62 protein-coding genes (2 of these 62 only partly in view) are annotated in these 53,789 nt (G+C 65.3%); 26 read left to right on the top strand and 36 right to left on the bottom strand.

Features of this window, described 5'->3' with window-relative positions; genetic code table 11:
* From FJ430_RS05420 to FJ430_RS05390, 7 genes are all read left to right on the top strand, one after another.
* Positions 1 to 398: the final stretch of a glucan 1,4-alpha-glucosidase gene (locus FJ430_RS05420; RefSeq protein WP_140707065.1), read on the top strand. The gene continues 2,011 nt to the left of window position 1, outside the view; the window shows 398 of its 2,409 coding nt (coding positions 2,012-2,409); its start codon lies beyond the left edge, outside the window; its stop codon occupies positions 396 to 398.
* A 56-nt stretch (positions 399 to 454) separates the two neighbouring features.
* The gene (gnd, locus tag FJ430_RS05415; protein WP_140707067.1) at positions 455 to 1,462 is read left to right on the top strand and encodes a phosphogluconate dehydrogenase (NAD(+)-dependent, decarboxylating); all 1,008 of its coding nucleotides are present in this window, start codon (positions 455 to 457) and stop codon (positions 1,460 to 1,462) included.
* A 13-nt stretch (positions 1,463 to 1,475) separates the two neighbouring features.
* Entirely contained in the window at positions 1,476 to 2,852 is a 1,377-nt protein-coding gene (gene zwf / locus FJ430_RS05410; RefSeq protein WP_140707069.1) for a glucose-6-phosphate dehydrogenase, read from the top strand.
* Between the two features lie 16 nt (positions 2,853 to 2,868).
* Positions 2,869 to 3,573 (top strand): ROK family protein, encoded by a 705-nt coding sequence (locus FJ430_RS05405; protein WP_140707071.1) that lies wholly within the window; start codon positions 2,869 to 2,871, stop codon positions 3,571 to 3,573.
* A 208-nt stretch (positions 3,574 to 3,781) separates the two neighbouring features.
* Positions 3,782 to 4,243, top strand: coding sequence for a MucR family transcriptional regulator (locus FJ430_RS05400; RefSeq protein WP_140646091.1), 462 nt, complete (start codon positions 3,782 to 3,784; stop codon positions 4,241 to 4,243).
* Positions 4,244 to 4,433: 190 nt separating this feature from the next.
* Positions 4,434 to 5,534: an aminotransferase class I/II-fold pyridoxal phosphate-dependent enzyme gene (locus FJ430_RS05395; protein ID WP_140707073.1), complete on the top strand. Its 1,101-nt coding sequence runs from the start codon at positions 4,434 to 4,436 to the stop codon at positions 5,532 to 5,534.
* Positions 5,535 to 5,691: 157 nt separating this feature from the next.
* Positions 5,692 to 6,930 (top strand): MFS transporter, encoded by a 1,239-nt coding sequence (locus FJ430_RS05390; RefSeq protein WP_140707075.1) that lies wholly within the window; start codon positions 5,692 to 5,694, stop codon positions 6,928 to 6,930.
* 78 nt (positions 6,931 to 7,008) lie between these two features.
* Here FJ430_RS05390 and FJ430_RS05385 read toward each other — a convergent pair whose 3' ends face one another.
* Complete coding sequence (locus FJ430_RS05385; protein WP_140707077.1) at positions 7,009 to 7,239, bottom strand: hypothetical protein; 231 nt, start codon at positions 7,237 to 7,239, stop codon at positions 7,009 to 7,011.
* A gap of 134 nt (positions 7,240 to 7,373) precedes the next feature.
* Here FJ430_RS05385 and FJ430_RS05380 point away from each other — a divergent pair, with 134 nt between their 5' ends.
* Positions 7,374 to 7,640: a hypothetical protein gene (locus tag FJ430_RS05380; RefSeq protein ID WP_140707079.1), complete on the top strand. Its 267-nt coding sequence runs from the start codon at positions 7,374 to 7,376 to the stop codon at positions 7,638 to 7,640.
* Between the two features lie 114 nt (positions 7,641 to 7,754).
* On the opposite strand, the gene FJ430_RS05375 is transcribed toward FJ430_RS05380, so the two are convergent.
* Genes FJ430_RS05375 through FJ430_RS05355 form a run of 5 tightly spaced genes read right to left on the bottom strand, consistent with a single transcriptional unit; the run spans position 7,755 to position 13,029 of the window.
* A complete protein-coding gene (locus FJ430_RS05375) occupies positions 7,755 to 8,861 on the bottom strand; it encodes an SAM-dependent methyltransferase (protein ID WP_140707081.1) in 1,107 nt (368 codons plus the stop codon).
* Positions 8,862 to 8,873: 12 nt separating this feature from the next.
* Complete coding sequence (locus tag FJ430_RS05370) at positions 8,874 to 9,452, bottom strand: DUF3726 domain-containing protein (protein WP_181175473.1); 579 nt, start codon at positions 9,450 to 9,452, stop codon at positions 8,874 to 8,876.
* The gene (locus FJ430_RS05365; RefSeq protein WP_140707085.1) at positions 9,449 to 11,104 is read right to left on the bottom strand and encodes a hypothetical protein; all 1,656 of its coding nucleotides are present in this window, start codon (positions 11,102 to 11,104) and stop codon (positions 9,449 to 9,451) included. Before FJ430_RS05365 ends, FJ430_RS05370 begins: the two co-directional genes overlap by 4 nt.
* A complete protein-coding gene (locus tag FJ430_RS05360) occupies positions 11,101 to 12,105 on the bottom strand; it encodes an Ldh family oxidoreductase (RefSeq protein ID WP_140707087.1) in 1,005 nt (334 codons plus the stop codon). Before FJ430_RS05360 ends, FJ430_RS05365 begins: the two co-directional genes overlap by 4 nt.
* 15 nt (positions 12,106 to 12,120) lie before the next feature.
* On the bottom strand, positions 12,121 to 13,029 hold the full coding sequence (locus FJ430_RS05355; RefSeq protein ID WP_140707089.1) for a LysR family transcriptional regulator: 909 nt from the start codon (positions 13,027 to 13,029) through the stop codon (positions 12,121 to 12,123).
* Positions 13,030 to 13,129: 100 nt separating this feature from the next.
* On the opposite strand from FJ430_RS05355, the gene FJ430_RS05350 reads away from it, so the two are divergent.
* Positions 13,130 to 14,578: an aldehyde dehydrogenase family protein gene (locus FJ430_RS05350; RefSeq protein ID WP_140707091.1), complete on the top strand. Its 1,449-nt coding sequence runs from the start codon at positions 13,130 to 13,132 to the stop codon at positions 14,576 to 14,578.
* Complete coding sequence (locus FJ430_RS05345) at positions 14,575 to 15,573, top strand: membrane dipeptidase (protein WP_140707093.1); 999 nt, start codon at positions 14,575 to 14,577, stop codon at positions 15,571 to 15,573. The genes FJ430_RS05350 and FJ430_RS05345 overlap by 4 nt, the downstream gene beginning before the upstream one ends.
* Positions 15,574 to 15,641: 68 nt before the next feature.
* Here FJ430_RS05345 and FJ430_RS05340 read toward each other — a convergent pair whose 3' ends face one another.
* The 6 genes from FJ430_RS05340 to hemC all read right to left on the bottom strand — a co-directional run bounded on the left by FJ430_RS05340 (position 15,642) and on the right by hemC (position 21,677).
* Complete coding sequence (locus FJ430_RS05340) at positions 15,642 to 16,358, bottom strand: glutamine amidotransferase (RefSeq protein ID WP_140707095.1); 717 nt, start codon at positions 16,356 to 16,358, stop codon at positions 15,642 to 15,644.
* 18 nt (positions 16,359 to 16,376) lie between these two features.
* Entirely contained in the window at positions 16,377 to 16,856 is a 480-nt protein-coding gene (locus FJ430_RS05335; RefSeq protein ID WP_140707097.1) for a TerB family tellurite resistance protein, read from the bottom strand.
* A 33-nt stretch (positions 16,857 to 16,889) separates the two neighbouring features.
* The gene (locus tag FJ430_RS05330) at positions 16,890 to 18,458 is read right to left on the bottom strand and encodes a heme biosynthesis protein HemY (protein WP_140707099.1); all 1,569 of its coding nucleotides are present in this window, start codon (positions 18,456 to 18,458) and stop codon (positions 16,890 to 16,892) included.
* 10 nt (positions 18,459 to 18,468) lie between these two features.
* Positions 18,469 to 19,932 (bottom strand): COG4223 family protein, encoded by a 1,464-nt coding sequence (locus tag FJ430_RS05325; protein WP_140707101.1) that lies wholly within the window; start codon positions 19,930 to 19,932, stop codon positions 18,469 to 18,471.
* A gap of 106 nt (positions 19,933 to 20,038) precedes the next feature.
* Positions 20,039 to 20,752, bottom strand: coding sequence for a uroporphyrinogen-III synthase (locus tag FJ430_RS05320; protein WP_140707103.1), 714 nt, complete (start codon positions 20,750 to 20,752; stop codon positions 20,039 to 20,041).
* Between the two features lies 1 nt (position 20,753).
* Positions 20,754 to 21,677 carry a hydroxymethylbilane synthase gene (hemC, locus tag FJ430_RS05315; RefSeq protein ID WP_140707105.1) on the bottom strand — a complete coding sequence of 308 codons (924 nt, stop codon included), beginning with the start codon at positions 21,675 to 21,677 and terminating at the stop codon, positions 20,754 to 20,756.
* 214 nt (positions 21,678 to 21,891) lie between these two features.
* Here hemC and tsaD point away from each other — a divergent pair, with 214 nt between their 5' ends.
* The 6 genes from tsaD to FJ430_RS05285 all read left to right on the top strand — a co-directional run bounded on the left by tsaD (position 21,892) and on the right by FJ430_RS05285 (position 25,937).
* Entirely contained in the window at positions 21,892 to 22,977 is a 1,086-nt protein-coding gene (tsaD, locus tag FJ430_RS05310; RefSeq protein WP_181175479.1) for a tRNA (adenosine(37)-N6)-threonylcarbamoyltransferase complex transferase subunit TsaD, read from the top strand.
* Entirely contained in the window at positions 22,974 to 23,975 is a 1,002-nt protein-coding gene (locus tag FJ430_RS05305) for an NAD(P)H-dependent glycerol-3-phosphate dehydrogenase (RefSeq protein ID WP_140707109.1), read from the top strand. The genes tsaD and FJ430_RS05305 overlap by 4 nt, the downstream gene beginning before the upstream one ends.
* An 18-nt stretch (positions 23,976 to 23,993) precedes the next feature.
* Positions 23,994 to 24,290 (top strand): YciI-like protein, encoded by a 297-nt coding sequence (locus FJ430_RS05300; RefSeq protein ID WP_140707111.1) that lies wholly within the window; start codon positions 23,994 to 23,996, stop codon positions 24,288 to 24,290.
* Positions 24,291 to 24,383: 93 nt separating this feature from the next.
* Positions 24,384 to 24,809, top strand: a complete 426-nt coding sequence (locus tag FJ430_RS05295; protein ID WP_140707113.1) for an EVE domain-containing protein — start codon at positions 24,384 to 24,386, stop codon at positions 24,807 to 24,809.
* Positions 24,764 to 25,462, top strand: coding sequence for a class I SAM-dependent methyltransferase (locus FJ430_RS05290; protein WP_181175474.1), 699 nt, complete (start codon positions 24,764 to 24,766; stop codon positions 25,460 to 25,462). Before FJ430_RS05295 ends, FJ430_RS05290 begins: the two co-directional genes overlap by 46 nt.
* 49 nt (positions 25,463 to 25,511) lie before the next feature.
* Entirely contained in the window at positions 25,512 to 25,937 is a 426-nt protein-coding gene (locus FJ430_RS05285; RefSeq protein ID WP_140646066.1) for a DUF1761 domain-containing protein, read from the top strand.
* 10 nt (positions 25,938 to 25,947) lie between these two features.
* Here FJ430_RS05285 and gcvA read toward each other — a convergent pair whose 3' ends face one another.
* Positions 25,948 to 26,868, bottom strand: a complete 921-nt coding sequence (gene gcvA, locus FJ430_RS05280) for a transcriptional regulator GcvA (protein WP_140658666.1) — start codon at positions 26,866 to 26,868, stop codon at positions 25,948 to 25,950.
* A 130-nt stretch (positions 26,869 to 26,998) separates the two neighbouring features.
* Between gcvA and FJ430_RS05275 the strand changes: the two genes are divergently transcribed.
* Positions 26,999 to 27,265 (top strand): hypothetical protein, encoded by a 267-nt coding sequence (locus FJ430_RS05275; RefSeq protein WP_140707118.1) that lies wholly within the window; start codon positions 26,999 to 27,001, stop codon positions 27,263 to 27,265.
* A 94-nt stretch (positions 27,266 to 27,359) separates the two neighbouring features.
* On the opposite strand, the gene FJ430_RS05270 is transcribed toward FJ430_RS05275, so the two are convergent.
* Complete coding sequence (locus FJ430_RS05270) at positions 27,360 to 27,956, bottom strand: L,D-transpeptidase family protein (protein WP_140707120.1); 597 nt, start codon at positions 27,954 to 27,956, stop codon at positions 27,360 to 27,362.
* Between the two features lie 84 nt (positions 27,957 to 28,040).
* On the opposite strand from FJ430_RS05270, the gene FJ430_RS05265 reads away from it, so the two are divergent.
* Together FJ430_RS05265 and FJ430_RS05260 are read left to right on the top strand one after the other, a co-directional pair.
* Positions 28,041 to 28,724, top strand: coding sequence for a response regulator transcription factor (locus FJ430_RS05265; protein ID WP_040991447.1), 684 nt, complete (start codon positions 28,041 to 28,043; stop codon positions 28,722 to 28,724).
* Positions 28,725 to 28,967: 243 nt separating this feature from the next.
* Positions 28,968 to 29,423, top strand: a complete 456-nt coding sequence (locus tag FJ430_RS05260) for a cyclic nucleotide-binding domain-containing protein (RefSeq protein WP_140707124.1) — start codon at positions 28,968 to 28,970, stop codon at positions 29,421 to 29,423.
* 118 nt (positions 29,424 to 29,541) lie between these two features.
* On the opposite strand, the gene xth is transcribed toward FJ430_RS05260, so the two are convergent.
* The 7 genes from xth to tesB all read right to left on the bottom strand — a co-directional run bounded on the left by xth (position 29,542) and on the right by tesB (position 37,789).
* A complete protein-coding gene (xth, locus tag FJ430_RS05255) occupies positions 29,542 to 30,348 on the bottom strand; it encodes an exodeoxyribonuclease III (RefSeq protein ID WP_140707126.1) in 807 nt (268 codons plus the stop codon).
* A gap of 141 nt (positions 30,349 to 30,489) precedes the next feature.
* Positions 30,490 to 31,158 (bottom strand): outer-membrane lipoprotein carrier protein LolA, encoded by a 669-nt coding sequence (locus FJ430_RS05250; protein ID WP_140646060.1) that lies wholly within the window; start codon positions 31,156 to 31,158, stop codon positions 30,490 to 30,492.
* A gap of 378 nt (positions 31,159 to 31,536) precedes the next feature.
* Positions 31,537 to 34,206: a DNA translocase FtsK gene (locus FJ430_RS05245; RefSeq protein WP_140707128.1), complete on the bottom strand. Its 2,670-nt coding sequence runs from the start codon at positions 34,204 to 34,206 to the stop codon at positions 31,537 to 31,539.
* Between the two features lie 209 nt (positions 34,207 to 34,415).
* Positions 34,416 to 34,691, bottom strand: coding sequence for a hypothetical protein (locus FJ430_RS05240; RefSeq protein ID WP_140658660.1), 276 nt, complete (start codon positions 34,689 to 34,691; stop codon positions 34,416 to 34,418).
* Between the two features lie 264 nt (positions 34,692 to 34,955).
* Positions 34,956 to 36,290, bottom strand: a complete 1,335-nt coding sequence (locus tag FJ430_RS05235; RefSeq protein ID WP_413467861.1) for an ammonium transporter — start codon at positions 36,288 to 36,290, stop codon at positions 34,956 to 34,958.
* 49 nt (positions 36,291 to 36,339) lie between these two features.
* Positions 36,340 to 36,678 carry a P-II family nitrogen regulator gene (locus FJ430_RS05230; protein ID WP_006327120.1) on the bottom strand — a complete coding sequence of 113 codons (339 nt, stop codon included), beginning with the start codon at positions 36,676 to 36,678 and terminating at the stop codon, positions 36,340 to 36,342.
* Between the two features lie 247 nt (positions 36,679 to 36,925).
* Positions 36,926 to 37,789: an acyl-CoA thioesterase II gene (gene tesB / locus FJ430_RS05225; protein ID WP_095769566.1), complete on the bottom strand. Its 864-nt coding sequence runs from the start codon at positions 37,787 to 37,789 to the stop codon at positions 36,926 to 36,928.
* Between the two features lie 103 nt (positions 37,790 to 37,892).
* Between tesB and FJ430_RS05220 the strand changes: the two genes are divergently transcribed.
* Positions 37,893 to 39,167: a ubiquinone biosynthesis hydroxylase gene (locus FJ430_RS05220; RefSeq protein WP_140707132.1), complete on the top strand. Its 1,275-nt coding sequence runs from the start codon at positions 37,893 to 37,895 to the stop codon at positions 39,165 to 39,167.
* 200 nt (positions 39,168 to 39,367) lie between these two features.
* Here FJ430_RS05220 and FJ430_RS05215 read toward each other — a convergent pair whose 3' ends face one another.
* From FJ430_RS05215 to FJ430_RS05205, 3 genes are all read right to left on the bottom strand, one after another.
* On the bottom strand, positions 39,368 to 39,898 hold the full coding sequence (locus FJ430_RS05215; protein ID WP_140658658.1) for a hypothetical protein: 531 nt from the start codon (positions 39,896 to 39,898) through the stop codon (positions 39,368 to 39,370).
* A gap of 139 nt (positions 39,899 to 40,037) precedes the next feature.
* Positions 40,038 to 40,394: a YciI family protein gene (locus tag FJ430_RS05210; protein ID WP_140707134.1), complete on the bottom strand. Its 357-nt coding sequence runs from the start codon at positions 40,392 to 40,394 to the stop codon at positions 40,038 to 40,040.
* Positions 40,391 to 40,609: a hypothetical protein gene (locus FJ430_RS05205; RefSeq protein WP_140646053.1), complete on the bottom strand. Its 219-nt coding sequence runs from the start codon at positions 40,607 to 40,609 to the stop codon at positions 40,391 to 40,393. Before FJ430_RS05205 ends, FJ430_RS05210 begins: the two co-directional genes overlap by 4 nt.
* 213 nt (positions 40,610 to 40,822) lie before the next feature.
* Here FJ430_RS05205 and FJ430_RS05200 point away from each other — a divergent pair, with 213 nt between their 5' ends.
* Positions 40,823 to 41,248, top strand: coding sequence for an OsmC family protein (locus tag FJ430_RS05200; protein ID WP_140646052.1), 426 nt, complete (start codon positions 40,823 to 40,825; stop codon positions 41,246 to 41,248).
* A 27-nt stretch (positions 41,249 to 41,275) separates the two neighbouring features.
* Here the strand turns inward: FJ430_RS05200 and FJ430_RS05195 are convergent, their stop codons facing one another.
* Positions 41,276 to 42,241, bottom strand: coding sequence for a helix-turn-helix transcriptional regulator (locus tag FJ430_RS05195; protein WP_140707136.1), 966 nt, complete (start codon positions 42,239 to 42,241; stop codon positions 41,276 to 41,278).
* A 247-nt stretch (positions 42,242 to 42,488) separates the two neighbouring features.
* Here FJ430_RS05195 and FJ430_RS05190 point away from each other — a divergent pair, with 247 nt between their 5' ends.
* From FJ430_RS05190 to FJ430_RS05180, 3 genes are read left to right on the top strand one after another with little or no spacing between them, the layout of a single operon-like run.
* Positions 42,489 to 42,641, top strand: a complete 153-nt coding sequence (locus tag FJ430_RS05190; RefSeq protein ID WP_140658655.1) for a hypothetical protein — start codon at positions 42,489 to 42,491, stop codon at positions 42,639 to 42,641.
* Complete coding sequence (locus FJ430_RS05185) at positions 42,638 to 43,051, top strand: hypothetical protein (RefSeq protein WP_140707138.1); 414 nt, start codon at positions 42,638 to 42,640, stop codon at positions 43,049 to 43,051. Before FJ430_RS05190 ends, FJ430_RS05185 begins: the two co-directional genes overlap by 4 nt.
* On the top strand, positions 43,045 to 43,590 hold the full coding sequence (locus tag FJ430_RS05180; protein WP_140707140.1) for a hypothetical protein: 546 nt from the start codon (positions 43,045 to 43,047) through the stop codon (positions 43,588 to 43,590). The genes FJ430_RS05185 and FJ430_RS05180 overlap by 7 nt, the downstream gene beginning before the upstream one ends.
* Positions 43,591 to 43,602: 12 nt before the next feature.
* Here FJ430_RS05180 and FJ430_RS05175 read toward each other — a convergent pair whose 3' ends face one another.
* The 7 genes from FJ430_RS05175 to FJ430_RS05145 all read right to left on the bottom strand — a co-directional run bounded on the left by FJ430_RS05175 (position 43,603) and on the right by FJ430_RS05145 (position 49,069).
* Positions 43,603 to 44,235, bottom strand: coding sequence for a YceH family protein (locus FJ430_RS05175; protein WP_140707142.1), 633 nt, complete (start codon positions 44,233 to 44,235; stop codon positions 43,603 to 43,605).
* Between the two features lie 233 nt (positions 44,236 to 44,468).
* Entirely contained in the window at positions 44,469 to 45,248 is a 780-nt protein-coding gene (locus FJ430_RS05170) for a succinate dehydrogenase iron-sulfur subunit (RefSeq protein ID WP_140646046.1), read from the bottom strand.
* On the bottom strand, positions 45,248 to 45,682 hold the full coding sequence (locus FJ430_RS05165) for a DUF3052 family protein (protein ID WP_140707144.1): 435 nt from the start codon (positions 45,680 to 45,682) through the stop codon (positions 45,248 to 45,250). The genes FJ430_RS05170 and FJ430_RS05165 overlap by 1 nt, the downstream gene beginning before the upstream one ends.
* Positions 45,683 to 45,684: 2 nt before the next feature.
* Entirely contained in the window at positions 45,685 to 47,520 is a 1,836-nt protein-coding gene (gene sdhA / locus FJ430_RS05160) for a succinate dehydrogenase flavoprotein subunit (protein WP_140707146.1), read from the bottom strand.
* 4 nt (positions 47,521 to 47,524) lie between these two features.
* Positions 47,525 to 47,920 carry a succinate dehydrogenase, hydrophobic membrane anchor protein gene (gene sdhD / locus FJ430_RS05155; RefSeq protein ID WP_140707148.1) on the bottom strand — a complete coding sequence of 132 codons (396 nt, stop codon included), beginning with the start codon at positions 47,918 to 47,920 and terminating at the stop codon, positions 47,525 to 47,527.
* Positions 47,920 to 48,342, bottom strand: a complete 423-nt coding sequence (gene sdhC / locus FJ430_RS05150; protein ID WP_140684948.1) for a succinate dehydrogenase, cytochrome b556 subunit — start codon at positions 48,340 to 48,342, stop codon at positions 47,920 to 47,922. Before sdhC ends, sdhD begins: the two co-directional genes overlap by 1 nt.
* Before the next feature lie 226 nt (positions 48,343 to 48,568).
* Positions 48,569 to 49,069, bottom strand: coding sequence for a hypothetical protein (locus FJ430_RS05145; RefSeq protein WP_140707150.1), 501 nt, complete (start codon positions 49,067 to 49,069; stop codon positions 48,569 to 48,571).
* A gap of 363 nt (positions 49,070 to 49,432) precedes the next feature.
* On the opposite strand from FJ430_RS05145, the gene FJ430_RS05140 reads away from it, so the two are divergent.
* Positions 49,433 to 49,789, top strand: coding sequence for a hypothetical protein (locus tag FJ430_RS05140; protein ID WP_140707153.1), 357 nt, complete (start codon positions 49,433 to 49,435; stop codon positions 49,787 to 49,789).
* Positions 49,790 to 49,888: 99 nt separating this feature from the next.
* On the opposite strand, the gene FJ430_RS05135 is transcribed toward FJ430_RS05140, so the two are convergent.
* On the bottom strand, positions 49,889 to 51,085 hold the full coding sequence (locus tag FJ430_RS05135; RefSeq protein WP_140707155.1) for a sensor domain-containing diguanylate cyclase: 1,197 nt from the start codon (positions 51,083 to 51,085) through the stop codon (positions 49,889 to 49,891).
* Positions 51,086 to 51,245: 160 nt separating this feature from the next.
* Between FJ430_RS05135 and FJ430_RS05130 the strand changes: the two genes are divergently transcribed.
* A complete protein-coding gene (locus FJ430_RS05130) occupies positions 51,246 to 51,551 on the top strand; it encodes a hypothetical protein (protein ID WP_140707157.1) in 306 nt (101 codons plus the stop codon).
* Between the two features lie 63 nt (positions 51,552 to 51,614).
* Here the strand turns inward: FJ430_RS05130 and leuC are convergent, their stop codons facing one another.
* From leuC to FJ430_RS05120, 3 genes are all read right to left on the bottom strand, one after another.
* Positions 51,615 to 53,024 (bottom strand): 3-isopropylmalate dehydratase large subunit, encoded by a 1,410-nt coding sequence (gene leuC / locus FJ430_RS05125; protein ID WP_140659909.1) that lies wholly within the window; start codon positions 53,022 to 53,024, stop codon positions 51,615 to 51,617.
* A gap of 66 nt (positions 53,025 to 53,090) precedes the next feature.
* On the bottom strand, positions 53,091 to 53,216 hold the full coding sequence (locus FJ430_RS31585; protein ID WP_140659910.1) for a hypothetical protein: 126 nt from the start codon (positions 53,214 to 53,216) through the stop codon (positions 53,091 to 53,093).
* Positions 53,217 to 53,581: 365 nt separating this feature from the next.
* A protein-coding gene (locus tag FJ430_RS05120) for a class I SAM-dependent DNA methyltransferase (RefSeq protein ID WP_140707159.1) crosses the window boundary here: on the bottom strand, positions 53,582 to 53,789 show its 3' portion. Its footprint extends 443 nt past the window's final position; the window shows 208 of its 651 coding nt (coding positions 444-651); the start codon falls outside the window, past its right edge — the gene reads right to left on this strand; the stop codon is at positions 53,582 to 53,584.

Genomic DNA, 53,789 nt, shown 5'->3' with positions numbered 1-53,789 from the left:
TGCCGCTGGTCTGGGCGCATGCCGAGCACATCAAGCTGTTGCGCTCGCTGCGCGACGGCGCCGTCTTCGACCTGCCGCCGCAGGGCGTCGAGCGCTACATCAAGGGCAAGACGGTCTCGCCGCGACGGATCTGGCGCTTCAACAACAAGATCCGCTCCATTCCCGCCGGCAAGGCCCTTCGCGTCGAATTGTCGGCGCCCGGCGTCGTCCATTGGAGCAGCGACAAATGGCTGACCGTGCAGGACAGCAGGACGGCCGAAAATGCGTTCGGCATTCATCTGGTGGATTTGCCCGTTAGCCGCCTGCGGCCGGGAACCACCATCGTCTTCACTTTTTTCTGGCCCGGGGCGATGCGTTGGGAGAATGTCGACTTCAGCGTCGGCATCGACGCGTCATAAATCGACGCAACAGGGCCAGTAGATTTCTTCTTTCCTCAAGCAATCGGGATGAAACCATGCAGATCGGAATGATGGGACTGGGCAGGATGGGCGCCAACATGGTGCGGCGCCTGATGCGCGACGGCCATGAATGCGTCGTCTACGACATCAATTCGGCAAGCGTCGCCGGCATGGTCAAGGACGGCGCCATTGGCGCGGCCTCGCTGGAGGAATTCGTCGGCAAGCTCGCCAAGCCGCGCTGCGCCTGGCTGATGCTGCCGGCCGCGATCACCGGCAAGATCGTCGACCAGGTCGCAGCACTGATGGAGCCGGGCGACATCATCATCGACGGCGGCAATTCCTACTACCACGATGCCGTCGACCAGGCGGCGAAGCTGGCGGTGAAAGGCATCAACTTCGTCGATGTCGGCACCAGCGGCGGCGTCTGGGGCCTGGAGCGGGGTTACTGCCTGATGATCGGCGGCCCCGACGATGCGGTTAAGCATCTCGATTCGGTCTTCGCCACGCTGGCGCCAGGCGCCGATGCGGGCGCCAACCCTCCCAAGGATGCCGGCACGGCGCCCTTCGGCTATCTCCATTGCGGGCCGAGCGGCGCCGGCCACTTCGTCAAGATGGTGCATAACGGCATCGAATACGGCGTCATGGCCGCCTATGCCGAGGGCATGAACATCCTGAAGTCGGCCAATGCCGGCAAAAGGCAGCGCACCGCGGACGCCGAGACCAGCCCGCTGGAAAACCCGCAATACTACCAGTTCGACGTCGACTTGCCCGCCGTCGCCGAGGTCTGGCGGCACGGCAGCGTCATCGGCTCCTGGCTGCTCGATCTCACCGCCGGCGCGTTGAAGAGCGATCCGGCGCTCGCCCAGTTCGGCGGCCGCGTCTCCGATTCCGGCGAAGGCCGCTGGACGCTGAAGGCGGCGATCGACACCGGCGTCCCGGCGCCGGTGCTGTCCTCGGCGCTGTTCGACCGCTTCTCCTCGCAGGGCGAATCGCAATTCGCCGACAAGCTTTTGTCCGCCATGCGCTACGCCTTCGGCGGCCATATCGAAAAGCCGAAGGCGTGAGGGGAGAAACGGCATGAGCCAGGAGAGGTCCGACACGCTGGTGCTTTTCGGAGCGACCGGCGACCTTGCGCACAAGAAGATTTTCCCGGCGCTCTACCAGATGGTCGCCAAGGGGACGCTGACCGAGCCGGTGATCGGCGTCGCCTTCGACCCCTGGGAACTCCCCAAACTGGTGGACCGCGCCCGCGACGGCATCGTCACGGCGCTGGGTTCGATCGACGACAGGGTCTTTGCCAAGCTCGCCTCGCTGCTGCGCTATGTCAGCGGCGACTACCGCGACGGCGCGACCTTCGAGAAGCTGAAGACGGCGCTGGGTTCCGCGCAGCGGCCGCTGCACTACATGGCCGTCCCCCCGACCATGTTCGAAACCGTCGTCCAAGGACTGGAGCAGTCCGGCACCGCGCGCGGCGCGCGGCTGATGGTGGAAAAGCCGTTCGGCCACGATCTGCAGTCGGCGCGCTGGCTGAACCGGGTGCTGCATCTGGTGTTCGACGAACAGTCGATCTTCCGCATCGACCACTATCTCGGCAAGGAAGCGATCCAGAACCTGCTCTATTTCCGCTTCGCCAACGCCTTCCTCGAGCCGATCTGGAACCGCAACTTCGTCGAAAGCGTGCAGATCACCATGGCTGAGGATTTTGGCATCGAGGGCCGAGGCAAATTCTATGACGATGTCGGCTGCATCCGCGACGTGATCGAGAACCACCTGCTCAACATCCTGCTGCTTTTGGCCATGGAACCGCCGGTCGGCCGCTCGGCCGACGACTTGATCGACGAGAAGGTGCAGGTGCTGCGCGCCATTCGCACGCTGACCAAGGGCGATGTCGTGCGTGGCCAGTTCGACGGCTATCTGGCCGAACCGGGCGTCAGGCCCAACTCGCCGGTCGAGACCTTCGCGGCGGTGCGCTTCTTCGTCGACACATGGCGCTGGCAGGACGTGCCTTTCTTCATCCGCGCCGGCAAGAACATGCCGGTGCACGCCACCGAGGTGATCGTGCGTATGAAGCGGCCGCCGCTCGACGTCTTCGACCCGATCAAGCCGGGCGACGCCAATTATGTGCGCTTCCGCATCGACCCGCAGGTGGCGATCTCGATCGGCGCCCAGCGCAAGGTCGCCGGCGACGACATGATCGGCGAGCAGGTTGAGCTGACCGCGCTCGACGACACCAAGGGCGACATGCCGCCCTATGAGCGGCTGATCGGCGACGCCATGAACGGCAACGGCCAGCTCTTCACGCGCCAGGACGCGGCCGAGCTTGCCTGGCGCATCGTCGGCCCGGTGCTTGGCGACACCACGGCGCCGGCAATCTATGCGCCCAAGACCTGGGGGCCGGCCGATGCCATGAACGGCTTCGGCCCGCCCGATGGCTGGATCAATCCGAGCAAGTAACTTCGGGGAGGACGGGATGGCGAAGACAGCAAAAACCGCCGCGGCGAGCAGCGATCCGATCGTGCTCGCCATCGATGTCGGTGGATCGCATGTAAAAATCCTCACCAGCGCCGGCGGCGAGATGCGCCGCGTCGCGTCCGGGCCGAACCTGACCCCTGACCAGGTCGTCGCTTCGGTGAAGAAACTGGCGGAGGACCTGGACTACGACGTCATCTCGATGGGCTATCCCGGTCCCGTGCGCGACAACAAGCCCTCGCTCGACCCCTTCAATCTCGGCAAGGGCTGGAACGGCTATGATTTCACCGCCGCCTTCGGCAAGCCGGTGAAGCTCGTCAACGACGCGCTGATGCAGGCGATCGGCAGCTATGACGGCGGCCGCATGCTCTTCCTCGGCCTTGGCACGGGCCTGGGCGCCGCCATGATCATCAAGAATGTCGGGCAGCCCATGGAACTTGCCCACCTGCCCTACAAAAAAGGCGCCAGTTTCGAGGATTATGTCGGCGAGCGCGGCTTGGTAAAGCGCGGGAAGAAGAGATGGCGCAAATACGTATTCGACGTGGTCGACAGGCTTCGCGCCGCCTTGCAGCCGGACTATGTCGTGATCGGCGGCGGCAATGTCGACAAGCTAGATGAATTGCCTGAAAAATCCCGGCGCGGCGACAACACTCGCGCTTTCGCGGGTGGATTTCGACTATGGCGCGACAAGGCGCTGATCGTCTGATATTGTTACATTTCAGTATAATTGTTCAAAACAGCGTGTAATGACACGACAGATCATTGCGTCGCGCAGATTTGCCGACTAGGAATTCGCGGGCCTGCGGCGCCAAGCACCTTTCCGGATTCGCAAAACAACGCTCGCGGCGCTTTGACATTACACACCGCGAAGACCGCAGCGTTTTCGCGGCCTTGCGGCAATATGGAGGGACTACGTGGACGAGGACACCAGCACAGCCAGGGAAGTCGACCTGCTCGAGCTCACCGCTCACATCGTATCGGCTTATGTCGCGAAAAACCGCCTGCCTGCTTCGGGCCTGGGCGAACTGATCGCCAGCGTCGCCTCCTCGATCGGCGGGATAAGCCGGCCGGCGGAGCCCGCGGCGCCCCCGCCGGTTCCCGCCGTCAATCCCAGGCGCTCGGTGACGCCGGATTACATCATCTGCCTCGAGGACGGGAAGAAGTTCAAATCGCTGAAGCGCCATATCGGCGTGCATTTCGGCCTGACGCCCGAAGCCTACCGCACCAAATGGGGCCTCCCCGTGGATTACCCGATGGTCGCGCCCAACTATGCGGCGTCGCGCTCGCAGCTCGCCAAGTCGATCGGCCTCGGCCGCAAGGCGGAACCGGTGCCGGCGAAGCCCGCAAAGGGCAGGAAGGCCAAGGCGACGGCCTGAAATAACGCGCCTGCACCAATGGTTTAAGCAAGCCTGCCGAGGAATCCGCCTTGGCAGGCTTCCTGCTTTTATGGCTTGGATACGGCCGGAGACCAGAGCAATTCCAGGAAAAGCGTGAAGCGTCCGGAATTGCAAACAGGACGATCGGTTTGTCGTTTCCATGAACGATCAACCGCTGGGGAACATAGCCATGAACTACGCCAGGATGGTGATCGAGAAGGAAGCGCCGGAGGAATACGGCTACGGCCGCATCCGTTACAACCTTTCCGAAAGCTCGATCGCCGACCAGAAACTGTCCGACATCGGCCTCGCGCTGCCCGACCTCACCTTGTTCTATGGCGAGCATCGCGGCGACAAGGACTTGCGCGCGCTGATCGCCGGGCAGGACAACGGCGTTTCTCCCGACGATGTGCTTGTGACCGCGGGCGCGGCCGGCGCGCTGTTCATCATCGCCACCGCGCTGCTTTCGGCCAGCGACCATCTCGTGGTCGTGCGGCCGAACTACGCCACCAACATCGAGACGCCGAAGGCGATCGGCTGCGCCATCTCCTATGTCGATCTCGATTTCGACCAGGGCTTTGCCGTCGACATCGACCTTGTGAAGGCAGAGCTGCGGCCGAACACGAAACTGATCAGCGTCACCTGCCCGCACAACCCGACCGGCACGATGATGACACGCGCCGATCTCGACGCGTTGATTACGCTCGCCGAACATCACAAGTGCCGGCTGCTGGTCGACGAGACCTATCGCGACCTCTCCTACGGCGAACGCCTGCCGGCGGCGGCCTCGCTCAGCCCAAGCGCGATCAGCGTCTGCTCGCTGTCCAAGGCGTTCGGCATTCCGGGCATCCGCATCGGCTGGCTGGTCACCCGCGATCCGGAGCTGCAGGAAACCTTCCTCGCCGCCAAGGAGCAGATCGGCATCTGCGGCAGCGTCATCGACGAGGCGATCGCCCGCATCACGCTCGAACGCCGTGACGCCTTTCTCGCCTCGCTTCTCCCCGAAATGACCAGGCGCCGCGACATCGTCCAGGCCTGGATCGAAGGCGAACCTCTCGTCGACTGGGTGCGGCCGCAAGGTGGTGTCGTCGGCTTCCCGCGGCTCAACGTCGATGCCGGCTTCGACCTCGACAAGTTCTACACAAGGCTGCTGGAGGAGCATGGCACCTATGTCGGTCCCGGCCACTGGTTCGAGATGCCGAAACGCTTCTTCCGCCTCGGCTTCGGCTGGCCGAAGGAAGCGGAGTTGCGCGGCGGGTTGGCGGCCATCTCGGCTGCTTTAAGGCGGTAACTTCCTCGTGCAATCGGCTGAAAAGTCCAAAAGCCCTTGATCCAAACTCGATTTTGAAGCATATGCGCCGCGAACTTTATTAAGTTTCATTGGCCGGAACAGCGCCCATTCGGGAAGTGCCCCGCTGGCCAGTGTTTTCGAAACGGGGCCTACCTTCATGACCGCAGAACAAATATCGCCGGAGCAGCGCTACGCTGCTTTCCGCCACCGCCCGTTCCTCAGCTATTGGACGGCGCGCTTCCTCACCACCTTCGCCACCATGATCGTGTCGGTCGCCGTCGGCTGGCAGGTCTATGACCTGACCCGCGACCCGTTCGACCTCGGCATTGTCGGCATCGTCCAGTTCCTGCCTTCGCTGCTTCTGGTTCTGGTCACCGGCGTGGTCGCCGACCGCTTCGGCCGCCGCCTCATCATGACCCTGGCGACTCTGGTCGAGGCCGGCTGCGCCTTGGCCTTGCTGCTTCTGACATTGCGCGGCCTGACCAGCCCGCTGCCGATCTTCATCGTGCTGGTGATGTTCGGCATCGCCCGCGCCTTCTACGGCCCGGCCTCCTCCTCGCTGTTCGCCAATCTCGTGCCGCAGGAGGATTTCGCCAACGCGATCGCCTGGAACTCGTCGGCCTGGCAGACAGCAACCATCGTCGGCCCGGTCGCCGGCGGCCTGCTCTACGGCGTTTCGGCGGAAGTCGCCTACGCTACAGCCGCGGTGCTGATGCTCGCCGCGGCCGCGCTCATCTTCACCATCCCCAAGCCCGCCCAGCAGACGGCCACCGACAAGCCGACGATGCAGACGCTGTTTGCCGGCTTCGGCTATATCTGGGGCGAGAAGATCGTGCTCGGCGCGATCTCGCTCGACCTTTTCGCCGTGCTTCTGTCGGGCGCCTCGGCGCTGCTGCCGGTCTATGCGCGCGACATATTGGAGCTCGGCCCCTGGGGGCTCGGCCTGCTGCGCTCGGCGCCGGGCATCGGCGCCATCTGCGTCGCCGTCTGGCTTGCCGGCCATCCGATCCGCGACCATGCCGGCAAGATCATGCTGGGCTTCGTCGCTCTGTTCGGCGCCTTCACCGTGCTGTTCGGCGTCTCGACCATCACCTGGCTGTCGATCGTGGCGCTCGCCCTGCTCGGCGCCACCGACATGTTCAGCGTCTATATCCGCGAGACGCTGATCCAGCTCTGGACACCGGACGAGGTGCGCGGCCGCGTCAACGCCGTCAACCAGGTCTTTGTCGGCGCCTCCAACGAGGTCGGCGAATTCCGCGCCGGCACGATGGCGGCGCTGATCGGCACGGTTCCCGCGGTGGTGATCGGCGGCATCGGCGCCATCGCCGTCGCCGGGCTGTGGGCCTATCTGTTCCCGGCGCTGCGCCAGGTACAGCACCTCAACAGCCGCAACTGATAAAGTTCTGATCTGGGCTGCTGGCCCGGGCTCGGGCCAATCAGGCGCCGCCGTCGCTCAATGAGATAGGAGCAGCTTCTACTCCGAAAAGCTGACGCTAACGCCGCGCTGCCGAAAATAGGCCTGCATCAACTTGCGGCCGGCGCGGTTGTTCTGCACCAGCCTGGTTGGATCGAACACCGCCTGTTTTTTCCCCTCTCGCGTCAGCGCTGCCTTGAGTGCCGCGATATGGGCGTCGATGTCGGCATTGTCCGCTCGGAGTGAGGCGTAGATGCTTTCGGTCGCCTCGGCCACGGTCAGTTCGTTCACAGGGTGTCGTCCTTTGATTGATCGGGCGGCGCATAACACAGATTCGTGGCCGCGCCGATACCATCCATTTTTGTTCCTCGCGTTTTGAGGGGATGGCTTCTATTTTGGGCAGGGCCTAACAGGAGGGTTACGTTGTGAAAATACGCACGACGACGCACAATCATCCCGGAGAACCAGGCGTCATTCTGCTGGATCAGCCATTGGCGAACATGGCCGTGGCGACCGACATTCGCGATGGTGCAACGACGCTGTTCGGAACCGTCGATCTGCAGGTGAACTATTCCGGCAAGTACGACATCACAGTTGAATTATCACCGGACGAACTCACGCGCGTCTACCAGCTGCTCGTCAAAAATCTCCTCGGGAAAATACAGGAACTTACCGCTGAACCAGTGCCTTGAAATTCTTTAACCCCGGGGATTTCGCACAAGCACCTGATACCGAGCGGCGCGAAGTTCGGCGTGGCCTCCTTGACGTCCCACGATCGAGACCAGGCGCAAGGCCGGGGCGCACACTTATCCTTTGACGATCTCCGTCACGCAGTGGACGTAGTCCATCCGATGGCCTTCGGGGGCGCGCGCGACATCGGCTTCGTACGCGCCGTAAAGAGCGTCGACGATTGCGGAACGATCGGCCGCGGGACGCGACGGGTCGAGCGCGTTGGCAAAGACGGTTTCCGACCAGGAGCGGAGCGTCGGCACATAGGCCCTGGCGAAGGTCTGCGCATTGCCATGGACCCGGAAGGCTTCGGCATAGGGGCACGGCGTCACCATGGTGAAGATGTTTTCCAGCCTCAGTCCGGCCTGCGACACCGGCGAAGCGGGATCGCGGAAGGGTGCCGCGAACTCGCCCGGCGTCTTGTAGAATTGCTGGAACGTCGCGTTGACATATTCCGTCTCGCTGATCCGCCCCGCCTGAGCCAGGTCGCGCCAATGGCGCGCGAAGCCGTCGAACATATCGACCCTGGTCGTGTGTCCGAGATAGCGCCCTTCCTCGTCGACGCAGAAATTGGCCAGCGCCAGCCTGCCGCCCGACCTGAGCTCGCGCGCCCTGGCCAGCAGGATCGTCTCCCAGTCGCGCAGTCCCTGGGCGCGAAACTGCGCGCGCTCGGCATCGGTCGCGCCGACAGCCTGGACATGGTCGGCGATCATGCAGGGCCGCTTGCTGATCCAGTGCATCGCCGTGGCGGAAAAGCCGAACGAGAGCGAATTGTCCGGCACGATCTGCCGATAGAAGCTGGTGCCGCTGCCGAAGATGTAGAGCCCGGGCGTCTCGGCCAGCGGAACCTCCGTCGAGGTGCCAAGCAGTCCCTGGCTGAGCCGGAACAGCGTCGAGAAATCATTGTGGGGCAGGTCGGTGTAGGTGATCGATATCGCCCGGTCCGGTTCCCTCTCCCGAACGGCGCCGACCAGCCGCCGCATCATGTCCATCGATGTGCCGCCATCGGCCGCGCCGAAATCGGCGATGGCGAATGGCTGGCCGTCGGCCAGCCGGGGCATGCCGGCGACGGCCTCGACGACGAGATCGCCGACCTTGTCGATGACGTATTTGGCGCCCACGGTGTTGGCCGAGTAATAACCCGCTCCGCGCATGGCGATCTTCTGGCCGTCGGCTGCGCTCATTTTTTTCTCCCCTTATTCGTCGTCCACCCGGCCGCCGCCGGCACCACGCACACGCGACCCTTCGCTTTCCGGCACATAGGTTCTCGCGGCGAAGGAATTGAGCGCCGCAAGCGTCCGCTCGTCGATCGCGCCGCGCCGGCCCGAGGCCGGCTGCTCGATTTCGGGGCGGCGTTCGATGACGACATCGGCGCGTGTCACCGGCCCCACGGGCCGCGCCATGCGCATGGCCGAGCGGCGCAGCATGGCGTCGAGCCAGACAGGCAGGCCGACATCGATGATCGCCAGCGGCAGCGCGCTCGCTGGAAGCGGATCGTCGAGCAGCAAAGCCGCGGTTCGGATCGGGCAAAGTGGCGTTTCGGCCGGCTTGTCCGTCTCGCCTTTTCGCCAGCGCGCCGCGCGGGCAGGGTCGGGCGCCGCGAAGGACTGCGCGTTTTTGGCAAGGCTCAGCATGGCCAAGCCCCAGTTGTCGTCCTCGACCGCGATCCGGCGTGCCGCGCGGCCGATATCCTCGGCCAGTCCCCATGAAAATCCGGCGCCCCGCGCCGCCTTGGTGCTCAGCGTTTCCACCTCGTTGAGCGACAGGTCGATCACGCCGCCTCTCCTGCCGGAGCCATGGCGGCGACATCCTCGATCAGGGGCTCGCCGCTGAACAGCGCGATCCGCAGCCAGCGGTCGGAGCGCGGATCGAAGCTGCGCGCGCCGAAGAAAGCGAGCTTCGCGCGCAAGATGTCGACGGGCCGCAAGTCGGCGCCGATCAGATTGTCGTGGATCTCGGCATAGGGAAACCTGGCGACGATCTGGGCGCGCCGCACCGCGTGGCGCCATTCGGGCAGGCGCAGCAGGAAGTCCGCGACACTGGCCGTGGGTGGCTCCTGCGCCAGCGCGGCCGCCAGGCTGAGCGCGTCGCGCGCGGTGGCCAAAGGCTGTTCGAGCTCGGCGCCGTCCTCCTCGAAGCGTTCGCCGAGCCGGGGCTCGAGCTTCTCCGCCGAGACATACCAGAAACGCGCGTTGGCGGACGGCTCAGCGAAGTCGACCTTGGCCGCCCAGGAATAGGAGGCGAGAAGTGCCTGACGAAGCGAGGCGCAGCTCATGGTGCCGTCAATGGCATGGCCGAGCGTCTCGTCGGCCTTCATCGTGTCGCCGAGATCGTCAATCAGGGCACCGTGCGGCTCGAGGATCAGCGATAAGCAGGCCTCCTGTCCCTCGAGCGAGAATTTTTCTTCCGCGAAGCGATAGATCGCATCCCAGGGGCAGGGCTGCGCCAGAAGCCGGTCGAGGTTTTCGGCCAGCGCGTCGAGATCGGCGGCCAGCGACAAGGTCGCGGCGGCCTGGCGGTCATCGTTGCTATGCCAGCGAGCCACGCGCTGCCGCAGGTCGGCGAGCGCTTTCAAGAAAACGTCTCGTTCCGGCGCGCCGGCTTGCGGTTCGGCGCGCACCCTCGCCAGCGCGGTTTCGCGGGCCAGGAACCAGCTATGCGTCAACAACGGATGGCGCACGAGAAACGGCGCCATGCCGAGCCCCGTTGCATTGCCCACGCCGAGCGCTCGGCGCAAATCCGGCGCCAGCCTTGCCGCGCCGGCCGGATTGCGGAGATAGGCGATGTGGTCGACAAGATCGAGCGTGAAGGATCGGATCAGCCAGACCGTGAGCATTTCCGCCTGGAAGGATCCCGCAAGCTCCGGCGGTGTTGCGATCTCGTCGCGATCGGCGATGCCGAACTTGCCATTGCCGTAAACCGCCGTGGTGCGCAGCAAATAGCCGACGCCGAGCAACTGCTCCTCGTCCGGCTGTCGTCCCTGTGCCAGTGCCACGGCGACTTCATCGAACAGCCGCACGCTTTTGTTGGCGCGCGCCAGCACCAGTTCGCTTCTGGTGTAGCGGCCTGCCTCCTGCAGCGGCGCATTTGCCTCCAGCCGCGCGATTTCGGCGGCGTCCGGCAATCCGTCGTAAAGCACGTAGCTCGTGTCCCAGGCCTGCGCGATCACCCGGTCGGACCGCTTCTCGTCGTCGAGCGGGGTCGAGAACGCGACCAGGCTGTAGGTCCTTGCCGGTGTCTCGACCGCATAGACCGCGCGCCCGAATCCCTGGTCGTCGAGATCGAACAGGTGTTTGCGCACTCGCCATTTCTCCCTGCTGGCGCGGCGGATCAGCTGGCGCAGGAAACTGAGCCGCGTCGGATGCGCGGCGCCCAGCCGATGCAAGCGCATGACGACCTCCGGCGGGCGCAGCGCGATCGCCGTCATGCGGCGGTCCCTGCGAGCTTTTCCAAGGTGGCAAGCGTTTCCGCCGCTACCTCGATGCTCTCTTTGGTGTTCTGTTCGCGCGCGCCGAAGCGCCTTGTGCCCGGAAGCCTGGTATCGCCGGTGAAGGCGCCGGCGACGGTTTCCAGATTCCCCGCGAATGCCCCGGCCGATGTCGCTCCGGGCGAGACCGCCAGGAAGAACTGGCCGGTTCCCGGCGGACCTCCGGCCGTGCCGGAGAAGGGGCTGGCGACAAGCCCGGGATTGGCTCCCGTCAGGCACGCGGCAAATATCTCCACCAGCAAGGCGGAGCCGACGCCCTTGTAGGCGCCCGCCGGCGCCATCGTACCCTTCAACGCTTCGCCGGCGTCGGTGGTCGTCTCGCCGCTTGCGTCGAAAGCCCAGCCGGGCGGGATCGGCTCGCCGGCGCGGGCGCGCTTGATGACCTCGCTCTTGGCGACGACGCTGGCGCTCTGGTCGATGACGAAGCGCGCGCCGCCGTGCCCGTCGGGGACCGCCAGCGACCAGGGGTTGGTGCCCAGCGCCGCCTTGCGGCCGCCCCAGGGCGCGATCGAGGCCGGCGCGTTGGTGAAGCCCAGACCGACCATGCCGTCCCGGGCGATGTTTTCGGTGTGATAGCCGAGCGCGCCGCAATTGTAGGAATTGCGGATAGCCAAAGCCGCCACGCCTTGCGAGCGCGCCGCCTCGATCAGCGGCGGCAGGCCGATGGCGATGGCCGCGTGCGCAAAGCCGTTGCCGGCATCGACGGCGACGACCGACGGAGCCGGACGCGTCAGGCGCGGCTCGGCCTGCCCCAGGACCTTGCCGCAGATCAAATGCTCGCAATAGGTCGGCAGGTACATCAGGCCATGCGACTTCAGGCCGTCGCGTTCGGCTGCCGCGATGGCTGCGGCGAGCGCACGGGCCTGCGCCTCGCTGGCGCCATGGCGCAGCAGCGCGGTGCGGGCGAGCGTCTCGATGCGGGCTTGCGTCAGGCGCGTCATCCGGTCATCCGCCAATCATGCCGCCGCATAGCCGAACTCTCCTTCGCTCGCCTGCGTCTGTAGGCGAATGCATTCGATGAACCGCAGCGACGCCGGCTGCAGGTTGCGGCCTTCCTTGGCGATCCAGCCGACGGTCCGGCTCGAGCGCGGGTCGGCAAGGGGAACGAAGCGCACGTCATGGCCGCTTTTCCAGCGGCAGAGCCGGGGCAGGATGGTGACGCCGAGCCCTGCCTCCACCATCGCCAGGTTGGAGCTCACATTGGTCGCGGTGAGTTTCGAGCCGGCGGCGAGCGCCTCGGTCTCGGCAAGCCCCAGCGCCGTGGCCGCGCCATTGCGGATGAAGCTCTCGCCCTCGAGCTGCGTCCATTTCAGCGGGCGCTTGGATTTTGCCAGCGGATGATCGGCAGGGCAGACGAAATCGAGCGGCTCGTGGAACAGCGGCTCGAAACTGAGCTGCGGCCGCCTGGTGGCGAGCACGCACAGGCCCACTTCAACCATGCCGTTTTCGACGGCGTCGACGATGGCGCTGGAATCGCTGTCGCGGACGTGGATGTCGAACCGGCTGCCCTCGGCGCGAAGCTGGGCGATCGCGCGCGGCAGCAAGGTCACGGCGACCGAAGGCACGCTGGCAACGTCGCAGCGGCCCTGCCGGTCCGCCGCATAGCTGGTCATCGCCAGACAGGCGCGGTCGTAATGCGCGATCATGGCGCGCGCCTCGTCGAGCACGATGCGGCCGACCGGCGAAAGCGCGCCCTTGCGCTCGCTCTCGAACAATGGCGCGCCGATATCGTCTTCCAGTTGCTTCAAGGTCATCGACACGGCTGACGGGGTACGGCCGATCTGGTCGGCGGCGGCGCGCACGCCGCCGGTCTCGCAGACCGCGACGAAGCTGCGCATGCCGGTCAGGCTGATGGTTTTGGTCACTGTTAAGCTTGCCTGAACATTTGTGCCAAAAATTGAGCTTGATTGAAGTTCACAGCATTGGTTAGGTCGTTGTCAACCGAATTGATGTAGGTCGAACGAGATGCTGAACGGTCAGAACTTCGTTGCAGGCGAATGGCGCGACGGCGCCGACTGGGTCGAGGACGTCAATCCCTCCGACGTGACCGACATCGTCGGGCGCTTCGCCCAGGCGCGGCCGTCCGACGTCCATGACGCCGTGGCGGCGGCGCAAAGCGCGCAACGGGAATGGGCCGCGGCCGGGCTCGAAGCGAGAGCCGCCGTTCTCGACGCCATCGGTCGCGAATTGATGGCGCGCTCGAAGGAGCTCGGCGAACTGCTTTCGCGCGAGGAGGGCAAGACCCTTCCCGAGGGCGTCGGCGAGGTCTATCGCGCCGGCCAGTTCTTCACCTATTTCGCGGCTGAAGCCTTGCGCAATCTCGGCTCCTCGGCCGATTCCGTCAGGGCTGGCGTGGACGTTCTGATCGAGCGCGAACCGCTCGGCGTCGTCGCGATCATTTCGCCGTGGAATTTCCCCATCGCCACCGCGTCCTGGAAGATCGCGCCGGCGCTCGCCTTCGGCAATGCCGTGGTCTGGAAGCCGGCCAGCATCACTCCGGCCAGCGCCTGGGCGCTGACCGAGATCATCAGCCGGCAGGCGATCCCGAAAGGCCTGTTCAGCCTGGTCATGGGATCAGGATCGACGATCGGCCGCGAACTTGCCGCCAAAGCCGACATACAAGGGTTGAGCTTCACCGGCTCCGGTGCCGTCGGTTCCGGTATCGCGGCGCTGGCCGCCGCACGCTTCGTGAAGCTGCAGCTCGAAATGGGGTCGAAGAATCCGTTCGTGATCATGGACGATGCCGACCTCGACCGCGCCGTCGACCTTGCCGTGAACGGCGCCTTCGGCGGCACCGGGCAGAAATGCACGGCGGCATCCCGCCTGATCGTCCATCGGCCGATCCACGACGCCTTCGTCGACAAGCTGCTGGTGAAAACCAAAGCTCTGAAGGTCGGCCATGCGCTTGCGGCCGGCGTCCAGATGGGGCCGGTCGTCAGCGCCGAGCAGCTCTCGGCCAATCTTGACTATGTGACCCTCGGCATAAACGAAGGAGCGGAGCTTGTGACCGGCGGCGAAGCGCTCGACCTGGCGCATCGGGGCCACTACATGGCGCCGGCCGTGTTCCTCAACGGTCGCTCGCGCATGCGCATCAACCAGGAGGAGATGTTCGCGCCGATAACCTGCGTCATTGCCGCCGACGATCTCGACGAGGCGATCCTGCTGGCCAACGACACGCCTTACGGGCTGACGGCCGGCATCGCCACGCGCTCGCTGGCGCGCGCGACGAAATTTCGCCACGCCTCGCGCTCGGGCTGCGTCATGGTCAACCTGGCCACCGCCGGCACCGACTATCACGTGCCGTTCGGCGGCGTTCGCGCCTCCAGCTACGGCCCGCGCGAGCAGGGCCGCGCCGCGGTCGAGTTCTACACGCAGGTCAAGACGTCCTACATCCACGCGGGCGTGGCCGAATGACCAGCGACGCGCCGGGAGTGCTGATCGACGGGCTGCAATACTGCAACTGGTCGCGCGAAATTTTCGAGGAGATGCGCCGGGGAGGGCTGACCGCGGTTCACGCCACGGTCGGCTATCACGAAGGTTTTCGCGAGACGGTGCGCCACCTCGTCGATTGGCGCACTTGGCTTCGCGACAATGAGGACCTGATCCTTCTGGCGCGCGATGCCGGCGACATCGAGCGGGCGCGGGCCACGAACCGGACGGCGATCCTGCTTGGCCTGCAGAACCCGATGCCGATCGAGGACGACATCGGCTTGATCGAGATGCTTTTCGATCTCGGCATCCGCTTCATGCAGCTCACCTACAACAACCAGTCGCTGCTCGGCTGCGGCTGGATGGAGAAGGAGGACAGCGGTGTGACGCGGATGGGGCGCGAGGCCATCGCCGAGATGAACCGGCTCGGCATGATTATCGATCTGTCGCATGCGGGCGAGCGAACCGCGCTGGAAACGATCGCGCTCTCGGAGCGGCCGGTGGTCATCAGCCACGCCAATCCGCGCTGGCTGCGCGACAGCAACCGTAATGTCTCCAGGGCCCTATTGCAGGCATTGCGCGCAAAGGAGGGGCTGCTCGGCCTTTCGCTCTATCCGCTGCACCTCCCGAACGGCTCGGACACCACGCTGGAGCAGTTCGGAAAGATGGCTGCCGAAGCGGCCGGGATCATGGGGGCGGATCATCTCGGCATCGGCTCGGATCTCTGCCAGGACCAGCCCGACAGCGTCGTGCGCTGGATGCGCGAAGGCCGCTGGACCCGCGAGATCCAGGCGACCGCGAGCTTTCCGGGTCAGCCATCCTGGTTCAGATCGAACCTCGATTTTGCGAAGCTGTCGGAAGGTCTTCTCCCGGCCGGATTCGGTGAGGCCGAAACCGCGCTGGTTCTCGGCGGCGCCTGGCACCGCTTCCTCGAGGCCAGCCTGCCTTCCGCTCGGGATTCGCAGGCAACGAGCAGATAGGCGCGCGCCTCGGCAGGCGTAAGTCGTCTTCGGGTCAAGCTCGACCGTTCAGGGCAATCGGTTTTGCTCTACCCCGCGGCCGGCCTACCAAAAATCAGCGCCAAAAACTCGCTCAGCCAGCGCTTGAGATGCATGTCCCAGATCAGCCTGCCGCCGAGATGGTCGCGGCCGGGCTGCGCGCCGGGCAGCTCGAAGCGATGCGCGCCGCGCACCACCCAGCGCTGCATCATCACCCGGGTCAGCTCGCCATGGAACTGGATGCCCCAGGCATTCTCGCCATAGCGGAAAGCCTGGTTGGGATAGGTCTCCGCTGTCGCCAGCAGCGTCGCTTCCCTGGGCAGCGAAAAGCCTTCGCGGTGGAACTGGTAGACCATCTCCGGCCAGTGCAGCAGTTTCTTGCCGGCGTCGGTCGCCTTCAGCGGATACCAGCCGATCTCGACCAGGCCCTCGCCATGGCCCTCGACCTTGCCGCCGAGATGGTTGGCGAGCATCTGCGCGCCGAGGCATATGCCGAGGAACGGCCGGTTCTCCTTGAGCGGGATTTCCAGCCAGTCGGTCTCGCGGCGGACGAACTCGTCCTCGTCATTGGCGCTCATCGGCCCGCCGAACACCACAGCGCCGGCATGATCGTCCAGCGTGCTGGGCAGCCCGTCGCCGAGCGGCGGCCTGCGGATGTCGAGATCGAAGCCTTCTTCCAGGAGCATGTGGCCGACGCGGCCGGGGCTCGAATTCTCCTGATGCAGCACGATCAGGATTCTTGGTCTCGGCCTCGGTCTTGATGGCATGGAAGGCGAAGGGTCCTGTTATTCGTCGCTCGATTTGCCCCGCGCGCCGGGCGCCTCGGCCGCCGCTTTTTGGCGCGCCTCGATGCGGTCATGGCGCTCGACGCCGATCAGCTCGGCGACCCGCCAGACCGTGTTGTCCTCGAGCTCGTGCAGCTCGCCGTCGGCATAGACGATTTCCCACATCAGGCCGATGAAGGCCTTGCGCGCCTCGGCGTCGAGATCGCGCTTGAGCACGCTGGTGAAGGCGTAGAGGTCTATCGCCTCATTGTCGGCGCGCTCGCCGGCCGCGGCCAGCGCGTCGAGCTCCTCGCCGCTCACCGAATAGGTCTCGCCCAGGATCTCCTTGAACCGCTCCCATTCGACGTCCTGGCGCACGCCGTCGGCGTTCATCACATGGTAGAGCAGCGCCGAGGCCGCGACGCGCGGATCGTCGGCGCTCGGCCTGGCATGGCCGGCAGCCGGCAGATCTCTCAGGAAGGACAACACACGCTCGAACATCGACACCTTTTCCCTGCCCACCAAAACCCGACCTCAGAACAAACGAAACCGGCGCGGCGATTTATCCGCTTCTTCTTCCGGCGCGACACCCGGATCGTCCGGCAAAGGCGGTAATTCCGAACCCCGTCCGGTGGTTTCAGCTTCGCTGACGGCTTCCGCAACGGCCGCGTCCCTCTCGCCGCCATTCGCCGGCACCGGCTTCTGGGCGGGCGCGTCGGCAACAATATCGATCGCCTTTTCAGCGGGTGCGGCGGGCTGCGCAGCGGTGATCGCCGGCACCGCAACGTCCGTCTCGCTGTCGATCAGCTGGCCAAGCCGTTCCATCGGCGCGCGCCAGGTGAAGGCGTCGAGCTTGCCGGTGACCGGCGACACCGGCGCCCAGCGCTCGGAGATGACGCCGTCCGCCACCCAGGCCGGATCGCGCGGGGCGCGCACAGCCTTCGACAGCAGCTGCCGCACCTTGCCCTGGTCGCCGGTCTCGGCTTCCTCGATATCGGCGAGCAGCAGATAGGCGCCCTCGCGGCGATCCATGCGGATCGCGGCCTCCGCCTCGCGCCGCGCGGTGGCGAAATCCTGCGCGTCGAGCGCCGCCCGCGCCACGGTCATGGACGACTCGGCGTGATTCTTCTTCAATTCCTGCAGTTTCTTCGCCCGGTTGAGGCGGTCGAGCACGGCATCGCCCGGCCTGGCATGGGTGTAGAGCTCGGCGATATCCGGATGCGGCTCAGCCTTCCACGCGGCCTCCAGTATCTTGGAGCCCTTGCGCACGTCGTTTTGCCGGATAACCAGATCGGCGGCGATCACTGCCGCCGGCGCGAAATCCGGCGCCAGCTTGTTGGCTTCGAGCGCCGCGGTGCGGGCCGCGTTCGGGTCGCTGTCGACCAGCGCCTGCGCCTTGGCGGTGAGCAGCACGGCGCGGCGGCGGTTGGCCGCGTCGCGCTCGATCTGCCTTGTCGATTTCTGCGCCTCGACCAGCTTCAGCGCGCCGTCCCAGTCGCCGCGTTCGGTCAGCTCCTCGAGCGTCGATTCCGCCGCCCAGGCAAGCTGCGGCGCAACCGCCGCCGCACGGCCAGCATAGTGGCGCGCGGCATTGCGGTCGCCGAGGCGCTCGGCCTCGAGATAGAGCCCGCGCAGGCCGAGCAGCCGCATCTCGGGATCGTCGAGCATGCGCTCGAACTTTTCCCGCGCGCCTTTATGGTCGCCTTCGAGCAGCGAGGCCTGGGCGTCGAGCAGATTGATCAGCGGCTCCTGATCCGAGTTGATCAGCTTCACCGCCTCCTTGGTCTTCTTGCGCGCCAGCGCGCCGTCGCCGGCGCCGGCGGCGATCATGCCCGTCGACAGCGCCTGGTAGCCGCGGTCGCGGCGGCGCACCCGGAAATAGCGCGAGATCGTGTAGGGGCTGTTCCACAGCGACTTGATCAGCCACCAGACGATCATCACCGCGGCGACCACGGCGACGATCGCCACCGCCGCCACCATCAGCGTGATCTGGTACTGGTAGCCGTTGAAGGTAACGATCATGTCGCCCGGGCGGTCGGCCAGCCAGGCGAAGCCCAGTCCCAGCGCGAAGACGACGGCGAGGAAGACGAGGAGGCGGATCATCTTGTCGTCCTCACGTCTTCGTCGCGCCGGCAATCAGCGCTTCGAGCTGCTTTTCGACGTCCAGCCGCGCCTTCAGTTTGCCAGCAAAATCGGCGCCGGCCGCTTTCGCCGCGTCGGGCAGCGTATCGTATTCGCCGAGCGCCTTGGCGTAGTCGCCCTGGTTGACCGCCACTTCCATGCGGGCCACGGTTTCCGGCGCGCCCTTGCCTTCGATAGTCCCCACCGGCCGTACCTTGACCAGCGATTCCGCGCTCGACACCAGGCTCTGGAAGAAGCCGGCATTCTGGTCGACCGGTGTCGCCGCCTCGACCATGGCATTGGCGGCCGCATCGGCCTCCGAAGCGATGGTGGCGCGGGTCGGCACGCCCTTTTCGGCATAGGAGCGCAGCGCCGCGAGCTCCGGCGCATCCGGCGCGATCGCCGCGAACGTATCGAGCTCGGTCGCGAATGGCGCGCCGCGATCGAGCGCCGACTTCAGCGCCGAGGCCGCGATCGCCAGCGCGATCTTGGGCTGCGAGGCCTGCGCCTCGACCTTGCCGGAAAGCTGCGACACGGACTGTTCCAGCGCCGCGACCCGGCCGTCCTCGGCCTTGGCCGCGTCGCCGGTCGATTTCACCAGCGCGTCGAGCCCGGCGATCTTCTCGTTGAGCGGCCCGAGATCGACGGGCGCCACGCTGCCGTTCTTCTGCAGGCCGGCGACAGCCGTCTCGATCTGGCCGACCTTGTCGCCGAGCGCCTTGAGCGCGGCGCCGTCGCCGCTCTGTCCGGCCGAGGATTTCAGCGTCGCTACATCGGCCTTGACCTGGTCGAGCGCCGACGAAAGGCCGTCGACCTTGGCCGACGCACCCGTGTCGCCGCTTTCCTTCAGCGCCGCGATCTCGCTCTTCAGCGAAGCGATCTCGCCATTGACGCCATCGAGGGATCCGCCGCCCGAGCCTGGCGCGCCAAGCATGCCGACCGCCTGCAGCAGGCCGGCGCCGGCAAGCGCGATCACGCCGCCGATGACGCCCGCGGCGATGGCGTTGACGCCGGTTTTGCGCGAAGGCTGCGGCACGCGATCCTCGCTCCGTGTCTCGCTTGGCTTCTCTGTGGATGCGCCGGCGCCGGGCGCGGAGGCGTCCTCAAAATTATACTCGAAGCCCTTGGACTGGCTCTTCGACGCATCGGAACCGCCGGGGTACGGCGCCTCCGGCTCGTCCTTGCCGGCCTCGGGCCTGTCGGCCGCCGCCTGCGCGGCGTCGCTATGCTCCCACGGCTCGATATCGGCCTGCTCGGCATGGATCGGCTCTTCCGGCGCCTCCGGCTGCGAAGCGGCGGCGGCCTCTTGCGCCTTCGCCTCGTCGGTCTGCGCGGCCTCGGCCTCGGCCTTGGCGGCATCCTCGTCGGTGATTCGCGAGACGGCGCCGGGCTCGAGTTCGATGGTCACCGGCTCGCGCCGGGTCTTCGAATGTCGCATCTTCGGCGTCTTGACCATGCTTGGGCTCCGCAAAATGGCTTGAGGATGGATCAATGGGTCCAGAGCGTCAGGATGCTCTAGCACATCACCAAGCGGTGAAAAGGGGGCGGTGTGATGACGTGGCTCAGCCGGGCAGCGACAAAAGCGCCAGCAGCGCATCTTCCTCGGGCTTGGATGCGATGCGGATCGGTTGACGGACGATCCCCTGCAGCGGCTCGGCGACACGCGCCGAAAGCGCTAAAAATTCTGTTTTTCCAAAGAGATGCCGCAGGGCTGGCCGCGTTGCCAGGTCGACCAGCGCGGCACTGGCCTTGGCCGAATAGAGCAGCGCCGCCTCGACCGGCTGGCGCGACAGGCGGGCGACCACGTCGGCATCGCCATAGTCGACACCTGTCGTGTCGTAGGTCTCGATCGCCTGGACATGCACTGCCGCCGCCGCCAGCCGCCGCTCGAATACCGGGAAGCGGACGCGGCCGCACAGATAAACGATTGCCTTGCCGGCAAGGCCGCCGGCGATGGCGTCGGCCAGCGCTTCGGCGTCACCCGGACCTTCCGTGACGGAGAGGAACCCCGCCGCGCGGCAGGCTTCGGCCGTCCTTTTGCCAACCGCGTGGCAAGGCAGGCTCGCAAGCGCCGCGATCAGCGCCCCGGGCGCATGCCGCACCGCATTGGCGCTGGTGACGGCGACCGCGACGCTCTCGGCGCCGACGGTCGCCTCGGCCGGCAATGTCCTCGTCTCGGTCAATGGCAGCAGGATCGGCCGGAATCCCAAGGTTTCGAGGCGTCGTCCCGTGCGCGACGCGCCGGGCTCCGGCCTCGTCACCAGGACGCGGACCATGTCAGGCCCAGCCGTCGAAGAATTTAGCACCGGCCCTGGCGCGAACCGTCCGCGCGGCGTCCAGGCCGATCTCCGCCGCGTCCGCGGCCTCGCCGTCCAGCCGGACCTCATGCGATTCCGTGCCGTCGGGCGAGATGATCAGCCCGGCGAAGGACAGTTTCTCGCCCGAGACCGTCGCATGACCGGCGATCGGCGTGCGGCACGAGCCGTCGAGCGCGGCGAGGAAGGCGCGCTCGCAGGCCAGCGCCTGGCCGGTCGGCACGTGATGGATCGCCGCCAGCATTCTCTCGACGTCGCGGTCGCCGATACGGGTTTCGATGCCGATCGCGCCTTGCCCCGGCGCCGGCGGGAAAGCCTCCAGCGGCATCAGGTCGGTGACGACATGTTCGAGCCCGAGCCGCTTCAGCCCGGCATAGGCGAGGATGGTGCCCTCGGCGACGCCTTCGTCCAGCTTGCGCAGCCGCGTCTGCACATTGCCGCGGAACATCACCACCTCGAAATCCGGCCGCATCCGGCGAAGCAGCGCCTGGCGGCGAAGCGATGACGATCCGACGATCGCGCCATGCGGCAGGTCGGCGATCCGCTTCACCCTCTTGCCGATGAAGGCGTCGCGCGCGTCCTCGCGCGGCAGGAAAGTGGTAAGCTCCAATCCGACGGGCAGCACCGTCGGCATGTCCTTCGACGAATGCACGGCGATGTCGATGCGGCCATCGAGCAGCGCTTCTTCGATTTCCTTGGTGAACAGGCCCTTGCCGCCGGCTTCCGACAGCGGCCGGTCCTGGATGCGGTCGCCGCTGGTCGAGATCGGCATTACTTCGAATGCCTGCTCGGGCAGCCCATGCGCCTGCATCAGCCGCGCCCGCGTCTCATGCGCCTGGGCGAGCGCCAGCGGGCTGCCGCGTGTTCCGATTTTCAAAGTTTGCATGGCGCGCGGTCCGTGATAACCCCCGAGTGAACTCGAGGTCTGCCGAGATTCAAGGTCAGGCCGAGCCGAAAACGGTGGGTTTCGAGAACCGGAGCGGAGCGTACTTTTGGGTACGTGAGCACCGGAAGCGCAGAAACCCGCCATTTGCAGGCCGGCATCACCTGAATATCGACAGACCTCCGGCGACACAATCTTTGTGGACAGCGACCAATTGATCCGCGTTCTGGGCATTGAGACGAGTTGCGACGAGACGGCGGCCAGTGTGGTGGCGCTGGACGGCGGCTCCGCGCCCGAAATCCTGTCCAACATCGTGCTCAGCCAGATCGAGGAGCATGCGGCCTTCGGCGGTGTCGTGCCGGAGATTGCCGCGCGCGCCCATGTCGAGGCGCTGGACGGCATCATCGAGGCAGCACTTGCCGACTCGTCGGTCTCGCTCGACGAGGTCGACGCGATTGCCGCGACGGCGGGGCCGGGTCTGGTCGGTGGGCTGATCGTCGGCTTGATGACCGCCAAGGCGATCGCCGCCGCCGCCAACAAGCCGCTGATCGCCATCAACCACCTCGAAGGCCATGCGCTGACGGCGCGGCTGACCGACGGTCTCGACTTCCCCTATCTGCTGCTGCTCGTCTCCGGCGGCCACACCCAGATCGTCGCGGTGCGCGGCGTCGGCGATTACCAGCGCTGGGCGACCACCATCGACGATGCGTTGGGCGAAGCCTTCGACAAGACGGCCAAGATGCTCGGCCTGCCCTATCCCGGCGGGCCGAATGTCGAGAAGGCCGCCGCCAACGGTGATCCCCGCCGCTTCGCCTTCCCGCGCCCGATGAAGGGTTCTGCGCAGCCTGATTTCTCCTTCTCGGGCCTGAAGACGGCGGTGCGCCAGGCGGCGACCGCCATCGCGCCGCTCAGCGACAAGGACGTCGCCGATATCTGCGCCTCTTTCCAGGCGGCGGTGGCCGACGCATTGGGCGACCGTGTGGCGCGCGCGCTTGCCCGCTTCCGCCAGGAATTCCCCGGCCAGGCGAAGCCGGCGCTGGTCGTCGCCGGCGGCGTCGCCGCCAACCGCACCATCAAGGCAACGCTTGAAGCGCTTTGTTCGCAAGCCGGCTTCGCCTTCGTCGCGCCGCCGCAAAAGCTCTGCACCGACAATGCGGCGATGATCGCCTGGGCCGGCATCGAGCGGCTGCGCGCCGGCATCGCCGACGAAAACACCGCCGATTTCGTGCCGCGCTCGCGCTGGCCGCTCGACAGTGTTTCGGCACCCCTGGTCGGCTCGGGCCGGCGCGGGGCCAAGGCATGACCAAGAAAAGCACCAGCGGCTGGCGCGTCTCGGTGCTGGGCGGCGGCGCCTGGGGCACGGCGCTGGCGCTGGCCATGCTGCGCGCCGGCCATGATGTCCGGCTCTATGCGCGCGACGCCGAAACCGTTGCCGCCATCGCGCGCGGCGAGAACCCGCGCTACCTGCCTGGCATCAGGATCGAGCCTGGCATCACGGCCACCAGCGACATTGCCGCGGCGCTTGACGGCGCCGACTGCGTGCTCGCCGTGACGCCGGCGCAGTCGCTGCGCGCGGTTCTGGCCGATGCACGCAACCACGTCCCCGCAGGCGTGCCGCTGGTGCTTTGCGCCAAGGGCATCGAGCGCGACACCGGCGCGCTGCTGTCGGCGATCGTCGCTGAAAGCCTGCCGGGCAATCCGGTCGCGGCACTGTCCGGTCCGAGCTTCGCCAGCGATGTCGCGCGCGGCCTGCCGACGGCAGTCGTGGTTGCCGCTCGCGAAGGCGATCTTGCAGCGGAGCTCGCCGCGCGCTTCTCGGCGGAGAACCTGCGCTGCTATTCCAGCGACGACCTGATCGGCGTCGAGATCGGCGGCGCGCTGAAGAATGTCTTTGCCATCGCCGCCGGCGCCGTCACCGGCGCCGGGCTTGGGGCCAGCGCCCAAGCCGCCATGGTGACGCGCGGCTTCGTCGAATTGCGCCGCATCGGCGCCGCTTTCGGTGCCAGGCCGGAAACGCTGATGGGGCTTTCCGGCCTGGGCGACCTCTTGCTCACCTGTTCGTCATCGCAGTCGCGCAACTTTGCCTATGGCCTGGCGCTGGGCCAGGGCAAGCCGCTTGCCGGCCTGCCGCTGGCCGAAGGCGTGCCGACGGCCGGCATTGCCGCCCGAATCGCCGCCGAGCGCGGCATCGAGGCCCCGATCATCTCCGCCGTCGCCGCCATCCTCGACGGTAAGATAACCATCGGCCAAGCCGTGACCGCGCTGATGACACGCCCGCTCAAAACCGAAACCGACATCTGAACCCATCGGAGTTGAAAAATGCTGTTTGCGTTGATTTGCAAGGACAAGCCCGGCAGCCTGCAGCTGCGTGTCGATACGCGGCCGGCGCACGCGGCGTTCCTGGAAGGCTTGATCAGCGAAGGCAGGCTTGCCTTTGCCGGCCCCTTCCTCGACGCCGACGGCAAGCCGGACGGCAGCCTGGTGATGATCGAGGCGCCGGACATGGCTGATGCCCAAGCGTTGGCCGCCGCCGATCCTTACGCCAAGGCCGGCCTGTTCGAAAGCGTCCAGATCCGTCCGTGGAACTGGGTCTTCCAGAAGCCCGCCGGCGCATGATCCTTCGCTGCTCTCGCCGCAGCGATGGCGAGAGAGTAAGCATAGACGGGAACGCCATGCGTGGCGGTGCGACAAAGCGATGGGACAAACGATATGAACTACTGGCTGTTCAAGTCCGAACCCTCGGTCTTTTCCTTCGATGCGCTGAAGGCCAAGGGCAAGGCCGGCACGCAGTGGGACGGCGTGCGCAACTACGCCGCCCGTAACAACATGAAGGCGATGCAGATCGGCGATCTCGGCTTCTTCTATCATTCCAATGAGGGGCTCGACATCGTCGGCATCGCCGAGGTCTGCGCGCTGGCCCATCCCGACACCACGACGGACGATCCGCGCTGGGAATGCGTCGACATCCGCGCTTACAAGGACGTGCCGAAGCCGGTGACGCTGGAACAGGTCAAGGCCAATCCCAAGCTCGCCGAGATGGCGCTGGTTCGGCTCGGCCGGCTTTCCGTTCAGCCGGTGACGCTGGCCGAATGGAAAGAGGTCTGCCGCATGGCCGAACTCAACCCGGCGCCGTGACGAAGCTCACACCGAAGAGCGCGAAAAAATTCATCCTCGACAACACGGCGCTGATGGCGCCGCCGCATGTGCCGGAAGTGCTTTTGCACCTCGCCGACGAGGCGCATGATCTGTGGCTGCGCACCGAAGAGGAGCTGGCCGAGATCGGCCTGCCGCCGCCTTTCTGGGCCTTTGCCTGGGCCGGCGGCCAGGGTCTCGCCCGCTATGTGCTCGACCATCCCGGAACCGTGCGCGGCAAACGGGTGCTCGACTTCGCTTCCGGTTCCGGCCTCGTTGCCATCGCGGCGGCGAAAGCCGGCGCGGCAAAGGTGATCGCCGCCGACATCGATCCGTTTTGCGAGACGGCGATCGCGCTCAACCTCGAAGCCAACGCCGTCGAAGCGCAAATCCTCGGTACGAATTGTGTCGGCTCCGACGATGGCTGGGACGTCGTGCTTGCCGGCGACGTCTTCTACGACAAGGCTTTCGCCGACAGCTTGCTGCCCTGGTTCAAATCCCTGAACGCGCGCGGCGCCGAGATCCTCGTCGGCGATCCGGGTCGCGCCTATCTCCCCAGCATCGGGTTGGAATCGCTGGCCGTTTACCAGGTTCCTGTGACGCGCGTGCTGGAGGACGCCGAGGTCAAGCGCACGACTGTCTGGCGCCTTGCTTGACGGAATGGCCGAACAAGCGTTCCATCGCTATCGACTTGGAGGGGAAAGCATGGATTTTTCGGTCGTGAACTGGCTGGCGGTGATCGCCGCCGCTGTCGTGGCATGGTTGTTCGGCGCCGCCTGGTACATGGGCTTGAGCAAGCCCTGGCTGAAGGCGGCCAAGCTCGACCCCGCGACCATGAAACGCTCGGCCGTTCCCTTCATCGTCAGCTTCGTCGCCGAGCTTATCATGGCGCTTGTCCTGACACTGGTGGTGGGCGCGATAACCGGCGGCGAGCCCAACCCGATCGCGGGACTGCTGTTCGGCTTCGTGCTCTGGCTCGGCTTCATCGCCACCACGCTCACCGTCAACCACCGCTACGAGGGCTTCGGCTGGGCCCTGACACTGATCGATGCCGGCCACTGGCTGGGCGTGATGTTGATCATCGGCGCCGTCATCGGCTGGTTCGGCGCACCCGCCGCCCCCGCGGGCTGACCATAATAGTCTATGTCGGCGTCCTCGCCGCTTCCTCGGTAAGCCATTCGCGGAAGGCGGCGATGCGCGCGTCGTCCTTCGCGGCCTCGGGGTAGACCAGGAAATAGGCGAAGTCCGGCGCGACCTTGATGCCGAGCTCGAAAGGGCGCACCAGCCGCCCTTGCGAAAGGTCGTTTGCCACCATGGCGAAATCGGCCAGCGCCACCGCGTTGCCGTCGAGCGCCGCCTGCGTGGCATCCGTCGAGGACCTGAACACCAGCGTGCGGCTGTCGTCGAAATCGTCGACGCCGGCCGCCTGCATCCACATGCGCCAGTTCGGCCATGTCACGCCCTGCCGCGACCATTCGATATGCGCAAGCGTATGGTTGAAGAGATCGCGCGGCTCCTTCAGCGGCGGACCCGAGGCAAGGAGTGCCGGGCTGCACACCGGGATGATGATGTTTTCGAACAGCCGGTGCGCGGTGAGCCCCGGATATCTGCCGGTGCCGAAGCGGATGCCGACATCGACGTCGTCAAGGTCGAAATCCCGTACATCGTAGGTGATGTCGAAACGCAGCTCGACGCCCGGCTTCTGCTTGCGGAAATCGTCGACCCGCCGCATCAGCCATTTCGTCGCGAACTGCGCGTCGAGCGTCACCTTCAGCAGCGCCGTGCCGCGCGTCATCTTGCGGGCGCGGCTGACGGCGCGGTTCAACAGGTCGAGCGCATCGACCGAGGCCTCCAGCAGCACGCTGCCTGCCTCGGTCAGCCGGATGGTGCGGCTGGTGCGCGTGAACAGCACAAGGTCGAGCTGATCCTCGATTTCCTTGATCTGGTGGCTGACCGCCGCCGGGGTCAGGCCGAGCTCGTCGGCGGCGCGGGTGAAGTTGAGATGCCTGGCGGCCGCTTCGAACGTCCGCAGCGCACGCGTTCCCGGCAGCAGCTTGGACATGAGATCTCCAAATAAAACTTGATAATCGAAAAAGAACTACTCGTTTCTCGTTTGTTTTTCAATCCGGCATGATGGCTTCATCGAAACACTATCAAACCGGATTTGATATCCGGAGAACACGGATAGAGCCATGTCTGAGATCGCCCTGAAGTCCTGCACCTCCCTGGAACGCCCCTCCGGCCTAACCCTTTGGCTGCGTTCGGCACGCGATTGGCTGCGCCAGGCCCGGGTCGCCGCCCGACTGCCCCACGAGTCAGTCGAAGACCTCTCCAGCAGCCAGTTGCGCGACATCGGCGCCGGGCGCCGGGATGTGGCAAAGGCGATGGACCGGGAGCTTCGCGAGATCGGCCTGCTCGGCACGGGCTGGCAGAAACCGGGAAAGAGCAGTAGGGATTAGGCAGTAGGCAATAGAAAGAGAGCCCTACTGCCTACTGCCTACTGCCTACTGCCTACTGCCTACTGCCTACTGCCTACTGCCTACTGCCTACTGCCTATCTAACTACCCGCACCACCGTCCTGTCCGACAGCAACGGAAGCAGCCTCGCCATGGTCCGCGCCGTCACCGCCACGCAGCCTTGCGTCGGCGTGAAGCCCGGCCGGGCCAGATGGAAGAAGATCGCGCTGCCGCGGCCGCGCCGGCGTGGCGCGATGTTCCAGTCGAGCACCAGGCAGACATCGTAGAGCCGGTCGCAGCGCCGCATCCGCTCATGGCTCGCGCCATAGGGGATCTTCACCGGCCGGTTGTAATTGCGGTCGTCCGGCACCTCGCACCAGCCGAGATCCGGACCGATCGGCGCCATCGGCAGCCTCGTCCTGCGCCCGCCCGCGAAATGATCGCCCCGAAAATAGCCTGACAGGATGCGCATCGACGCCAACGGCGTCGCGCCGTCCCCTTCATGCTTGTTGGCGGTGATGCCGCCGCGCCCCAAAGCGCAGGGAAACACCGTTTTGCCGGCCTGCAGGAATCCTTGCGCCGGATTGCCGGGCCGTGCGCGCACGACCAAAACACGCAAGGCTTTCGGCAAAAATGCGGCCGCCTCATTGCGCGCGCGTTTTTTCTTGTATGATTGTCTCACGGAACAAATCACTGTGATCGGCTGTTGCGCCGGTGAGCTTCCGCATAAATGGGGGGAGGTCAACTGAATATTCTTTTTAAAACAACGGATTGATCCATGACATCACGCACCATCCTGATCGTCGATGATGACGACGACCTGCGCGCCACCCTGGTCGAGCAACTGGCGCTCTACGAAGAATTCGACGTCCAGCAGGAATCGACCGCCGCAAAAGGCGTTGCCGCGGCGCGCGGCGGCGTCGTCGACCTGCTCATCATGGATGTCGGCCTGCCCGACATGGATGGCCGCGAGGCGGTGAAAATCCTGCGCAAGGGCGGCTACAAGGCGCCGATCATCATGCTGACCGGCCATGACACCGATTCCGACACGATTCTGGGTCTCGAGGCCGGCGCCAACGATTATGTGACCAAGCCTTTCCGCTTCGCCGTGCTGTTAGCCCGCATCCGCGCCCAGCTTCGCCAGCATGAGCAGAGCGAGGACGCGACCTTCTCCGTCGGCCCCTATACGTTCAAGCCCAGCCAGAAGCTGCTGATTGATCCGCGCGGCGCCAAGGTGCGGCTGACCGAGAAGGAAGCCTCGATCATCAAGTATCTCTACCGCGCCGACCAGAAGGTGGTGACGCGCGACGTGCTGTTGGAAGAGGTCTGGGGCTACAATTCCGGCGTCACCACGCACACGCTGGAGACCCATGTCTACCGGTTGCGCCAGAAGATCGAGCGCGATCCTTCCAATGCCGAAATTCTTGTGACAGAAAGCGGCGGCTACAAGCTGGTTCCTTAAACATTCATGATCTAGAGCAATTCCAGGAAAAGTGTGAGGCGGTTTTCCGTCCGGAATTGCGCCGAAACAAACGGAATGAGCGGTCGGGGCGGGACCGCTTCGGGTGCGATCCTGGTGCTGGAGGGTGATGGATCGGCTCGTTGCACGCATCGCACGATGCACGGTGGAGCGTTTCTCGCGCGCCCAGGAGGGCGCGCCGCTCCAAAGGAGGGACTGGACTGACCGCTCGGGGACACAGCTAGGATGGCGCTGGATGACGACATCCAAATCCTGTCCAGCGTGAAGCTTTTCCAGGGCTTCACGCAGGAACAGCTGCGCTTGCTCGCCTTCGGCGCCGAGACCACCGTGCTCCAGGCCGATCATAAGCTCTACCGCGAGGACGACGTCGCTGACTCTGCCTACATTGTAGTCAGCGGCTTGATCGCACTCTATCGGGAGCTGGGCGGTGAACGCGTCCCGATCGGTACGGCAGGCCCGGGCACCATGCTGAGCGAACTGGCGCTGATCGCCGACACCAACCGGCTGACCAGCGCCTCCGCTGCGGTCGATTCGGAGGTGATCCGGCTGAGCCGCAAGATGTTCCGCCGCATCCTGGAGGAGTATCCGGACCTCGCCGTGCAACTGCACGCGCGCGTCCTGGAGGAATTTCAGCAGATGATCGCCCGCATCGAGGAATTGGCGCCGCGGTTTACGGGTTAGCGGTAGGCGTCGGCCAGAGAGCGCCTTCGTCATTCTAGGGTCTGCGCGCGTCGCTTCGCTCCTTGCTCCGCCCTAGAATGACGACCGCAAAGGCAGGCGCCCCTCCCGCCGTCCCACGCTAATCCAGGTCGAACCGTGCAATAACCGGCACATGATCGGACGGCTTCTCCCAGCCGCGCGCCGCCTGCAGGATCTCGTAGCCGGTGAAGCTCGGCACCAGATTGGCTGACGACCACACGTGATCGAGCCTGCGCCCCCTGTTGGAGGCTTCCCAGTCCTTCGCGCGGTAGCTCCACCAGGTGTAGAGTTTCTGCTCGGCGGGCACGTTGAGCCGCATCAGGTCGACCCAGCCGCCGGCCTCGCGCATTGCCTCGAAATTTGTCGTCTCGACCGGCGTATGGCTGACGACGTTGAGCAATTGCTTGTGCGACCAGACGTCATGCTCCTGCGGCGCGATGTTCAGGTCGCCGACCAGGATCGACGCGGATAGCTCGTCCTGGCTCGCCGGCATGCCGTTCATCTCATGGACGAAATCGAGCTTGTGCCTGAATTTGCGGTTGATCTCCGGGTCCGGCTCGTCGCCGCCGGCCGGCACGTAGAAATTGTGCACCAGCACCGACTTGCCGCCAGCCTGCACCCTGACCGACAGATGCCGGCTGTCGTCGATCTCGCAGAACCGCCGCTTCTCGACCAGCTCGATAGGACGGCGGGCGACGGTGGCGACGCCGTGATAGCCCTTCTGGCCGTGGAACAGGATGTGCTCGTAGCCCGCCTTGCGGAAGGCTTTTTCCGGGAACAGCTCGTCGGGAACCTTGGTCTCCTGCAGGCACAGCACGTCGGGCGCGTGCTCTTTCAGGAGCCGCTCGACGATCGGCATGCGCAGGCGCACGGAGTTGATGTTCCAGGTGGCGATGGTGAAGGGCATGCGGCGGAATCCAGGACGGCGAAAGTCGCCGCACTAGTGCCAGCCAAGCGCGACAAAAACAAGCTAAGCGACAACGGCCGGGTCAGCGCTGCCCCTCTTTGCTCTGCCGGGCATCTCTCCTCGTAAACGGGGAGAAAGAGCTTATCTGGTTTTCGTATTCAGCTCGCGGTTCGCGGTATAGTCGATGGCAAACGTGTCCGGCGGGAAGCTGACGCCTTCCTTGGTGTTGAAGATCATCACCGTGGTGTCCTTGCCTTGAGCATCGGTGATCGTCCACTGGCGCAGATCATAGGTCTTCGGGTCGAACATCATGGTGATCATCGCATTGCCGAAGACCGACTTGTCGGAAAGCTTGATGGTGGTCAGGTCGTCCTCTTCCTTGATGGCCTTGACGCGCCCGCCGGAGAGATCGATCCGGTCGTCGAGCAGCAGCTTCAGCGGCGTCTTCGACAGCGGATAGAGGTCGGAGGTGTTGAGCTTCTTGTTGAGGATCACCACCGACTTGCCGTCGGAGATGACGCGGAAGTTCGAGGAGCCGTCATAGTTGAAGCGGATCTTGCCCGGGCGTTCGAGGAAGAACTTGCCGCCGGTCTGCTCGCCTTTCGGGCCGAACTGGACGAACTCGCCGCTCATCGACTTCACCGAGGAGAAATGGTCGGCGATCTTCTGCGCCGCCGGCGGTACGGCGGCCTGCGCCGCGGCCACGAGCTGGTAGCCCGGGACGAGGTTGAGAGCGGCGGCTCCGCCAAGCATCAGGCCGAGGCCGAGGACCTGGCGGCGGGTGATGGCGAATTCTGTCTGGGTCTTCATGCCGGTCGCTTCCTGTGATTCGTGTCGTCGCAGTTTCTGGACTCCCACTAGGGCTTAAGTTTGGCGGGTGCGCGACAGGTCCGTCGGATATGCGCAGGCGACAGCCCATCGCACAAACGCACAAAGTGATTTCAAGTTGCTTGCTGACCCGTTTCGGCGTCTCGCCGGGCCAGGGTTTATCGAGATTCAGGTCAGGCCGAGACGAAAATGGTGACTTCCGAGAACCGGCCTACGCCGACCGTAGCCTTCATAGAGCGGAGACACTTATGAGAGCTTCGGCCGGCGAAGGCCGGAGCGGAGCGTACTTTTCGTACGTGAGCACCGGAAGCGCAGGAAGCCGCCATTTGCAGGCCGGCCTCACCTGAATATCGACAAACCCTAGAACTTGTCCTCTTCGGTTGGCACCAGTATTTCGCGTTTGCCGGCATGGTTGGCCGGGCCGACAATGCCTTCCTTCTCCATCTTCTCGATGATCGAGGCGGCGCGGTTGTAGCCGATGCCGAGCCGGCGCTGGATGTAGCTGGTCGAGGCCTTGCCGTCGCGCAGCACCACCGCAACCGCCTGGTCGTAAGGATCGTCGGAATCCTCGAAATTGCCGCCGCCGCCGGAGCCGCCCTTGCCCGACGGACCGTCCTCGTCGTCTTCCTCGTCATCCTCGGTGATGGCGTCGAGATATTCCGGCACGCCCTGCAGCTTCAGATGCCCGACGACCTTCTCGACCTCGTCGTCCGACACGAACGGGCCGTGCACGCGCTGGATGCGGCCGCCGCCGGCCATGTAGAGCATGTCGCCCATGCCGAGCAGCTGCTCGGCGCCCTGCTCGCCGAGGATCGTGCGGCTGTCGATCTTCGACGTCACCTGGAAGGAGATGCGGGTCGGGAAATTGGCCTTGATGGTACCGGTGATGACGTCGACCGACGGGCGCTGCGTCGCCATGATGACATGGATGCCGGCCGCGCGCGCCATCTGCGCCAGGCGCTGCACCGCGCCCTCGATATCCTTGCCGGCCACCATCATCAGGTCGGCCATCTCGTCGATGATGACCACGATATAGGGCATCGGCTCGAGATCGAGATCCTCGGTCTCGTAGATCGCCTCGCCGGTCTGGCGGTCGAAGCCGGTCTGCACCGTGCGCGAGATCTTTTCGCCCTTCTTCTCGGCCTGTTGGACGCGCGCGTTGAAGCCGTCGATGTTGCGCACGCCGACCTTGGACATCTTGCGATAGCGGTCCTCCATCTCGCGCACCGTCCATTTCAGCGCGACGACAGCCTTCTTGGGATCGGTGACGACCGGCGTAAGCAGATGCGGGATGCCGTCATAGACCGAGAGTTCGAGCATCTTCGGGTCGATCATGATCAGCCGGCATTCCTGCGGCGTCAGCCTGTAGAGCAGCGAAAGGATCATGGTGTTGATGGCGACCGACTTGCCCGAGCCGGTGGTGCCGGCGACCAGCACGTGCGGCATTTTGGCGATGTCGACGATGACCGCCTCGCCATTGATGGTCTTGCCCAGCGCCAGCGCGAGCTTCGCCTTGGTCGTCTCGAAATCGCGGCTGGCCATGATCTCTCTGAGATAGACCGTCTCGCGCTTGGCGTTGGGCAGCTCGATGCCGATGGCGTTGCGGCCGGGCACGACGGCGACGCGGCAGGCGATCGCGCTCATCGAGCGGGCGATATCGTCGGAAAGGCCGATGACGCGCGAGGACTTGATGCCGGGCGCCGGCTCCAGCTCGTAGAGCGTGACGACGGGACCGGGGCGGACATGGATGATCTCGCCCTTGACGCCGAAATCCTCCAGCACGCCTTCGAGCAGGCGCGCGTTCTGCTCCAGCGCGTCCTTCGACAGGCTTGGATCCTTGGCGACGTTCTTCGGCTCGGACAGGAAATGCAGCGACGGCATCTCGAACATGTCGGAACCGATCAGCGAGGTCTGCGCCTCGCGCTGGACGCGCGCGCCCGGCACCGGTCGCGCCGCCGGCGCGGCGACGCGGGTGGCAGCATCGGAGCGGAAATTCTGCACCTTGGCGCCTGCGCTGCGCCGCTGGGCGGGCGCTTCGTCGTCGAAATCGTCGAGGTAGACGTCTTCGTCCTGTTCGTCGTCGAAGATATCCTGGTCGGCCGGATCGACTGAAACGCTTCGGTCATTGACCATGGCGGCGAAGAATTCCGGCTCGACGCGGGCGCGGCCGCCGGGGCTCATGCGGGCTTCGGCGAACTCGGCCGATTCGACCCGCTCGGCGGCGCGCCGCCAGGCGCTGGCCTTGGGCTCCATCGGCGGTTCGAATTCGTCGCGCTCCCGCCTGCGGCGCTCGGCGCGGAGATGCAGGAAGGCGCGGAACGACAGCCACCAATGGGTAATGGCGCCGAGCGCCAGTATTCCTTCGTCGCCTTCGTCCTCATCCTCGTCGAACAGCATCTCGTCCTGCTCGCGCGGATCGGGCCGGGCGGCGCGCTCCATGACGGCAAAGCCGTTCTTGCGCGCGATCAGCGCCGAGCCGTAGGCGAACAGCCACAACATCGGCGCTGCGAGGATGACCGCTATGATGCTGGCGAACAGGCCTTTCGGATAACCGCCGACCGCGATGCCCGGGATTTTCAGCACCATGTCGCCGAACACGCCGCCGAGGCCGGTGGGCAGCGGCCAGGTGTTTGGCGGCGTCACGCAGCCGGCGATGGCCGCGGCGAGAAGCGCAAAGCCGAACCACGCGAAGCCGCGCTTCGGCAATTTGTCGACCCCGCGCGCGGAAAACAAAAGGAAGCCCCAGATCACCGCCGGCACCAGCCCGGCGACGGCGGCAAGGCCGAAGAACTGCATGGCGAGGTCGGAGAACACCGCGCCGGCATAACCCATGGCGTTGGTGACGACATTGCTGGTGGCGTGCGAGAAGCTCGGATCGGCGACGTTCCATGTGGCCAAGGCCGCGATGCCGAAGGCGGTGAACAGGAACAGCCCGGCGCCGACCAGCCGCCCGACCTGGCGCCGCGCGAATGCCTGGATGCCGTGCCCCGTATCGGTCAGCGCGAGCGGTGCTGAGGCGCCTGAACGCATGCTCTTCCCCGTGATCGTTGCCTGGCCGGGCGCATGGCGCATTCCGGCAGATTCGAACGCCAGACTATCGGGGGGAAGGTTAAGGCCGCATTAACCATGGCCCTTTACCGGGCCTCGGCTCGAACAAAGATGGCAGGCCTCGCGGCCCGCCACCCTGTGTCCTGAAACGACGAAGCGATCGGGCCCTAACGGACCCGACCTGCCGCAAATCACCTGTTGCCAGCGTAGGTTACCAGATTGCCGCAGAACTCGGCGTGAGGCTTGCTCATCGCCGCGTCCTGGCATTCCTTCATCATCATGTCCTGCTTGTCCTTGGGCATCGCCGCCCAGGCTGCTTTGAAGTCAGCCTCGGACTTCATCGTCTTCATGCTGGAATCGGTGAAGAACGGGGCCATGTTGGCCGGCTCATCGAGAGCACCGGCAAGTGCAACGCCGCTGATCATCGAAAGAGCCATTGCTCCCAGGAAGATGTTCTTGATGTTCATCAGTTGGTTCCTTCCCTCTTGTTTGGCGGGCGCCTGGATGACGCTCGCTTTCCCATTACGGAATCTGGAGGGTCGATGTTTCACATGGGCTCGATCAAGTGAATGTGATCGAAGCTTCGCCTGGCAGGCGTCGAACAAAAAAGAGGCCCGGAAGGTTGTTCCGGGCCTCAAGGCGTGAGCCCCTTTGGGAAGCGTCACGACGGGATCTTGGGAGGAATTCGGGCCGGCGGGAGGAGGATCCGCCGGCCCCTGACGAAGACGGCCTTACGGCACCACTTCGCCGTGCTGGGTGACGTCGAGGCCTTCCACCTCTTCCTGGGTCGACGGACGCAGGCCGACCAGGGCCTTGACGATGTAGAGGATCACGAAGGTGGCGATCGCCGTCCACAGGATGGTGAAGACGATGCCGTAGAGCTGCTTGCCCACCGAAGCGTCCTTGCCAAGGGCGTTGATGGCCGGATCGGCCAGCGCGCCGGTGAGCAGGGCGCCGACGATACCGCCGATGCCATGCACGCCGAAGGCATCGAGCGAGTCGTCATAGCCGAGCGCATGCTTGAGCTTGACCGCCGAGAGGTAGCAGACCACGCCGGCGATGATGCCGACGATGAAGGCGCCGGTCGGGTTGACGAAGCCGGAAGCCGGCGTCACCGCGACGAGGCCGGCGACGGCGCCCGAGATGATGCCGAGAACCGAAGGCTTCTTGGCGACGATCCATTCGGCGAACATCCAGGCCAGCGCCGCGGCGGCGGTGGCGACCTGGGTGTTCATCATGGCAGCACCCGCGAGGCCGTCTGCGGCGAGTTCCGAACCGGCGTTGAAGCCGAACCAGCCGACCCACAGCAGCGAGGCGCCGATGACGGAATAGACCAGGTTGTGCGGCGCCATGTTGGTGGTGCCGTAGCCTTCGCGCTTTCCGAGAACCAGCGCGCAGACCAGGCCCGCGACACCGGCGTTGATGTGGACGACCGTGCCGCCGGCGAAGTCGAGCACGCCGGCCGCGCCAAGGAAGCCGCCGCCCCACACCCAGTGCGCGATCGGCGCATAGACGAAGACCAGCCACAAGCCCATGAAGATTAGCAGCGCCGAGAATTTCATACGCTCGGCGAAGGCGCCGGCGATCAGCGCCGGCGTGATGATGGCGAAGGTCATCTGGAACATCGAGAAGACGAACTCGGGGATGTTCGAGACACCCGGCAGCCAAAGCGTCGAGACGGTGATGCCATGGTGGAAGAACCGCGAGAAGCCGCCGATATAAGCATTCAAGCTGGTGGATTCATTGGTCGTGAAGGCCAGCGAATAGCCGAACATGAACCACAGCACCGTCACCAGGCAGGTGATGGCGAAGCTCTGCATGATGGTGGCGAGCACGTTCTTCTTACGCACCATGCCGCCGTAGAACAGCGCCAGGCCGGGGATGGTCATCATCAGCACCAGCGCCGTCGAGGTCAGCATCCAGGCGGTGTTGCCGGTGTCGAGCGCCGGCGCCGGCGCGGCGGGCGCCGCGGCGGTGGCTGCCGGGGCGGCTTCCTGCGCGATGGCGGCGACGGTGCTCATGGCCACGAGCGCGAGCGAAGCGGCCGCGCGTCCCGTCGTCTTCAAGGTGGAAGGAATATTCATTGAACTCTCCGTTGGAATGGATGGTCGCCGCTTAGAGCGCGTCGGTGTCTGTTTCGCCGGTGCGGATGCGTACCGCCTGGTCGATGCCGAAGACGAAGATCTTGCCGTCGCCGATCTGACCGGTCTTGGCGGCCGCGGTGATGGCTTCGACGGCCTTGTCGACCATGTCGGCGCCGACGGCGACCTCGATCTTGATCTTGGGCAGGAAGCTGACTGCGTATTCCGCGCCGCGATAGATTTCGGTATGCCCCTTCTGACGCCCGTAGCCTTTGACCTCGGTGACGGTCAGGCCCTGGATGCCGACGGCGGTTAGCGCTTCGCGCACCTCGTCGAGCTTGAACGGCTTGATGATTGCCATCACGATTTTCATAAGGTTTCACCCTTTGCTGTTGCGGTCCCCCGCGTTTGCACACCTTCACCGATCCCGAGGAGCCGGAGAGTGCCCGACAGGATTCAAGCTCCGTGCCAATTGCCGAAGCAGGGTGTTAACCTGTTGTAAACAAAGAGAATGGGCAATCGGTGCACATCATTCGCGCACGGGCATGGCAGCATGCCTGCTTATAAAATAGGCAAAAAATCGAAAATGCACGTATTCCAGGCAATTGCCTGAAGCCGGCTCAGCGTTTCAGCCGGATCAGGCCTTCCTGGGCGACCGAGGCGATCAGTGTCCCATCCCGCGCGAACAGCGAGCCGCGGGTGAAGCCGCGCGACCCTTGCGTCGACGGGCTGTCCTGATTGTAGAGGATCCAGTCGTCCAGCGAATGGCTGCGGTGGAACCACATGGCGTGGTCGAGGCTGGCGGCCTGGATGTCGCGGTCGAAAATGGCGCGGCCATGCGCGAAGGTCGAGGTGTCGAGCAGCGTCATGTCGGAGAGATAGGCGAGCACGGCCGCCTGAATGGCGCGGTCTTCCGGCACCGGGCCGGTGGTGCGGATCCAGATATTCTGCTGCGGCTCTAGCTTCTCGCGGCTCGTGTAGTGCTTCAGCATCACCGGCTTCATCTCGATCGGCCGGTCGCGCTCCCAGTAGCGCCTGATGCCTTCCGGCACCGCCTCGCCGAACTTGCCGAGCAGCTCGCGTTGTGTGAGCAGCGTGTCGGGCGCCGGCACGTCGCGCGGCATCGGCAGCTGATGCTCGAGCCCGACCTCGTCCTGCTGGAAGGACGCCTCCAGCGAGAAGATCGCCTGGCCATGCTGGATCGCCACCACCCGGCGCGTGGTGAAGGAGCCGCCGTCGCGGATGCGGTCGACCTCGTAGACGATCGGCAGCTTGGTGTCGCCCGGCCGCATGAAATAACCGTGCAGCGAATGCACGTGACGCTCCGGCTCGACGGTGCGCTGCGCGGCGACCAGCGCCTGGGCGATGGTCTGGCCACCGAACACGCGCTGCCAGTCGACCTTGGGGCTGCGACCACGATACAGATTGTGTTCGAGCTGTTCGAGGTCGAGAATGTCGAGAAGCTCGTCCATGGCCGCTGTCATGTTTGAAATCCTTCGAGGATATGCCATGGCCGGTTTCGGACAGGACGTGCGGGCAGTCAAGGCCGCAAGCGGCGGCCGGCCGAAGCCGTGAAAGGATGATGCCATGGTCGACCGCAAGCCGGACGGAGCAGGGGCCAATGGGAAGCGCGAGGCTCTGGACGTGCTCATCGCCGGCGCCGGCTATGTCGGCCTCACCGCGGCCGTATCGCTGAAGCAGGCGCGGCCGGGCCTCGCCATCGCCGTCGTCGACGCGGCCCCTGCCGGCGTCTGGCAACGCGACGGCCGCGCCTCGGCCATAGCGGCGGCGGCCAACCGCATGCTGGAGCAGCTCGGCGTCTGGGAAGAGATCGCACCGGAAGCGCAGGCGATCACCGAAATGATCATCACCGATTCGCGCGCCGCCGACCCGGTGCGTCCGGTGTTCCTGACCTTCGACGGCGAGGTGGCGCCCGGCGAGCCCTTCGCCCACATGGTCGCCAACCGCGACCTGAACGGCGCGCTGCGCCGCCGCGCCGAAAAGCTCGGCATCGACATCATCGAAGGCATGGCGGTCAGCGCCTTCGATGTGAACGGCGCCGGCATCACCGTGCACCTGGCCGACGGCGCCGCGCTGAAGGCGCGGCTGCTGGTCGCCGCCGACGGCGTCAACTCCAGGCTGCGCGACATGGCCGGCATCAAGACCGTAAAATGGGAATACGGCCAGTCCGGCATCGTCTGCACGGTGGCGCATGAGCGCCCGCACAATGGCCGCGCCGAGGAGCATTTCCTGCCGGCCGGCCCGTTCGCGACGCTGCCGCTGAAGCCGGACAAGGATGGCACCAACCGTTCGTCGATCGTCTGGGTGGAGCGCACGCAAGATGCCAAGGCGCTGGTCGACGGCGACGAGTTCGTCTTCGAGCACGATCTGGAGCAGCGCTTCGGCCTGAAGCTCGGCGAGATCCGAGTCGCCGACAAGCCTCGCGCCTGGCCGCTCGGCCTGACGCTCGCCCGCGCCTTCGTCGCGCCGCGCTTCGCGCTGGCCGGCGACGCCGCCCACGGCATCCACCCGATCGCCGGCCAGGGCCTCAATCTCGGCTTCAAGGATGTCGCGGCGCTCGCCGAAGTCGTGGTCGAGGCCGACCGGCTCGGCCAGGACATCGGCGCGCTCGACGTGCTCGAGCGCTACCAGCAATGGCGCCGCTTCGACACGCTGCAGATGGGCGTCACCACCGACGTTTTGAATCGGCTGTTCTCCAACGACCTCGGCCCGCTGCGCGCCGTACGCGATCTCGGCCTAGGGCTGGTCGAGCGCATGCCGAGGCTGAAAGAATTCTTCATCCGCCAGGCTTCGGGGCTGACCGGCGAAACCCCACGACTGTTGAAGGGCGAGGCGATCTGAGCGTTTGCCGATTGGCGTAGGCCTTCGACATAGAATGACGAGGCGAGAGGCGTTTCGGCCAATTGTGAGGCAGGCGATCCCGCCGCCGCAGCTTCGGCTTAATGCATGTCGCGCAAAAGTGACCTCGGTTTTGCGACAACGACATGCATCAAGCAACGACCTAAAGCGCGTCGCCTGAATCCGCTTCAGCGCGACGCGTTTTAGTTCACTTCAAAGCCCAGCTTCTGCCGCAACCTCAGCATCCGCTGGTCGGCGATCTTGAGGCTCTGCCCGCCGCCCTGCGCGACCCGGTCCATCATCCTGAGCAGGTCGTCCCGCTCATGCGGATCGAGGCGTTCGCGCAGGAACGGCGCCAGCTTGTCGATGACGAGCGTCGTGTCGTCGACCTGAGAAGCCGCCCATTTGGCGTAGACGACCGCCTCGTCGGTCTTCTTCGCATTCTCGGCGATCCGCGCGATCACCTCGCGGATGACCGCCTCGCGCTGCGGCAGGACCGGGCCGTGCTCCGAGACGATCGCGGTGATCAGCGTCGCCGCCGCCACCACCGGATCGTCGATCGCCGTCAGCGGCGAGAGCGCGGCCTGGTTGCGCAATTTCTTGCGGCGGATGTTGCCCTGGACGCGTCCGACGACATCGGCGACCTCGCGCGCGGCGTCGCTCATATATTTCAGCCGGTACCACCAGATGGCGGCCGCTCCGAGCAGGCCGAGGATGGCGATCAGGAAAGGCATGCCGAATTCCCCCCGAAATCGCGGCGACAATAAGAGAAGTGCGGCCCTGCTTCAACACGCAACGGTTGCGACAGGTGAAGAAACGTGAAGATGTGATCGCGCAAGGGACAGCGCCAGCCGCGCCGGATCCATACCAGGCTTATGACCCCGGTATGTCGTAGATCGCCCTGACCTCGACGGTGCCGAGCTCGGCCAGCGGAACGCGGTCGGCGATCGCCAGGGCTTCGTCGAGATCCGCTGCCTCGACCATGAGGAAACCCAGCAATTGCTCCTTGGTTTCGGCGAAGGGGCCGTCGGTCAGCAGCCGTTTGCCTTGGCGCCGCCTGAGCGACTTCGACATCTTCACCGGTTGCAGCGCCTGCGCGACGATCAGCTTGCCTTGCCGGTCGAGCTCCCTGTCATAGGCGAGCGAATCGGCATCGAGCTTGGCCGCGCGCTCAGGGGTAAGCGCGAAGAGGTCCTTTTCCTCGCCATAGACCAGCAGGACATATTTCATTTCGAGCTCCCTTTCGTTGATGATTTATAGGAGGCGACGGTGTCGGTCTTGCTTGCCGTCGCCGCATGGTCGAGTAGGCACGCCGCGACGCCGATGATGGCGATGGCCGCCGCCAGCCGGCCGAAGCCGGGCGCCGGCGGATCCAGCCAGAACTCTTCGAGTCGCCGGCCTTTTCGCCCCGGCCGTCCCCAAATCGCAAGAAACAGATTGTCCATCTTAACCTCCATCGGCCGCGAATGGCCGCCCGCAGGACGGTCGGGCAGACGGGAAGTCGACATTTTTGCACGCGCTTTTTTGGAGAATTTTCGAAGCGCGTCGCGCGACCTCAATCATACGAGGCCATGGATGGTCTTCCGGCCCGCTCGCGCTATAGTCACAGGGAACGCCGGCGCCTGCCGGCGAGAACCCCGACAGACCAGGAGGACTTCATGGACCGCACCGCAAACGCCGTCTGGAAAGGCAATTTGAAAGAGGGCAAGGGCACGCTCGACACCCAGAGCGGCACCTTGAAGGGCACGCCCTATTCGTTCAAGGCTCGTTTCGAGGACGAGAGCGGCAAGTCCGGCACCAATCCGGAAGAGCTGATCGCCGCCGCCCATGCCGGCTGCTACGCCATGCAGCTTTCGCATTTTTTGGCCGAGAACGGCACGCCGGCCACCGAGCTCGACGCCAAGGCGGTCGTGACGCTGGTGCCCGGCACCGGCATCACCGGCAGCGCCATCACCCTGGTCGGCAAGGTGCCGGGCATCGACGCGGCGAAATTCAAGGAGCTGGCCGAGAAGGCCAAGGCCGAATGCCCGGTGTCGAAGGCGCTGGGCGCGATCAAAGTGTCGCTGGACGCGAAATTGGGGTGAGACGGGAAACGGCGTCGCCCTCGGCAGTCAACCCTTGAGAGCGGCGGCACGGACATCCGACGGCGTCGCGTCATAGCGGCGCCGGAACGCCCGGTTGAAATAGGAGAGGTCGTTGAAGCCGGCCTCGAACGCGATCGCGGTGATGCTGCGCCCGGCGTTGCGCGGGTCGCAGAGCATGCGATGCACGTGCAGCAGCCGCTGGCGCAGCATGAACTCCGACAAAGACGTGCCGTCGCTTTCGAACAACTTGCGCACATAGCGCGTCGAAAGCCGGTGACGCCTGGCGACATCCTCGGCCGAAAGGTCGCCGCCTCTGGCGATGATGTCTGCCTTGATGGCACGCAGCCGCGCCACTCGTACGCCGCGCCCGCGCGCGATTTCCACCGCGTCCCTCGTCCCGCCGATGGCAAGCGCCGCCAGATCGAAGATATGCGTTGCCGCCACATGCAGCTCTTCCGGGCTGAGCCCGTCGCCCGCATCCTGGACCGAATGGACATAGTCGATCAGCAGCCGCATCGCTCCGGTGCCGGTCGGTAGCGGCCGCATCAGCGCGATCGCGGGATCGCCGATCAGCGGCGAAAGCTGTTTGAGGGAAAAGCTCATATTGACGAAGCGGATGCCGCCCGGCTGGATGACGTTGAGGCCGACTTCTTCACCGCTCATCATCAGCGCGTGGCCGCCGCCGACCGGCTCCTCACGGCCGCGATGCTTCATCACGCTTGCGCCGTCCAGTGCCGCGAGCAGGACAAGATCGTCGCTGTCGATCAGCGTCGTCGAATGATAGACCCGGAATGCCGAGCAGGTGCCCGTAGCGATGCCCAGCCCCGGCAGCGCGCGCACCCGCATATCGACATGCGTCGGGTCGAGCGGATCGAGATCAACCTTCAGCACCGTGCGGCCATAGACCTCGCGCATGACCTCGACACGATCCCGCTCCGGGACCATGTCCGTGACCAGCCTGAACGAAGCCGACGGCCCCCTTGCCGCAGTCATCGGCACCCCCTGCCTCTGACGGATGGCCCGCAGGACCATCGCCAATTTTGGAGCCCGGTTCCCGCTGTGGACGAACCGGCTCCAGAGGCGCGCTGATATGCGCCGAGGTTCCCGAAACGTCAATACAGGGCCGTTTTGGCCGCTTTAAGGGCCGCCTCGTCCAAGCTGCCCCTCGCCGGCCTCGCCTAGTTTGCGGCGCGCTTCGGCAAAGCCGGCAGCGCATTCGGAAACGATCGAAGGGGGTTCGATGTATCACCTGCAACTGTTCAAGACGCTGTCTCAATTGTCGTCAGCCGGCTTCAATCCTCGCGTCTACCTTTTGTCTCTCGCGCTCGGCAAAGGCGCAGCCGACCATCGCGACCTGAAACTGCCGCCTCGCCTTGGCGAGCGCCGGCCATGACCGCGAGACCTGTCTCTCCGATATCGTCGCTTGTCGGTCTTTTCGTTCTCGCCGGCTGCACAAGCCCTCAGGGGGCCGGCCTTGCGATCGGCGCGGTCGGCGCCATGGCCGGCGGCGGCAGGTTGAACCCGCTTTCGGCGGCGATCGGCCTCGGCACCATGGCGGCCGCCGATTCCGCCGCCGCGTCGCAGGCGGGTGTCATCACACCGCAGGAGCAGGCCAAATATGCCGGCATGTCCTGCGCGGAATTGCGTCAACTGACGGCGAACTATGCGGCGGCTCAAGGCGCGCGCCCGGCGGCAAAGAAATATGGCGGCATGGCGCCTGCCGGCAAGATGGCCATCGCCAATCAGGTCATCTCCACCCGGCTCACCTATCTGAAACAGCTTGTGGCGAGCAAAGGATGCTGACCGGCCTTTCGCGTTTGGGGCGGGCGAGGCTTGTTGGCCTGGCTGCGCTGGCGGGATCGTTGGCCTTGGCAGCCACCGACGGCTTCGGCCAGGGAATCGGGCCGACGACCCGCTCGCATCGCGGCCCGATACCGGTGGCGCTCGTAGGCCAGTGGAGTTTTGCGGCCGCGACCGGCCAGTATTGCGACCCGCTTGGCGATTGCGCGCCGGGCAGCGGCGGCAGCATCACCTTCACATTCGGCGTCGGCGGGCGTGCCGAATACAGCCTGTTTCAGTCCTCGCTGGTCGAAGGCTGCGGTCAGGTTCAGTCGCTGAGGTCTATGACCGGCACGGCAAGAGTGGACGGTTCCACGCTGGTGCTTACGCCGAGATCGGGAACCTACAAATCGTTCAATGGCTGCCGGCCGGACCTCACCGGAAACTGGAAACTTGGCGCTGAAGACCTGAAGCCGGTTTCGTTCAGCTGGCAATTGGATGAAGGGGAACTGCAGCTCGTCGACCCTACGGGCGAGGCCAGCGGCATCTACAACAGGAGGTGATACGCCGGGTTGTTATCCGGCGCCCAGCGCGTCGATCTTCGTGCGCAATGCCGCGACCTCTTCCTCGAGCGCTTTCACGCGCGCTTCGAGATCGCTATCCGAAGCTGACGCTGCCGCCTGCCAGGGCGCCGCCACCGCTGCCGCTTCCACCGGACCACTCAGCAGATGAACATAGCGCTCCTCGCGCTGCCCGGGCGCGCGTTCGAGCAGCTGGATCAGCGGCGGCCGGCGGCCGATCATCAGGTCGAGATTGTCGCGCAGCTCCTCGATCGAGGCGAAGCGCGCCATGCGCTCCGAGCGGGCCAGAAGCTCATGCGCCGTCTGCGCGCCGCGCAGAAGCAAGAGGCCGATGACCGCGATCTGCGGCGTGGTCAGTGAAAAGCGCTGCGCCATCAGATGCTCGTAGCGCTCGACGCGCGAGGCGAAGGCCTGCCGCACCAGGCCCTTCTGCTCGAGCGAGCTCAGCGCCCGCCGGATCTCGGTGAGCTCCAGAGCCATGACCGGCTCGCGCGCCGTCTTCTGGTTGGCCGCCTGGTGCGCGCCGTTGAGCGTCAGCGGATAGACATCCGGCGTCAGCTCCTTCTTCTCGATCAGGGAGCCGAGGACACGGGCTTCGACGGGGGACAGGGTCGGAAGATCGGTCATGGGCTGCAATCCTTTCTTGCGCCGGCGGGACAGCGCCCCCCTCTGTCCTGCCGGACATCTCCCCCACAAGGGGGAGATCAGCAGCTTCGTCAACAGCGCTTATTCTTCGACGGCAGCGATTGGCGAAAGCCGCGGTGACAGCCAATCTCCCCACCTGTGGGGGAGATGTCCGGCAGGACAGAGGGGGGCGCGAAGGATCGCTGCCTTCAAAGCACCGCTAACGAGTTCGCGCGCTAAACCCTTCTCTCCACCATCATCTTCTTGATCTCCGCGATCGCCTTGGCGGGATTGAGCCCCTTCGGGCAGGTCTGCGCGCAGTTCATGATGGTGTGGCAGCGATAGAGCCGGAACGGGTCTTCGAGATTGTCGAGCCGCTCGCCTGTCGCCTCGTCGCGGGAATCGATCAGCCAGCGATAGGCCTGCAGCAAGGTGGCCGGGCCGAGATAACGATCGCCGTTCCACCAGTAGCTCGGGCACGACGTCGAGCAGCAAGCGCACAGGATGCACTCGTAGAGCCCGTCGAGCTTCTCGCGGTCCTCGTGGCTCTGCAGCCATTCCTTGGCGGGCGTCGGCGAGACCGTCTGCAGCCAGGGTTGGATCGAAGCGTGCTGGGCATAGAAATTGGTGAGGTCAGGCACCAGGTCCTTGATCACAGCCATGTGCGGCAGCGGATAGACCTTCACGGCGCCCGAAATGTCCTCGGCGCCCTTGGTGCAGGCCAGCGTGTTCGAGCCGTCGATATTCATGGCGCAGGAACCGCAGATGCCTTCGCGGCAGGAGCGGCGCAAGGTCAGCGTCGGGTCGATCTTGTTCTTGATCCACAACAGCGCGTCGAGAACCATCGGCCCGCAATCGTCCATGTCGACGAAATAGGTGTCCATGCGCGGGTTCTCGTCGTCGTCCGGCGACCAGCGGTAGATGCGGTATTCGCGCAGGTTCGTGGCGCCTTCCGGCTTCGGCCAGGTCTTGCCTTGCTGGACCTTCGAATTCCTGGGAAGCGTGAGTTCGACCATTACTTGCGGTCCTTTCGGATGACGAGCTTCAGCCCGGACCAGATTTCGTTCACGGCAGCGACCGTGACGTCGACGAGGTCGCGTTTCAGCGCCTCCGACCGGATGACGTCCTCGGTGACGTCGGTCGGCACTTTCGATGCCTTCTTCGGCCAAGAAACCCAGACCATGCCGTCGCGCTTGATCGCCGTCTCGATATGGGCCAAGCCGTCCTCGATCTCGGCGCGCTGCAGGGTGAAGGCATGCACGGCATCGTATTTCCGGCGGCCCGAGATCGCCGACCATTTGGACAGCCGATCGACGCCGGCAAAGGACACCGCCTCGGTCAGCTCGTCGAGCTCCGGAGGCAGCGCAATGAAGGCGGCGACCATGCCGTCCCTCAGGCCGAGCTTGGCCGGAAGGGGCGTGCCGGAATATCCCGTGGTCGCCAATGCCATGGTCAATACACCCGCGCCTTCGGCGCGATCTTGGCCAAGCTGATGCCGCCGTCCTTTTCCGCCAGCAGCGGCTCGGTGTGCACCGGCCGGTAGGTCAGCGTCACCTTGCCGTCTTCGCTCAGATGAGCCAGCGTATGCTTGCGCCAGTTGGCGTCGTCGCGCTTGTCGAAATCCTCGCGCGCGTGCGCGCCGCGGCTCTCCTTGCGCGCCTCGGCGCCGTAGACCGTGGTGATGGCGTTGGCCATCAGGTTTTCCAGTTCCAGCGTCTCGACGAGGTCGGAATTCCAGATCATCGAGCGGTCGGTGACCTTGATGTCCTTGAGTTCGCCCCAGAGTTCCGAAATCCGCTTGCAGCCGTTCTCGAGCGATTCCTGCGTGCGGAACACGGCGGCGTCTTCCTGCATGGCGCGCTGCATTCTCTCGCGCAGCACCGCCGTCGGCGTCGAGCCGTTGGCGTGGCGCAGCCTGTCGAAGCGCTCCATGATCTTTTCGACCGAAGCTTCGTTGGGCGATGGGATCGCCGACTTGCGGTCGATCACCTGGCCGGCGCGGATGGCCGCCGCGCGGCCGAACACGACGAGGTCGATCAGCGAGTTCGAGCCGAGCCGGTTGGCACCATGCACCGAAGCGCAGCCGGCCTCGCCGACGGCCATCAGGCCGGGCGACACCCGGTCGGGATGCTCGGCCGTCGGGTTGAGCACCTCGCCCCAGTAATTGGTCGGCACGCCGCCCATATTGTAGTGGACCGTCGGCAGCACCGGGATCGGCTCCTTGGTGAGGTCGACGCCGGCAAAGATCTTGGCCGATTCCGAGATACCCGGCAGCCGCTCGTGCAGCACGGCCGGATCGAGATGGTCGAGATGCAGGAAGATGTGGTCCTTGTTCTTGCCGACGCCGCGGCCCTCGCGGATCTCCAGCGTCATGCAGCGCGAGACGACGTCGCGCGAGGCGAGGTCCTTGGCCGAAGGCGCGTAGCGCTCCATGAAGCGCTCGCCCTCGGAATTGACGAGGTAGCCGCCCTCGCCGCGCGCGCCTTCGGTGATCAGGCAGCCGGCACCGTAGATGCCGGTCGGATGGAACTGCACGAATTCCATGTCCTGCAGCGGCAGACCGGCTCTGGCTGCCATGCCGCCGCCGTCGCCGGTGCAGGTATGCGCCGAGGTGGCGGAGAAATAGGCTCGCCCATAGCCGCCGGTCGCCAGCACCACCATCTTGGCCGAGAAGCGGTGGATGGTGCCGTCGTCGAGGTTCCAGGCGACGACGCCGGTGCAGGTGCCGTCCGGCTCCACGATCAGGTCGAGCGCGAAATACTCGATGAAGAACTGGGCGTTGTTCTTCAGCGACTGGCCGTAGAGCGTGTGCAGGATGGCGTGGCCGGTGCGGTCGGCGGCCGCACAGGTGCGCTGCACCGGCGGACCGTCGCCATAGTTCATCATGTGGCCGCCGAACGGCCGCTGGTAGATCTTGCCTTCCTCGGTGCGCGAGAACGGCACGCCGTAATGCTCGAGCTCGTAGACGGCGGCCGGCGCCTCGCGCACCATGTATTCCATGGCGTCGACATCGCCGAGCCAGTCCGAGCCCTTGACGGTGTCGTACATGTGCCACTGCCAGGAGTCCGGCCCCATGTTGGACAGCGAAGCGGCGATGCCGCCTTGCGCGGCCACAGTGTGCGAACGCGTCGGGAACACCTTGGTGATGCAGGCGGTGCGCAGCCCCTGCTCGGCCATGCCGAGCGTGGCACGCAGGCCGGCGCCGCCGGCGCCAACGATCACGACGTCGAATTTATGGTCGACAAAAGTGTAGGCGGAAGCCGTGTTGGCTGTATTTGCGTTGGCCAAGACGTCAGCCTCCGAATGCGAGTTTGAGCAGGGCAAACAGCGAAGCGACGCCGACTGCCACGCAGAAGAAGGTGTTGAGCGCGATCAGCGCCAACCTCAGGCCTTCGCCATGCACGTAATCCTCGATGATCACCTGCATGCCGATGCGCATGTGGTAAAGCGGCGAGATCAGCACCAGCCCGAGCATGACCACCACGAACGGGTTCGCAAGCGCCGCCCGCACATCCGCGTAGTCATGGCCGTTGATCGCGATCAGGAAGCCGACGAAGAACAGGATCAAAGGAATGTTGGCGATGGCGGTCAGCCGCTGCCGCCAGAAATGCCCGGTGCCTTCGCGGGCCGAACCGAGGCCGCGGACTCTCGCCAGCGGCGTGCGCATGTCCGAATTGTTGGCGGCCATCAGAAAGCTCCCCGCGCCATATAGCCGGCGATCCAGATCAGCAGCGTGAGCACGATCGAACCGGCGAGCGTCGCCCAGGCGATCCTCGACGCGGTGTGTTTTTCCAGTCCCGCGCCGGTGTCCCAGACAAGGTGGCGCAGCCCGCCCAGCATGTGGTGCATCAGCGCCCAGGTGTAGCCGAACAGAACCAGCCGGCCGAGCCAGGAGCCGAAGGCCCAGTTGACCCAGTCGAAGGCGGCCTGCGAGCTCGAAGCTGCGATCAGCCACGCCGCCACCAGCAGCGTCCCGAAATAGAGCGCGCCGCCGGTGATGCGATGGATGATCGACATCGTCATCGTGATCGGCGGCCGGTAGACCGTCAGATGCGGCGAGAGCGGCCGTTCACGTCTGGCAACTGCGCGGGTGGCTGGTGATTTGCTCATGGCTCCCCCAGATCGGCATCCTGGAGCCGCGATGGGAATGCGGCGTTTGCCGCCCTCATATATGGCTTCGGACAGCCGGTTTCTAATGCTCTTTTTGCACCGCGTCAAAGCCGGAAAAACGTTTTGGAAACATCATTTAGTCTGACAAATTGGAGGCCGCGCGCTTCAATCGATTAGCGGCTGTTTAGAAGTCGGCGCAGCGTTCGCTGCAGTGCAACAAACTGCGCTATCTTCTGCAAGTCTGCGGGGTGGATCCCCTCTTCATCACCAGCGCCTCGCGTCCGTCGATCACGATTGCGTCATGCGTCGCCGCTTCCTGGTAGCGGCTGCTCTGGTTGGCGGGCGAGGCGGCGAAATCCTCAGTCGTCCCATCCGGCCGGACCACGCGCAGCGACGAGCCGAGATTCTGCATGGTGATCAAGCCGCCATTGCCGCATCTGTACGTGGCCGTGCCGATGCCGGATCGCGGCGTCGTAAGATCGGTGATGATCTTGGTTGGCGGTGCGGGCCTCTTGGCCGCTGTCGGGACCGACACTGCCGCAGGTACTGGGGGCGTCGCAGGTATCGACGTCGCCGCTGGCGCGGCGGGCTGCTGGTTCGGCGCAGGCGAAGCCGGCAGCGGTGCGGCATCGGCCGACTTGGGCGCGCCATCCTGCGGTACGCAGGCCGCGGCCGCGAGAAGCAGCGGGATGATGATCGAGACCCGAACCGTGTGGCCAAAGCTCATACGCTGCCCTTTCGTGCGCGGCACCCTACAGCAATTCCGGGAAAAGTGTGAACGGTTGGGTTCGGCGTGTTCGCCGTGGCCTTCCGTCCGGAATTGCGTCGAAACAAAGAGATAGCCGCTTGCCGTTACTGTGAAACGGTGGACCGCTGTAGCCACGCGACGTTGCAAGATCAAGGTGACCTGAAGTCAGATCGGCACTGCGACCGCCCTGTTGCCTGGCAAGCCGGCCCTCGAAATTAACCATGTTCCCTAAGAACCGGCGCCGAAGGCCTCCCGCCTCTTAACAAAGGTTAAGAAAGAGTTAATTTCCGATTCGAACCGGATTCCAGGCGCGATCTGTCGCGCCGATCAAGGGAGAGCGACATGCGTTCGAATTCAGTGCGGGCAAGCCTCGCGGCCGCGGCGCTGGCAGGGTTTGTCATGGCAATCGCCGCGCCGGCCGAAGCCGGCTTGCGCCATCACGACCGTGTCTATGCCGATTCCTTCGGCAATCTCGTCATCGACAGCGCCGCCGGCTACAAGCGCATCGTCGTCGGCGAGGGCAAGCTTGCGAAAAAGCTTTCCGAATTCACCAGCGCCGGCCAGCCGGATGTCGTCTATGACGATGCGGACGAACCCGGCGCGCCCGGCTGCTACCAGCCGCCGGTGCTGGTGAAGGGCCGCTCCTATATGTACGGGCTTTCCGACGGCGAGATGCCCAATCTCAGCCCTTGCCGTTGAAGATCGTCGGCGTTTGGCGCCGTCACAGCGCGCCTGACACGCGTCCGGTGTCATAGACGACAACCGCCATGAATGCCGCCGCCGCCGGGCCTGTATGTATCAGCCGACGGCGAGCGGCTCGGCAGCGAAGGCGGTTTCAGGTCTCTCATAGGAAAGCCGCACGCTGTCGCGGCCGTTCTTTTTGGCCTTGTAGAGCGCCTCGTCGGCGCGCCGCATCAGCGGCGCCAGGCCTTCCCTGCCGCTTCGCGCGGCAACGCCGAAGCTGGCCGTGACCCTGGTATCGGGCGGCAGCCCGTCGATCGCGCCGGCCGAATAGAAAGCGCGGATCGCTTCGGCGAAGAGCCTTGCCGCCCCCAGGTCGCTGAGCGGCAAAAGCACGGCGAACTCTTCGCCGCCGATGCGGCCGGCGGCCCCGCGTGCGCCGGTGGCGGAACGCAACTTGGCGGCGAAATCGGCGATAACCCGGTCGCCGGCCTCATGCCCATGTTGGTCGTTCAGCGCCTTGAAGTGATCGAGATCGGCAAGCACCAGGGCGACGGGAAACCCCGCCTTGCCGCACTGGTCGAGCAACACGGTTGCCCGCTCCTCGAAGCCGCGGCGGTTGAGGATGCCCGAGAGCGGATCCGTGTGGGTCTCGGCCTTCAGTGCCCTCATCACGTCGAGCGCCGCGGCCGTGAACAGGCTAAGCGCGATCAGCAGCGACAACAGCGCGTGCGAAAGCAGCGCCGTCGTCCAGTAGGACGAGCCGTAGAAGCCGTCATAGCCAAGGAACGGTCCATGCGCGATGACGACGATCAGCGTGCGGGCGATGAAGTTCAGCCCGGAAAGCAGCGACAGCGCGAACAGGATTTTCTCGGTCGGACCGTTGTTGCGCACCGTTCTCAGTTCCGCGGCGACCAGCAGGCTGAGCGCGCCAAAGCCGAAATTCATGACGAGCACGCGCCAGGTGAGGTCCGGCTCGACGAACATGAACCAGATGAAAGCGGCGAGCCCGCCTCCGGTCACGATACCGATGCCTACATAGGGCACGCGCCGCCCATAGCGCGCGACGATCGCGCTGGAGAGGCAGCAGGCCGCGATCGTGAAACAGATGTTGGAAGCCAGCTTGGTCAGCGCCACGCCGATCGGAAGCGTGAAATACTGCAGCAGGAAACCCGGCGCCGACAGGCAGTAGCTCGCGCCGAGCGCAGCCAGATACGGGCGATGACGCTGATAGGAAAACAGCACGAGGAACGCGGCGCCAAGCGCTAGCGCTATCGACGGATTGAGCAGCGCTATGAGCAGACCGGTGTCCAAAGGACTGCGACTTTCCCCAACTTACCCAGGGGGAGATACTAGGACCTAAGCCCAAACAAGCGGTTAAGCCCCGACGAGCACATCGCATGCCACACGGAACCGGCCTGCCGGAGCGGCGTTGTCCGGCCAGACAGGAGACGCCAGACGGGAGACGATCGAGATGGCCGGCACGATCACTTTGACGAACCACGATGAAATCCGCTCCTGGGCGGCGGCGCGCGCCGGCTTCCCGGCCATCGTCGACGTCTCGCCCGAGGCGGGAACGCAGCCCATGCTGCGACTGGTTTTTGGGCAGCAGGCCTATGAAGACACCGACCGCCCGGAGCGTTCGATCAACAGCGGCGGCTACGAGCTCGTGGAGTGGGACGAATGGTTCAGGATTTTCGACGAGCGGCAGTTGGCCTTGGTCGTCGCCGCCGACGAGCCCGGCCGGCGCGAGGAGTTTCACGAGATCATTCGCAGATAGAGCGCTGAAAGCAAAAGGCCCGGACGTCCTGCCCGGGCCTTTGTTGAGAGACGCAGCCGGCTGTTACTTCCAGTCGCGGATGTCGACAAAGTGGCCGGCGATCGCGGCGGCCGCCGCCATGGCCGGCGACACCAGGTGGGTGCGGCCCTTGAAGCCCTGCCGGCCCTCGAAATTGCGGTTCGAGGTCGAGGCGCAGCGTTCATGCGGCTTCAGCCGGTCGTCGTTCATGGCCAGGCACATCGAGCAGCCCGGCTCGCGCCAATCGAAGCCGGCGGCGACGAAGATCTTGTCGAGGCCCTCGGCCTCCGCTTGTTCCTTGACCAGGCCCGAGCCGGGCACGATCATGGCATTGACGCGCGGATTGACGGTCTTGCCCTCGACCACCTTGGCGGCGGCGCGCAGGTCTTCGATGCGGCCGTTGGTGCAGGAGCCGATGAAGACGCGGTCGAGCGCTATGTCGGTGATCTTGGTCCCCGGCGTCAGCCCCATATAGTCGAGCGCGCGGATCTTCGACGTGCGCTTGTTCTCGTCCGCGATCTCTTGCGGATTGGGCACGATTCCCTGCACCGAGACGACGTCCTCGGGCGAGGAGCCCCAGGAGACGATCGGCGGCAGTTTCTGCGCGTCGAGCACCACGACCTTGTCGAAATGTGCGCCCTCGTCGGACTGCAGCGTCTTCCAATAGGCGAGCGCGGCATCCCAGGCAGCGCCCTTCGGCGCGCGCGGCTTGTCCTTCACATAGGCAAAGGTCGTCTCGTCCGGCGCGATCAGGCCTGCCCGCGCGCCGCCCTCGATCGACATGTTGCAGATCGTCATGCGGCCTTCCATCGACAGCGAGCGGATCGCTTCGCCGGCATATTCGATGACGTAGCCGGTGCCGCCGGCGGTGCCGATCTCGCCGATGATGGCAAGGATGATGTCCTTGGCGGTGACGCCTTCCGGCAACTGGCCGTCGACGCGCACCAGCATATTCTTGGCCTTGCGCTGGATCAGCGTCTGGGTGGCCAGCACATGCTCGACTTCCGACGTGCCGATGCCATGCGCCAGCGCGCCGAAAGCGCCGTGCGTGGAGGTGTGGCTGTCGCCGCAGACGATTGTCATGCCGGGCAGCGTGAAGCCCTGTTCCGGTCCGATGATGTGGACGATGCCTTGGCGGATATCGTTCTCGGAATAATATTCGATGCCGAAATCCTTGGCGTTCTTGGCCAGCGCCTCGACCTGGATGCGGCTTTCCTCGTTCTTGATGCCGAACTTGCGCTCGGGCGAGGTCGGCACGTTGTGGTCGACCACGGCCAGCGTCTTTTCCGGATGGCGGACCTTGCGGCCGCTCATGCGCAGGCCTTCGAAGGCCTGCGGGCTGGTGACTTCGTGGACAAGGTGGCGGTCGATATAGAGCAGGCAGGTGCCGTCGTCCTGGCGGTCGACCGTGTGGTCGTCGAAGATCTTGTCGTAGAGGGTGCGCGGTGCGCTCATGTGCGTAAATCCGTCGATATGAGAATAGGAAAAGCTGGCGTGGCTTCGGCCGGCAAGCGACTTCGATCAGTCGGCCCGGCGAAGTCGGCAGGTGAGCGCGCCGCAGACCCGCGCGGCAAATCGCGACGGCAGGCGCTTTCTGTCCTGCAGCACGAAACCCTTGTAGGCCGGATCGCTGAAAAGCTTTTCCATGGCGGCGTAGATAGCAATGTTTTGGCTTTTCGGCAATTAGCGGCTGGGACCTTGTTCCTCGCCCTCACATTCCCACACCTTCGGAGGGCAAAGGCAGAGCGCCAAGGTCGGCGAGCGCGCGCCCTTCCTCTCCCCCGCCGATCGGGGGAGAGGTGGCGAGCGAAGCTCGACGGAGTGGGGGTCGACTTGGCTCGGCCATTGTTATTTCAAACCGAGCATTGCCTCGGCTTTATAGGGGCCGGTGGCGAGTTATTAGCGACGGCGCATTTGAGGACCGCCGTCCCCCGTTCCGTCGCTGCTTCGCAGCGCCACCTCTCCCCCCTCCGGAGGGAGAGGAAGGGAGGCAAGATCGGCGAGCTCACGGCTCAAACCACCTCGAACACGAACGTCTTCACCAGCGCTTCCGGGTCGCCGATCGCGTAGCAGCGGAACCACGGGCTTTGCTCTACGAGCCGCCATCTCTTCGCCTGGGTCAGCTCGTCGAACACCGTTTGAAAACCGCCGCTCTCGAAAACCTGGTCGCGCACGGTGAAGATGGCGTGGCCGCCGCTTCTGGTGATGCGCACCAGTTCG

Origin of the sequence: Mesorhizobium sp. B2-8-5 (assembly GCF_006440675.2) — a bacterium.
In the GTDB taxonomy this organism is placed as follows: domain Bacteria; phylum Pseudomonadota; class Alphaproteobacteria; order Rhizobiales; family Rhizobiaceae; genus Mesorhizobium.
The sequence above is the reverse complement of the archived record's forward strand: the minus strand, read 5'-3'. Positions and strand labels throughout refer to the sequence as shown.

Bases quoted from the DNA above. Each gene is read 5' to 3' on its own strand.
- gnd (WP_140707067.1), top strand. From the start codon at position 455: ATGCAGATCGGAATGATGGGACTGGGCAGGATGGGCGCCAACATGGTG.
- zwf (WP_140707069.1), top strand. From the start codon at position 1,476: ATGAGCCAGGAGAGGTCCGACACGCTGGTGCTTTTCGGAGCGACCGGC.
- FJ430_RS05405 (WP_140707071.1), top strand. From the start codon at position 2,869: ATGGCGAAGACAGCAAAAACCGCCGCGGCGAGCAGCGATCCGATCGTG.
- FJ430_RS05395 (WP_140707073.1), top strand. From the start codon at position 4,434: ATGAACTACGCCAGGATGGTGATCGAGAAGGAAGCGCCGGAGGAATAC.
- FJ430_RS05390 (WP_140707075.1), top strand. From the start codon at position 5,692: ATGACCGCAGAACAAATATCGCCGGAGCAGCGCTACGCTGCTTTCCGC.
- FJ430_RS05375 (WP_140707081.1), bottom strand. From the start codon at position 8,861: ATGAGCGCAGCCGACGGCCAGAAGATCGCCATGCGCGGAGCGGGTTAT.
- FJ430_RS05365 (WP_140707085.1), bottom strand. From the start codon at position 11,104: ATGACGGCGATCGCGCTGCGCCCGCCGGAGGTCGTCATGCGCTTGCAT.
- FJ430_RS05360 (WP_140707087.1), bottom strand. From the start codon at position 12,105: ATGACGCGCCTGACGCAAGCCCGCATCGAGACGCTCGCCCGCACCGCG.
- FJ430_RS05350 (WP_140707091.1), top strand. From the start codon at position 13,130: ATGCTGAACGGTCAGAACTTCGTTGCAGGCGAATGGCGCGACGGCGCC.
- FJ430_RS05345 (WP_140707093.1), top strand. From the start codon at position 14,575: ATGACCAGCGACGCGCCGGGAGTGCTGATCGACGGGCTGCAATACTGC.
- FJ430_RS05340 (WP_140707095.1), bottom strand. From the start codon at position 16,358: ATGCCATCAAGACCGAGGCCGAGACCAAGAATCCTGATCGTGCTGCAT.
- FJ430_RS05335 (WP_140707097.1), bottom strand. From the start codon at position 16,856: ATGTTCGAGCGTGTGTTGTCCTTCCTGAGAGATCTGCCGGCTGCCGGC.
- FJ430_RS05330 (WP_140707099.1), bottom strand. From the start codon at position 18,458: ATGATCCGCCTCCTCGTCTTCCTCGCCGTCGTCTTCGCGCTGGGACTG.
- FJ430_RS05325 (WP_140707101.1), bottom strand. From the start codon at position 19,932: ATGGTCAAGACGCCGAAGATGCGACATTCGAAGACCCGGCGCGAGCCG.
- FJ430_RS05320 (WP_140707103.1), bottom strand. From the start codon at position 20,752: ATGGTCCGCGTCCTGGTGACGAGGCCGGAGCCCGGCGCGTCGCGCACG.
- hemC (WP_140707105.1), bottom strand. From the start codon at position 21,677: ATGCAAACTTTGAAAATCGGAACACGCGGCAGCCCGCTGGCGCTCGCC.
- FJ430_RS05305 (WP_140707109.1), top strand. From the start codon at position 22,974: ATGACCAAGAAAAGCACCAGCGGCTGGCGCGTCTCGGTGCTGGGCGGC.
- FJ430_RS05300 (WP_140707111.1), top strand. From the start codon at position 23,994: ATGCTGTTTGCGTTGATTTGCAAGGACAAGCCCGGCAGCCTGCAGCTG.
- FJ430_RS05295 (WP_140707113.1), top strand. From the start codon at position 24,384: ATGAACTACTGGCTGTTCAAGTCCGAACCCTCGGTCTTTTCCTTCGAT.
- FJ430_RS05290 (WP_181175474.1), top strand. From the start codon at position 24,764: ATGGAAAGAGGTCTGCCGCATGGCCGAACTCAACCCGGCGCCGTGACG.
- FJ430_RS05285 (WP_140646066.1), top strand. From the start codon at position 25,512: ATGGATTTTTCGGTCGTGAACTGGCTGGCGGTGATCGCCGCCGCTGTC.
- gcvA (WP_140658666.1), bottom strand. From the start codon at position 26,868: ATGTCCAAGCTGCTGCCGGGAACGCGTGCGCTGCGGACGTTCGAAGCG.
- FJ430_RS05275 (WP_140707118.1), top strand. From the start codon at position 26,999: ATGTCTGAGATCGCCCTGAAGTCCTGCACCTCCCTGGAACGCCCCTCC.
- FJ430_RS05265 (WP_040991447.1), top strand. From the start codon at position 28,041: ATGACATCACGCACCATCCTGATCGTCGATGATGACGACGACCTGCGC.
- FJ430_RS05260 (WP_140707124.1), top strand. From the start codon at position 28,968: ATGGCGCTGGATGACGACATCCAAATCCTGTCCAGCGTGAAGCTTTTC.
- xth (WP_140707126.1), bottom strand. From the start codon at position 30,348: ATGCCCTTCACCATCGCCACCTGGAACATCAACTCCGTGCGCCTGCGC.
- FJ430_RS05250 (WP_140646060.1), bottom strand. From the start codon at position 31,158: ATGAAGACCCAGACAGAATTCGCCATCACCCGCCGCCAGGTCCTCGGC.
- FJ430_RS05245 (WP_140707128.1), bottom strand. From the start codon at position 34,206: ATGCGTTCAGGCGCCTCAGCACCGCTCGCGCTGACCGATACGGGGCAC.
- FJ430_RS05240 (WP_140658660.1), bottom strand. From the start codon at position 34,691: ATGAACATCAAGAACATCTTCCTGGGAGCAATGGCTCTTTCGATGATC.
- FJ430_RS05230 (WP_006327120.1), bottom strand. From the start codon at position 36,678: ATGAAAATCGTGATGGCAATCATCAAGCCGTTCAAGCTCGACGAGGTG.
- tesB (WP_095769566.1), bottom strand. From the start codon at position 37,789: ATGACAGCGGCCATGGACGAGCTTCTCGACATTCTCGACCTCGAACAG.
- FJ430_RS05220 (WP_140707132.1), top strand. From the start codon at position 37,893: ATGGTCGACCGCAAGCCGGACGGAGCAGGGGCCAATGGGAAGCGCGAG.
- FJ430_RS05215 (WP_140658658.1), bottom strand. From the start codon at position 39,898: ATGCCTTTCCTGATCGCCATCCTCGGCCTGCTCGGAGCGGCCGCCATC.
- FJ430_RS05210 (WP_140707134.1), bottom strand. From the start codon at position 40,394: ATGAAATATGTCCTGCTGGTCTATGGCGAGGAAAAGGACCTCTTCGCG.
- FJ430_RS05205 (WP_140646053.1), bottom strand. From the start codon at position 40,609: ATGGACAATCTGTTTCTTGCGATTTGGGGACGGCCGGGGCGAAAAGGC.
- FJ430_RS05200 (WP_140646052.1), top strand. From the start codon at position 40,823: ATGGACCGCACCGCAAACGCCGTCTGGAAAGGCAATTTGAAAGAGGGC.
- FJ430_RS05195 (WP_140707136.1), bottom strand. From the start codon at position 42,241: ATGACTGCGGCAAGGGGGCCGTCGGCTTCGTTCAGGCTGGTCACGGAC.
- FJ430_RS05190 (WP_140658655.1), top strand. From the start codon at position 42,489: ATGTATCACCTGCAACTGTTCAAGACGCTGTCTCAATTGTCGTCAGCC.
- FJ430_RS05185 (WP_140707138.1), top strand. From the start codon at position 42,638: ATGACCGCGAGACCTGTCTCTCCGATATCGTCGCTTGTCGGTCTTTTC.
- FJ430_RS05180 (WP_140707140.1), top strand. From the start codon at position 43,045: ATGCTGACCGGCCTTTCGCGTTTGGGGCGGGCGAGGCTTGTTGGCCTG.
- FJ430_RS05175 (WP_140707142.1), bottom strand. From the start codon at position 44,235: ATGACCGATCTTCCGACCCTGTCCCCCGTCGAAGCCCGTGTCCTCGGC.
- FJ430_RS05170 (WP_140646046.1), bottom strand. From the start codon at position 45,248: ATGGTCGAACTCACGCTTCCCAGGAATTCGAAGGTCCAGCAAGGCAAG.
- FJ430_RS05165 (WP_140707144.1), bottom strand. From the start codon at position 45,682: ATGGCATTGGCGACCACGGGATATTCCGGCACGCCCCTTCCGGCCAAG.
- sdhD (WP_140707148.1), bottom strand. From the start codon at position 47,920: ATGGCCGCCAACAATTCGGACATGCGCACGCCGCTGGCGAGAGTCCGC.
- sdhC (WP_140684948.1), bottom strand. From the start codon at position 48,342: ATGAGCAAATCACCAGCCACCCGCGCAGTTGCCAGACGTGAACGGCCG.
- FJ430_RS05145 (WP_140707150.1), bottom strand. From the start codon at position 49,069: ATGAGCTTTGGCCACACGGTTCGGGTCTCGATCATCATCCCGCTGCTT.
- FJ430_RS05140 (WP_140707153.1), top strand. From the start codon at position 49,433: ATGCGTTCGAATTCAGTGCGGGCAAGCCTCGCGGCCGCGGCGCTGGCA.
- FJ430_RS05130 (WP_140707157.1), top strand. From the start codon at position 51,246: ATGGCCGGCACGATCACTTTGACGAACCACGATGAAATCCGCTCCTGG.
- leuC (WP_140659909.1), bottom strand. From the start codon at position 53,024: ATGAGCGCACCGCGCACCCTCTACGACAAGATCTTCGACGACCACACG.
- FJ430_RS31585 (WP_140659910.1), bottom strand. From the start codon at position 53,216: ATGGAAAAGCTTTTCAGCGATCCGGCCTACAAGGGTTTCGTGCTGCAG.